We start from the raw sequence: 56,408 nt of genomic DNA, 5'->3' as shown, positions 1-56,408 counted from the left end.
CTTCGACACCGGCTGCGTACACGGTCCGGCCTGGTATGTCCGGCATCTCGCCGCCCGGATCGGGCTCGCGGTCGCCGCCCGGCCCGCCGCGACGCTGATGAGCAGCCTCGCGGCGGCGATCCTCGCGGTCCGGGCCGACCATGGCGACGACTGCGACCTGGATCACCCCGGTACGCCGTCCGCCACGGTCTGCCTGCTGCGCGACGGCGGTGACCACGTCGACTACCTGGTGCTCTGCGACAGCCCGCTGGTCCTCGACGTCGGCGGGGCGGTACGGGTGATTTCCGACGATCGGCTCGACACCGCGCTCGCCGAACTGCGCCGGGTCGCCGAGACGGTACCGCCGACGGACGACCCGGTGACCCGGTTCCGCCGGGCGGTGGCCGTACAGCGGGAAAGAATGAACCGCACGCACGGCTACTGGGTGGCCGCCACCGATCCGGACGCGGCGTACCACGCGGTCACCGGCACCCTGCCGCTCACCGGAGCCGGCGCGGTACGCCGGGCCGTGCTGCTCACCGACGGAGCGTCCTGCGCGGTGGAGCAGTTCGGGCTCTTCGACTGGGCGGGGCTGCTCGACCTGGTCAGCCGGGACGGACCGGACGCGCTGGTCAGTCGGGTACGCGCCGCAGAGCAGGACCGGGGCGACCGGTTGCGACGCCGCAAGCGGCACGACGACGCCACCGTGGTGCTCTGCCGCTTCAGGTGAGCCGGGGTCACCGTACCGGCAGATGATCGCCGAACCGCTGGACCGGTGGGCGGGTGGCCCGGCAGACTGCGGCTCGTGGCGGGAGATGTCCGGCTGGTGCCGGTGGACGACAAGACACTTGAGCCGTTGCTCTCCGTTGCCGCTGCGGAGGCGGAACCGGATGATGTCATGCCGCCGGTCGACGCGCCTGCCGGCTGGTCGCACGCCCGCCGGGAGGCGTTCCGGGAGTTCCACCGGGCCAGCTACGACGGTCTGGAGGGACCGACGGGCACCGTGATGTACGCGATCCTGCTCGGGGGTGAGGTGGTCGGGATGATCCGGCTGGCCCGCCGGCCTGAGCCGGGTGTCGCCGAGACCGGTATGTGGCTGGGCCGTTCCTTCCGTGGTCAGGGGGTGGGTGTGGCGGCCCTTCGCGAACTGCTGACCGAGGCGGCCGGGCTGGGGATGCGTACCGTGGTCGCCGAAACCACCCCGGACAATTCCGGTGCTATCGGAGTGCTCACGAAATGCGGCGCGACATTGTCCGCGACGGGCGACACGGTGCGCGCGGAAATATCGCTCGATCTGGTGCCCCGCGAGCGTTGATGGGCAGTTTTGCGCCTGCTCATTGCCTCTGTAACGCCAGGTCACGGCTGGTGTCTTTCTAGTTCGTTGTCCCATTTTGCCGTGCCTGACCGATTGTTTTCCGCTGTCTGTCCCGCGTTCTCGACTCTGCTGTCGGAAACGCTCGCGGCGGGTTTCTTCCGGCTGCGGCAGGGTACTGCCCGCCAGGCCCGATAAATCAGCACCCCCGTATCAGAGGCACTCCTGCCGGTTTCCCCTTTTCCGATTCCGGCCAGGTCCTGTGGGCGATGTGGTGTGTCGTGGGCCGAGGCTGAAGGAGATCAGATGAAACGCGGGGCAGGGACGGGTCTGGCGCTCGGCCTGGGTTACGTGCTCGGCCGGCGCCGGAAGCTCCGGAAAGCGCTCACGCTGGCCGCTGCGGTCGCTGTCGGCCGGATGAGCCGGGACCCGGGCCAGTTGGTGCGGCGGGGGACCGACCTACTGCGGTCCTCGCCGGAGGTGGGCAGGCTCGCCGGTCTCGGTGGACCTCTGACAGCCGCTGGCAGGGCCGCCGTCAGCGCCGCGGCCGGCGCGCGCATCGACGCGGTGAGCAGCCGGTTGCGTAGCAAGGCGCAGTCGCTGCGGTCGGGTAGCGGTGGTGCGGCGAACGCCAGGGGCGACGGTTCGGCCGATGACCGGACGGCCGGCGGCCAGCGGGACGACAGGGCCGCCGATGACCAGGGGGCCGACCGGACCGGTGCTCCGGTCGACCCACGGGGGAGGTGACCCATGGCGAAGGACATGACCCCGGGCGGCATCGGTGACAAGCTGCGCGGTCAGCTCGTGGCGGACGTCCGGGACCTGGCCGGTGCGCTCAGCGAGCGCGCGATCTCCATGGTCACCCAACGGATCACCGGTGCCACCGGCCGGCTGACGGAGTACGCGAAGCAGGGCGGCGGACCGGGCCTGGTGGCCGCCGCCACCGGCGCCAGCAAACTCGCCGACGGAAAATCGCCGACGACCGCGATGATCAGCGCCGGTCTGGCCAGCGGTAAGGAGAAGTTGATGCGGGCGGCGGGTGCCGGCGGCAAGGGCGGCAAGGGTGGCAAGGGAAAGCTGAAGGTCACCAACATCGTCGAGACGGTCGACGTCGGGGTTCCGGTCCGGGTCGCCTACAACCAGTGGACCCAGTTTGCCGACTTCCCGAGCTTCATGAAAAAGGTCGAGAACGTCGACCAGGAGGCGGACGAGAAGCTCAACTGGAAGGTCCAGATCTTCTGGTCGCACCGCACCTGGGAGTCGACCATCATCGAGCAGGTTCCGGATCAGCGCATCGTGTGGCGCTCGAAGGGCGAGAAGGGTTCCGTCGACGGCACGGTCAGCTTCCACGCGCTCGCACCCGATCTGACCAGGATCCTGGTCGTGCTCGAATACCACCCGCAGGGACTCTTCGAGCGGACCGGCAACCTCTGGCGGGCCCAGGGCCGCCGGGTACGGCTTGAGCTGAAGCACTTCGTCCGCCACGTGATGACCCAGGTCGTGCTCGATCCCGACCAGGTGGCGGGCTGGCGTGGTGAGATCCGCGACCAGCAGGTCGTCCGTGACCACGAGACCGTGCTCCGGGAGGAGGAACAGGCCCGTCGTGGCCCGGCTCCCGATGAGGAGTACGACGAGTACGAGGACTACGTGGACGAGGAGGTGCCCGAGCCGGCACCTCCGCGTCGCGCCGCCCCTCCGGTCCGTCGGGCCCGTCCGGCCGCGGAGGAGCCGAGGCGTCGTCCCACCACGGCTGCGGAGCCGAGGCGTCGTCCGGTGCGGCGGACCCCGGAGGGCACCAGACCAGCTCCGGTGACGCGTAGGCCGCGTGACGAGCGGGGAGAGTGAGAACGTGTCGATGACCAGTGAACCCGCTGGGGGCGTACTGGCCCGGAACCCCACCTCGGAACTGGCCGATGTGGTGGAGACGGTGCTCGACAAGGGCGTGGTGATCGACGCGCAGGTCTCCGTGGCGGTGGTCGGTATCCGGCTGCTGGAGATGAACGCCCGGATCACCATCGCCAGCATCGAGACGTACCTGCGGTTCGCTGAGGCGGTCGACCGTCTGGACATCAACCCGGAGCAGGAACAGGGGCTGACGGATGTGGTCGGCGGGCCGACGGACCGCAGGAACCGGGACCGGGCACCCCGCCGACGTCGGCCTGAGGAGAGCTGAGATGGCGGTCGGGACCGGGCTGTTCGTGTACGGCATCGTGCCGGCGGACGTCGAGCCGACCCCGGACGCGAGCGGGGTCGGCGACCCGCCCGGTGTGGTGGAGGTGGTCCGGCACGACGAGTTGGCCGCGCTGGTCAGCGAGGTCGTGCTGGAGGAGCCGGTCGGCCGGCCGGCGGATCTCACCGCGTACAAGGAACTGCTGGACGGTACCGCCACCGTCGCCCCCGTCCTGCCGGTACGGTTCGGCACGGTGGTCACCGGTCCGGACGCGGTGACCGACCTGCTTCAGGCGCGTCATGACCGGTTCCTCGAACTCCTCCGGGAGTTCGAGGGGCGGGTCGAGTACGTCGTACACGGTCGTTACATCGAGCGGGAGCTGCTCGTCCGGATCCTCGCCGAGCAGCCGGCCGCCGCCGATCTGGCCCGGCAGGTACACGGCCAACCGGAGCGGACGATCCGTAACCAGCGGATCCGTCTCGGCGAGATGATCAGCCAGGCGGTGGAGGCCCGCCGTGAGGCGGACACCCGGGAGCTGGTGGAGCGGCTCGCCCCGCTCTCCGTCGCCAACCAGGTCCGGCCGCCCAGCCACGAGCAGGACGCCGCCCACGCCGCGTTCCTGGTCGACGCCGGACGTGACGCGGAGTTCACCGAGGCGGCCGAGGCGGTTGCCGAACGGTGGCAGGGCGGGGTTCGGCTGCGGCTGCTCGGCCCGCTCGCCCCGTACGACTTCGTCGACTCGCAGCAGTTGGCGGCGTGAGCTGTGGACGTACTTTGGGCGCTGCTGACCTTGCCGTACGCGCCGGTGCGCGGGCTGACCGCCGTGGTCAGGACGCTGCACCGGCAGGCCGACGCGCAGCTGTTCGACCCGGCCAACGTGCGGCGCGAGTTGGAGGAACTGGACCGCGACGTCGCCGCCGGCCGGATCTCCCGCGAGGAGCGCGGTCGGGCACAGCAGGCCGTCCTGGACCGGCTCGTCGCACCGGGACCGACGGGTCCGGTCACCCCGACGACCGGGGACGCGGTTCCCGCGACGACCGAAGAACTGGTCCCTGCGGCGACCGGGGATGCGGTTCCCGCGACGACCGGGGATCTGGTCCCTGCGGCGACCGGGGATGCGGTTCCCGTGACGACCGGGGATCCGGTTCCCCGGCTGTGGGTCGGTCCACACCGGTCAGGAGAGGAGTTGGGCGCCGTGTCCCACGAACACACCGACGATGAACCGGGGTACACCGACGACGAGTCCGAATACGACGACGAGCCGGCCGGGCTGGCGGCCGCTCAGGTGCCCAGGGAGGCGATGCGCCAGATCGCCGAACTGACCGGCAAGCAGACGCTCGGCGCCATCTCCCTGGAACCGACCGACGAGGGCTGGCTGGTCGGGGTGGAGACGATCGAGGACCAGCGGCTCCCCTCCTCGATCGACCTGCTCGGCCTGTACCTGGTCGAACTGGACGGCTACGGGGAGCTGCTCGCCTACCGGCGGGTCCGCCGCTACCCACGCGGCAAGAGTGAGGTGGGCTGAGATGACCAGCGCGCAGCAGTCCCCGGCGGTCGTGCAGAACTCCGGGCAGGTACTCCCCGCCGGACACGAACCGGCGAACCTCGGCGACATCCTGGAACGGGTCCTCGACCGGGGCATCATCATTGCCGGAGACATCCGGGTCAGCCTGCTCGACATCGAACTGCTCACCCTGAAACTCCGGCTGGTGATCGCCTCGGTGGACACCGCCCGGCAGATGGGCATCGACTGGTGGGAGCACGACCCCTTCCTCTCCTCCCGGCCGCGCCGCCCGGTGGAACCGGAGCCCCTGGAGACCGTACGGGTTCGGCCAGCCTCAGTCTCGGCGGAGGACGTCGCCGGCCGGGCCGGGGAACTGGACGCTGAGCGGCTCACCGCCGAGGAGTTGACCGCCGAGGAGTTGGCTGAGCGGGCCCACCGCCGTCGCATCGTCGACGAACGCTGATCAGCGCACCGGGACCGGTGCACGGCGAACGAGAGCGAGCTGGCTGACGGAGAGGAGGACCGATGGCACCCGACTCGGCCGTCTGGCTGTACGCGGTGACCCGGGGCGTACCGGCGGAGCGGCTCGCCGGCCTGGCCGGGGTCGGTGGTGGACCGGTCGGATTGGTCGAGGCGGCCGGGCTGGTCGCAGTGGTCGGTACCGTGCCACTCGCCGAGTTCGGCGAGGAACCGCTGGCCCGTAACCTGGAGAACCTGCCCTGGTTGGAGACGGTGGCCCGGGCCCATCACCACGTGGTGGACACCGTGGCGCGGTTCGGGCCGGTGGTACCGACCCGACTGGCCACCGTCTACCGCGACGGGGCCCGGGTGGGCGCCGTGCTGATGCAACGGCAGGCGGAGTTCGGTACGGCGTTGGACCGGGTCGCCGGCCGGGTCGAGTGGGGCGTGAAGGCGTACGCCGTCCCGGGTGCGTCGGCCACGGCGGCCCTCGTCCCGGACCGTGTCGACGAGCGCCCGGGCCTGGCCTACCTCCGGCGCAGACGGGCCCAGCTCGCCGGCCGGGAACTGGCCCAGCAGGCCGCTCTGCACAGCGCCGATCAGGTGCACGACGTACTCGGGCGGCACGCCGAGGCGGCCCGTCGGCACACCCCACAGGACCGCCGGCTCATCGGGGACACTGGTTGGATGGTGCTCAACGGGGCGTACCTCGCCGCGGCGGCGGCTACGGCGGAGTTCGCCACGGTGGTGCGGGAGTTGGCCGACCGGCACCCGACGATCCGGTTGGAACTGACCGGCCCCTGGCCGCCGTACTCCTTCGTGGCGGTGCAGGCCGGGGAGGCGCAACGGTGACCGCCCCGTTGGCGTCGAACAGCGCGGACCCCGCGCCCTACCGGCCGGTCGCCCTGGTCGACCTGCTCGACCGGGTACTCGCCGCCGGGGTGGTGGTCGACGGCGAGGTGACCCTGTCGATCGCCGATGTCGACCTGGTCCACATCTCACTGCGGGCGCTGCTCTGCTCGGCCGGCGCGCTGCGGCAGCAGACCGAGGGCCCGCCCGGATGACCGGGCCACGCGACCCTGCCGACCTGCTCGCGGAACTCGGCGACGGACGGTGGCAGCCGCCCCGGGTGACCCCGCTGGCGCCGCGGATCGAGCTGGATCGGGACTCGGTCGAGCGTGGGCTGGGCAGCCTGGTGCTGACGGTGATCGAGCTGCTGCGTCAACTGGTGGAACGCCAGGCCCTGCACCGGGTCGACCTGGGCGACCTGACCGACGAGCAGGTCGAGCGGATCGGCACCACCCTGATGGCGCTGGAGGAGCAGATGATCGGCCTCCGCGAGTACTTCGGTCTGGCGCCGGAGGACCTCAACCTGGACCTCGGCCCGCTCGGTCCGCTGCTGCCGAGGGAGTGACGGCCCCCCCCACCGGTCAGCGCGGGGCGTGCTGTTCGGCGTACGCGGCCAGCCAGGCCACCTGCGTCGGATCCAGCGACGGACGGACCCGGCCCCGGGCGGTCGCCAGGTGGGCGCCGGTGACCGTGGCCGCCGCCATGGACTCCCGCATCGCGGCCAGGGCCGCCTCCCGGATCAGTGCGGCACAGTCCGCCGCCGAGAAGCCGTCCAGCGACTCCGCCAGCCCGGCCAGGTCCACGTCCTCGGCGAGCGGGACCTGACGGGCCGCCGCCTTCAGGATCTCCACCCGGCCGGCGGCGTCCGGTGGGGGTACGTAGACCAGCCGTTCCAGCCGCCCCGGCCGGAGCAGCGCCGGGTCGACCAGATCGGGCCGGTTGGTCGCCCCGACCACCACCACGTTGCGCAGGTCCTCCACCCCGTCCAGCTCGGTGAGCAGCGCGGCCACCACCCGGTCGGTGGTACCCCCGTCGGTGGCCTGGCCGCGTACCGGGGCGAGGGCGTCCACCTCGTCGAGGAAGACCAGCGTCGGGGCGGCCTCGCGGGCCCGGCGGAACAGTTCCCGGACCGCGCGTTCGCTCTCACCGACCCACTTCGACAGCAGCTCGGCACCCTTGACCGAGAGCACGTTGGCCCGGCCGGTCCCGGCCAGCGCGGTGACCAGGTACGTCTTCCCACAGCCCGGCGGGCCGTAGAGCAGTACCCCGCGTGGCGGTTTCACGCCGAGCCGGGCGAAGGTGTCCGGGTAGTTCAACGGCCACAGCACCGACTCGGTCAGTGTCTGCTTCACCTCGACCAGGTCACCCACGTCCGCCAGGGTCACCGTGGCCAGCTCCAGGGTGGACGCGGCCATCGAGGTGGGCCGGACCACCTCCAGCGCGGCGGTGAAGTCGGCCATCGCCACCGTCGGCGCCTCGGCGGACTTCTGCCGCAGCGCGGCGCGTACCCCGGCCTCGCGGACCAGCGCGGCCAGGTCGGCGGCGACGAACCCGGGGGTACGCCCGGCGATCTCGTCGAGCCGGACGTCCTCGGCCAGCGGGGTACGCCGGGTCAGCACGGTCAACTGCTCCTGCCGCAGCGCTGAGTCCGGCAGCGGTACCGCGATCTGCACCGGCAGCAGGTCCGGCGAGCGCAGCGCCGGGTCGACCGTCTCGGGCCGGCCCGTGGTGGCGACCACCGCCCCGCCGGCCCGTACCGTCTCGGCGACGACCTGCCGGAACACGGTGGCCAACGGTCCGGGCTGCTCGACCGGGACGAGCGCCTCCACGTCGGTGACCAGCAGCACCGCCGGCCCGCCCGTGCGGACCGAGGCGGCGGCCTCGCGCAGTCGCCGGGCCGCCGCGTCGTTGGTCAGCGCGGCCAACTCGGGCGCCCAGACCGCCTCGACCCGGGCCTGGACCGCAGCGGCGACCGCGCGGACCAGGGCGGCCTTGCCGGACCCGGCCGGCCCGGTGACCAGTACGCCGAGCGCGACGGCGGTGCCGAGCCGGTCCAGCACCTCCCGGTGGTGGAAGCCCAGGTCGAGCAGCTCGGTCAGCTCCCGTGCCTGGGCACGCAGGCCGGGCAGTTCGTCCACGCTCGGCGCCTCCGGTCCGTTGGCCGCGTCCGGTCCGGTGGCTGCGTCCGGTCCGCTGGCCGCCGTGCCGGCCCGCGCCGCCGGTGCGGACCGGTCTGCGCCGGCATCCGTGTCGCCCCGGGTGGCCGCCCCGTGCTCCCAGCCGACCACGGTGTCCATGGTGACCAGGGCCCCACCGGCCGGGTCGGCGTCGACCACGGTGAGCAGGGCGCTCGTCCAGGCGTACCCGACGGTGTTGGCCAGGCTGCGCCGGGCCGCTGCGACCAGCGAACGGACCGCCGCGTCGGGGAGCACGTCCTGCGGCAGCAGGGAGACGTCGTCCCCGGTGGTGACCATCTTGCCGAGCAGGGCCAGGCGCAGCATCTCCGGCGACACGGCGGCGACGATCTCCACCGGCCCGGTCAGCGTGACCCGCCGGGCGCCGGCCACCGCGAGCGGGGCGATCCCGATCTGCGCCCCGTCACGTACCCCCAGGTTGCCCAGGAGCAGGTCGTCGGCGTAGAGCAGGGCGGTGCTGGCCCCGGCGTCGGCCCGGGCGGCGATCCCGGCGGTGACTCGCCGCCCGGTCAGCCGGACCGGGTCACCGGGGCGCAGACCGAGCGCGGTGAGCACCTCGGGGTGCAGCCGGACGATGCCCCGCCGTCCGTCGAGTGCCGCCGGCCGGAGAGTCGCCGTGAGCGTGAGCGTCAGATCGGATTCCGCCACCGGGCGAGAGTAACCGGCACGGGCGTCAGGACGGGTCGCCGCTGCGGCGCAGGTTCTCCAGCAGCGTCGGGTTGCGCCGGAGCAGTTCGGCCAGCCGCGCCTCCGGGTCGTCGCTGAGCCCGTCGGTGTCGACGGACCCGGCCGGGAACGGGGTGACCGGCAGCGGCCAGGCGGGTGGGGGGCTGCCGGCCGGCTCGTCGACCCGGGTGACCGGGCCGCGCTGCGGCTGTTCCGCCGACGTGCCGGCGGTCACCGTCACCGTCCCGTCCGACCAGGCGATCCGCAGGTGTCGGGCCGCGCCGCCGTGCGCGACGTCGAGGTGGACCGACAGTCCCGGGTGGGCCGCCACCACCCGCCGGACCGCCTCGGTCACCTCCGCCACCGGGTCCCCGCCCGGTGGTGCGGCGTTCTGGCCCTCACCCGACGCCGACCGGCGCCGCAGCAACTCCTCCCGGCGGGCCATCCGGGCCAGCGCCTCGTCCAGCTCACCCCTCACGACACACCTCATCTCCCGACGGTCCAGCCGGTACCGGTGCCAACTGGCAGGGGTTACATGATTACCGATGCCCGAGGGAACCTGGCAGGGGTACATGATTCACCGTGCCAGGGGAACGGTGATCTCAGGCAACCCACAGCTTCCGGGTCGTACGGTTGATCTCATGCCTTCCCCCCTGCCGGCGCGGTTGCGCCGTGCCCTGACCCGGCGCCGGGTCGTCGCCGCCACCGCGGTGACCGCGCTACTCGCCGGCGCGGTCGTCTGGGCGGTCTGGCCCGACCAGCAGAACTTCCGCACCGAGTCGCGCGTGCTCACCGTGCTGTCCGGCCCGGCGGGGGCCGAGCCGGTGGCCCTGGACACCACGTTCTACCTGCCCGACGGGGCGTCCGCCGGCCGGAAGGTACCGGCGGTGCTGCTGGCGCACGGCTTCGGCGGGTCGAAGGAGTCGGTCCGCGCCGACGCCGAGGACCTGGCCGGGCTGGGTTACGCGGTGCTGGCGTACACGGCCCGTGGCTTCGGCCGCAGCGGTGGTCAGATCCACCTGGACGACCCGGACCACGAGGTGCGGGACGCGCAGCGGCTGCTGGACTGGCTCGCCGCCCGGCCGGAGGTGCGCACCGACGCCGCCGGTGACCCCCGGGTCGGGGTGGTCGGCGGCTCGTACGGCGGCGCGCTGGCCCTGCTGCTGGCCGCCCAGGACCAGCGGGTCGACGCGATCGTCCCGATGATCACCTGGCACGACCTGGCCGGTGCCCTGCTACCCGAGTCGAGCGGGAGGTCCCCGGTCGACGGGGTGTTCAAGAAGGGCTGGGCCGGCATCTTCTTCGGCAACGGCGGCAGTGCCGGCAGCGGTCCGGCCGGCCTGGCCGGGGCGACCGGCAACGAGGAGGGCGCCCCGGTTTCGGCGGGACCGCCGAGCCCGGCACCCGGTGCGGGGCCGGGCACCGGACCGGATGGCGGCCCGGCTTTCGCCGCCGACCCGTCCTGCGGCCGGTTCGCCCCCGACGTCTGCGCCGCGTACCTACGGATCGCCACCACCGGCCGGGCCGACCCGGAGGCCGTCGCCCGGCTGGGCCGGTCCAGCCCGGCCGGCGTACTGGGCCGGATCAAGGCACCCACCCTGCTGGTGCAGGGCACCGCGGACACCCTCTTCCCGCTCGCCGAGGCGGATGCCAACGCCCGGGGCATCGCCGCGAACGGCACCCCGGTCCGGGTCGCCTGGTACACGGGCGGGCATGACGGCGGGAAGGGTCCGCGTACCGACTCGGACCGGCTGAAGTTTCTCACCGCGCAGTGGCTCGACCACTACGTCCGGGGCGAGGGCGACGTGCCGGAACGGAGTTTCACCTGGTCCCGGACGACCGGGTTCGACGCCCTGGACCGGGGCCTGGTGGCCACCGGCTACCGCGTCGCGGACTACCCCGGCACCGGCGGCACCGCCCGCCGTTCCGTCGAGGTGACCGGCCCGGTCCAGTCGATCGCGAACCCGCCGAACGGGAACCCCGCCGCGATCTCCTCGGTACCGTTCGCCGGGGCGCTCTCGTCCTTCCTCTCCGGTGTCGCCGGGGACCTGCCCGGCCAGCACGCCCGCTTCGAGTCCGCGCCGCTACCGGAGGCGGTGGACGTGGTCGGCTCGCCGACCGTCCGGATCCGGGCGGCGTCCCCGACCGGTGCGGCGGTGCTGTTCGTCAAGCTCTACGACGTCAACCCGGAGGGCGCGGCGACCCTGCCCGACGGGCTGGTCGCCCCGGTCCGGCTGACCGGGCTGCCGGCCGACGTCGCCACCGCCCAGCCGGTCACGGTGACCCTGCCGGCGATCGTCCGGCGGATCGAGGCCGGGCACCGGCTGCGGATCGTGGTGGCCACCTCCGACCAGGGGTACGCCACCCCGGCCGAGCCGACCGTCTACACCGTCGCCCCGGGCGGCGGGCCGGTCACCCTGCCCACCGTCGACGGCGAGCCGATCGCCACCTCGGCGGCGGTCTGGCGCTGGGTGCTGGTCGGGTTGCTCGCCGCCATCATGGTCGGGCTCGTCGTGGTCGTCGCCGTGGTCCGCCGCCGGCACCGCCGCCACGACACCTCGGTGCATCCGCAGTACGCCGGCATCCCGCTCGCGGTCCGTAACCTCCGTAAGGAGTACGCCGACGGCTTCGTCGCGGTCTCCAACGTCGACTTCGAGGTGTACCCGGGACAGGTGGTCGGTCTGCTCGGCCCGAACGGTGCCGGTAAGACCACCACCCTGCGGGTGCTGATGGGGCTGACCCAGCCCACCGCCGGGGAGATCTACGTCTTCGGGCACCGGCTGGTGCCGGGCTCCCCGGTGCTCTCCCGGATCGGTGCCCTGGTCGAGGGGCCGGGCTTCCTGCCGCACCTGTCCGGTCTGGAGAACCTGAAGGCGTACTGGCGGGCCACCGGCCGGCCGGAGGCGGACGCGCACTTCGAGCAGGCGCTGGAGATCGCCGGGCTGGGTGCCTCGGTGCACCGCCGGACAAGGAACTACAGCCACGGCATGCGGCAGCGGCTGGCCATCGCGCAGGCCATGCTCGGCCTGCCCGAACTACTGGTGCTCGACGAACCGACCGACGGGCTCGACCCGCCGCAGATCGCCGAGATGCGCCGGGTCCTCCAGCGGTACGCCACCGACGGGCGGGCGGTGCTGGTCTCCAGTCACCTGCTGGCCGAGGTGGAGCAGACCTGCACCCACGCGGTGGTGGTCAACAAGGGCCGGATCGTGGCCTCCGGCCCGGTCGAGGAGATCGTCGGCGAGTCGCCGAGCGTGCTGTTCGACGTCAGCGACCCGCAGGCGGCCCGGGCCGTGCTGGACCGGTTGACCGGCGTACGGGTGCTGCCCGACGGCGACGGTGGGCTGGTGGTGGACACCAACGGCACCGCCCGCAGTGAGGTGGTGGCCGAACTGGTCCGGGCCGGTGTCGGGGTCGACCGGGTGGTGCCCCGGCGTCGCCTGGAGGACGCGTTCCTCGCCCTGGTCGGGGAGAACTCTCGCGGAAGTGGGGACCGTTGATGTCCGGTTCGTTGCAGTCGGCCGAGCGGCCCGGTGGGGCCAGCGCCGCCGGGGCCGCGTCGGGTTACCGCCCGTCGGCGACCCTGCCGTTCCTCGCCGAGTTCCGCCGGCAGGCGTCCCGGCGCCGTACCCAGCTCGCGCTGGGTTTCATGGTCCTGCTCCCGTTGATCATTCTGATCTCGTTCCAGTTCGACACCGGAGACGACGACGACAACGGTGGGGGCGAGTTCGCCAGCCTGATCGACCTGGCCACCTCCGGCGGGCTCAACTTCACCCTCTTCTCGATCTTCGTCTCCGCGTCGTTCCTGCTGGTCGTGGTGGTGGCCCTGTTCTGCGGGGACACCGTGGCCAGTGAGGCGAGCTGGGGGAGCCTGCGTTACCTGCTGGCCGTGCCGGTACCCCGGGCCCGGCTACTGGCGGTCAAGCTGCTGGTCGCGCTGACCTACTCGGCGCTGGCCCTGCTGTTGCTGGCCGGTACCGCCCTGCTCGCCGGGACGCTGCGCTACGGCTGGTCGCCGCTGCGCAGCACGGTGGCGGCGCAGATCCCGGCCGGGGAGGGGCTGCTGCGGCTGCTCGCGGTGCTCGGCTACCTGGCGGTCGTACTCCTGGTGGTGGCCGGGCTGGCGTTCCTGCTCTCGGTGACCACGGACGCCGCGCTCGGCGCGGTCGGCGGTGCGGTCCTGCTCTGGATCCTGTCCAGCATCCTGGACCAGATCACCGCGCTCGGGGCGCTGCGTGCCTTCCTGCCGACCCACTACGCCAACGCCTGGCTGGGGCTGCTCTCCACCCCGGTGCAGACCGACGGCGTGGTCCGGGGCTGCATCTCGGCTATCTGCTACGCGACCCTCTTCTGGGGGCTGGCGTTCTGGCGGTTCACCCGCAAGGACGTGACCAGCTGACCCGGTGGCCGGCATTCGGCGTTTTTGACATCGCGCGTTACGCCAGCGCCGCCGATCCGGCCGGCCCGCCCCGGTCCGGGGTTCCTCCCCGCGATCCGCTCCGTTCGTAGAGTCATCCCGGCGACAAGGGTGAGGCGTGGGTGGACAGGGTCTGACATCGTTTGCCCGGTTGCCAGATTGCCTGAGCAAGGAGTCACCCCTTGAGTTACGAGCCGCCGCCATCCTCACCGGACCCGGCTGGCCAGTCACCGCAGTACGAGCCGCCGGCCCCGGCCGGCAGCGGCGCGTCCGCCCCGTCGCCCGGGTACGGCCCACCGGTCGACCCGTACGTCCCGCCGAGCGACCCGTACAACACCCCGCCACCCACGGCGGTGTGGAACCCGCAGCCGGGCGGCGGTGACCCGTACACACCGCCGGGCGGCTACGGTCCGCCGTCCGGTGACCCGTACGCCCCGCCGGGTGGCAGCTACGCCCCGCCGTCCGGTGACCCGTACGCCCCGCCCGGTGGCGGCTACGCCCCGCCGCCACCGGCCGCGCCCTACGGCCCGACCTCCGGTGCGCCGTACCCGCCGCCCGGTCCGTCCTCGGGCGCGCCGTACACCCCGTCGTCGGGCGCGCCGTACGCGCCGTCCTCCGGAGCGCCGTACACCCCGTCGTCGGGCGCGCCGTATGCGCCGTCCTCCGGCGGGTTCGTCCCGCCACCACCGGCCGGGCCGGCTTACGGTCCGGGGGTCGGGATGCCGATGATGCCGGTCGCTCCGCCGAAGAAGAGCAACACGCTGGTGATCGTCCTGGCCGTGGTCGGGGTGCTGCTCGTGCTCTGCTGCGGCGGCGGCATCGTCGCGCTGGTCGCGGCCGGCGACGAGACCGAGGACCCCGGCATCTCCTACTCGCCGCCGGCCCAGCCCGGGTTGCCGACCACCGCCCCGACCCGGGGCACCGACACCTCGCCACCCACGACCGACGACGAGACCGAGAACATGGCGATCGGGGACACCCTGATCCTCACCAGCACCGACGGGGACGAGCTGCGGGTGACCGTGCAGAAGGTGACCACCCGGAAGACCGGCTGCCGGTCGTACGCCCCGGAGCCGGACAACGGCACCTACCTGGTGGCCGACGTGACGGTCGAGGTGGTGAAGGGCGAGGGGTCCATCAACCCGCTCTACTTCAACTTCGTGGACTCCTCCGGCACCGAGGAGAACGGTATCGGCGGCATCTTCGCCGGCTGCGGCACCGCGCTGTCCAGCGGCATCGACCTGGCTGCCGGTACGAAGCGCAGCGGTACCGTGGTCTTCGACGTGAAGTCGGCCAAGGGGCAGATCGTCTACACGGAACTGCTCGGCGGCAACGCCCGGGGCTCCTGGAAGGTCGGTTGATCCGACCTTCCTGAACGGTCGGTCGATCCGACCGCTGGCGACAGGATCGGGATGCCCCGGGCAACCGGGGCGCCCGATCCTGCTGCATTCCGCCGGCTGATGCGGGGCAGCTCACAACCTGGGACACAGCTCCCGCTGGCTGGCCGGACGCCCGTAGACTCCACGGCACAACTGAATACCTCATCCAGAGGGGCTGAGGGATACGGCCCGACGACGCCCCGGCAACCACCCCGCACGCTCGATGACGAGCGGCGCGAGGCAGGTGCCAAATCCGTCCCCGCCGCACGGTGCGATGCGGGGAAAGATGAGAGGACCCCTCGACATGACGTCGACCGTCGACGCGATCCCCGCCCAGCCCACCGCCACCGGCCCGGCCCGTGCCCTGGTCTGTCGTGCCTGTGGCGCCCGGTACCCGCTCGCCGCGCAGCACGCCTGCTACGAGTGTTTCGGCCCGCTGGAGGTCGACTACGACAGCGCCGCTCTGGCGAAGGTCACCCGGGCCGAGATCGAGGCCGGTCCGCAGAGCATCTGGCGGTACGCCGGCCTGCTGCCGGCCGGTCAGGACCCGGCCACCCGGGTGACCCTGGACCCGGGGCTGACCCCACTGGTCGCCGCGCCGTGGCTCGCTGCCGAACTCGGCATCCGGGCGCCGCTCTGGGTCAAGGACGACAGCGCCAACCCGACCCACTCGTTCAAGGACCGGGTGGTCTCGGTGGCCCTCACCGCCGCCCGGGGGCTCGGTTTCACCCGCTTCGCCTGCGCCTCCACCGGCAACCTGGCCAACTCGGTCGCTGCCCACGCCGCCCGGGCCGGGGTGCCGTCGATCGTCTTCATCCCCGGTGACCTGGAGCAGGGCAAGGTGGTCACCACCGCCGTGTACGGCGGGGAACTGGTCGCCATCGACGGCTCGTACGACGACGTGAACCGGCTCTGCGGCGAACTGGTGGAGACCGACGAGTTCGAGGACACCGCGTTCGTCAACGTCAACGTGCGCCCGTACTACGCGGAGGGGTCCAAGACCCTCGGGTACGAGGTGGCCGAGCAGCTCGGCTGGCGGATCCCCGAGCAGGTGGTCATCCCGATGGCCAGCGGTGAGCTGCTCACCAAGATCGACAAGGCGTTCAGCGAGCTGGTGGAGATCGGCCTGGTCGAGGCGCCGGCCAACGGCTGGAAGGTGTTCGGCGCCCAGTCGGCCGGCTGCAAGCCGATCGCCACCGCGCTGCACGGCGGCACGGACACCATCACCCCGGTCAAGCCGACCGGCATCGCGAAGTCGCTCAACATCGGCGACCCGGCCGCCGGGCTGTACGCCCTGGAGGCGGTGCGTCGTACCGGCGGCTGGATGGATTACGCCGACGACGACGAGATCCGCGACGCGATCCGGCTGCTGGCGCGTACGACGGGGGTCTTCGCCGAGACCGCCGGCGGGGTGACCGTCGCGGTGCTGCGCAAGCTGGTTGCCGCCGGGAAGCTCGACCCGGACGCCGAGACGGTCGTGTTCAACACCGGCGAGGGTCTGAAGACCCTGGACGCGGTGGCCACCCAGGTCGGGCCCACCCACCGGATCAAGCCCTCGCTGCGCGCCGCCCGGGATGCGGGCCTGCTCGGCTGAGCATCGTTTCGTCACGTCGGGTAGCTGAAAGATTGCCACAGGTGGCGAAAAATCGCCCGGTAAGGACTTGACGTCAGTTACCCGACGACGCAAGATGCTCGGTGCGGGGGGTCGTTTCGCCGTAGACCTTGGTTCTAACGACCCAGCGCCGGAGGCGCTGTGCGATCGTCCCCCCGACCAAATTCCCTCTCGTCCGCCCCGGTCGTTGTGGTCCGCGATCGTCGGTTGACCACCCGGCGCAGCCGGGTCGCCCACGGTCGCAGTCGCGCGTTGGTCGGGTAGCCACCGGCGGCCAGCCCGGCCCGGCACTCGAAGACGTTGCGGCACCCGTAGGTGCCGGTCAGCGCGTACGACCAGGCACAGGCCAGCCAGTAGGCCGGCCAGAACAGCGGGCCGAGCAGCGCGTACTGCCCGATGTGCCGGATCTCGTGGCCGAGCAGATCGGCCCGGTCCGGGTGCAGCAGCCAGCCCGCCGGCCGGCGGCTGAGGATCACCGAGCCCACGGTCAGGCAGTCCTGTCCCGGCCACGGCAGCCGGTACCCACCGGCGACCAGCACCCCGCCCGGCAGCCGACGCCGGTCGGTGGCCCGCGCCAGGCGGGCGAGCGCGAGCCCGACCAGGGTGGTGCCGTTGAGCCAGGTGGCGGTGCTGCGCAGCGACGGTCGCATACCTCCAGCGTGCGACGACTTGGCCGGGCCGGCCACCCGGGCGCCGCCGCTGCCTCGGCCCGGCCCGGCGGCTCTTACCCCCGGCCCGGCGGCTGCGGCATGATGACGGGCATGACGGAGACCCCGCATCCCCTGTACGCCAAGCACGCCGACACCCTCGCCCGGGCGCTGACCGCGATCACGGAGCGGGGGTACTGGTCCGCCTATCCCGAGTCACCCAGCCCCCGGGTGTACGGCGAGACCGCCGCGAGCGAGGGCGAGGCCGCATTCCGGGCGTACCTCGGCACCGACTTCCCCCTCGACCAGCCCGGCGGCGACGACCGGGTGTCCACCGAGGCCAGCCCGTTCGGCATCGACCTGGCCGTGCGGTACCCGCACGCCGACGCCGACACCCTGGTGGCCGCCGCGAGCGCCGCCCTGCCCGCCTGGCGGGACGCCGGCCCGCAGACCCGGCTCGGGGTGTGCCTGGAGATCCTCGCCCGGCTGCACGCGCACGTCTTCGAGCTGGCCAACGCGGTGCACGCCACCAGCGGGCAGGCCTTCGTGATGGCGTTCCAGGCCGGCGGGGCGCACGCCCTCGACCGGGCGCTGGAGGCGCTCGCGTACGCGTACGCGGAGATGACCCGGCACCCGGGGACGGCCGAGTGGGAGAAGCCGGCCGGCAAGGGCGAGCCGCTGCGGATGACCAAGACGTTCCACGTGGTACCGCGCGGCGTGGCCCTCGTCATCGGCTGCAACACCTTCCCGACCTGGAATTCGTACCCGGGGCTGTTCGCCTCGCTGGCCACCGGTAACCCGGTCGTCGTCAAACCGCACCCGCGTGCGGTGCTGCCGCTCGCCATCACCGTGAGGTACGCCCGCGAGGTGCTCGCCGAGGCCGGCTTCGACCCCAACCTGGTGCTGCTCGCCGCCGAGGCGCCCGGCGAGAAGCTCGCCTCCGACCTGGCCCTGCACCGGGCCGTGAAGATCGTCGACTTCACCGGGTCCACCGAGTACGGCGACTGGCTGGAGGCGCACGCCCGGCAGGCGTCGGTCTACACCGAGAAGGCCGGGGTCAACACGATCATCGTGGACTCCACCGACGACTTCACCGGGATGTGCCGCAACATCGGCTTCTCCCTGGTCCTCTACAGCGGCCAGATGTGCACCACCCCGCAGAACATCCTGATCCCGTCGGCCGGTATCGCCACCGACCAGGGGCAGAAGAGCTTCGACGAGGTGACCGCCGGGATCGCCGGCGTGGTCGCGAAGCTCACCGGCGACCCGGCGCGGGCCGTCGAGCTGACCGGTGCGATCGTCAACGACGGTGTGCTCGCCCGGCTCGACGAGGTCGCCCGGGTCGGGGACGCGGTGCTCCCCTCGCAGCCGCTGGAGCACCCCACCTACCCCGGTGCGGTGGTACGGACCCCGACCATCGTCAAGCTCGGTGCCGCCGACGTGGCCACCTACGGCCGGGAGTGGTTCGGGCCGATCTCGTTCGCCGTCGGCACCGACTCGACCGCGCACAGCCTGGAGATCTTCCGTGCCACCGTGGGGCAGCGTGGCGCGTTGACCGCCGCGGTCTACTCCACCGACGAGAAGGTGCTCGACGCGGCCGAGGCGGCTGCGATCGAGGTCGGGGTGCACCTGTCCTGCAACCTGACCGGTGCCGTCTTCGTGAACCAGTCGGCGGCCTTCTCCGACTTCCACGGCAGCGGGGCGAACGCGGCGGCGAACGCGGCGCTGACCGACGGGGCGTACGTCGCCAACCGGTTCCGGGTGGTGCAGAGCCGCCGCCACAGCTGAGATGTAAGGAAGGGCCCCTTCTTATCGCATTCGGTAGAGGAAGGGGCCCCTATTAACACGGTCGGCGCATCCGCAGCTCGGTCAGCGCCGGAATCACCGGGTGCGGGACCCGTTCTCCGGTGTCGACGAAGCCCAGCCGCTGGTACGCCCGCAGGGCCCGGTCGTTGCCGACCACGACCTCCAGCATCAGCTCCGGCCGGCCGCACTCCCGCGACCACACGGCTATCGCGTCGATCAGGCGACCGAGCACCCCGGCACCCCGCCAGGAGGGCGTGACGTACACGCCGAAGATCAGAGTGGTCGACGGGTCGTCGGCCGGGGCGAAACCGCCGGCCGAGCCGACGAGTCGACCACCGGGATCGGCGACGAACTGTGCGGTGCCGCAGCCCGTCGAGGTCTGCGTGATCCGGGCGACGTAGTCCGCGTGCGGGCGGGCCGCAGCGTCCGCGAGGGTCTCGAGGAAGGCCAGCGGCGCGTCGGCGAGCATCTCCAGGCGCAGCGCCCGCATCCGCGCGGCGTCGGTCGGTCGGATCCGGCGTACCTCGACGGTGGTCGGTGTGACCGGTACCCCGGTCCTCAGTTGCTCCACCGGGGATGCCTATCCCACCCGGCAGGCCGGTGGCAACCGGAATGACCAGCGTGTCGTCGGTGGGTACGCCGACATAGGCGGGCCTCCCTACACCCAACGACGCTCGCCGATGTGTATTGGTGTCGGAGACGGCTGAAGTGTGTCCGGTTTGGGGTAGTGCGCCGTCGTCACACCTCGTGTAGCGTGCGATTTCGGTCAGCCATTTTCGTGGGCCCGACGGTGGGTTCCGCGAGTGGTCCCGATGCCTCCGGTGGCGACCGGAGGTCGTCGTACAGCCAGCACCATCGAAGTGAGGAAGTGCACCGTGGCACAGGGCACCGTGAAGTGGTTCAACAGCGAAAAAGGTTACGGCTTCATCGCGGTCGACGGCGGTCAGGACGTTTTCGTCCACTTCTCCGCGATCGAGATGGACGGCTACAAGGCACTCGACGACGGGCAGCGGGTCGAGTTCGACATTGCGCAGGGCCAGAAGGGCCCGCAGGCGGAGCGGGTTCGCGTCATCGCCTGAGGCGCCCTCGGCGTCCGCGCCGAGGCTTCCCGACCACGACGTCGGTCGTGAGAGGGGTACGACGTGGCAGCCGGCCGCGGGAGGTTTCCCGACTGCGGCGGCTGACCGTACCGGTCGACCGGCGGTCGCACCCGTCGGTCGTGGTCTCCGCAACGACGTGACCGGGTCCGGGTTGTAAACCAAGTCGGGTGCGGGCTCGACCGCCCAGCGAACCGGTCCCGTCGAATGTGCCGTCCTGCCGAGGAAGTACCCGCGCTACCACGGATCCGGTACCGGGTCCGGTCGATCGTGACGGGGCTCCACCACTCCCCGCCCGCTGCTCCTTCCCGCCGGGCCGCTGGCCCGCTCCGCCCGTACCCCGGTCGGTCTCCGGTCGTGTCCGGCATGCCCGACGACCTGGTCGTCCGTGAGGCTGCCCGCGTGGTGGCCTGCCGTTGCCCGTGGCGCCCTACGGCGGTTGCCCGGCCCTGCCCGTTCCCGGATTCTCTGCCCGGCCCTTCCCGGACGTACGGGAAGCGTGGCCGACATGCGGTGTGGGAAGCGTGATCTCCCTCGACGTGCGGAAACCGCGCCGCCCCGCGTCTCTGGCGGGTGGCTCCTCCCCGACTCTCCGGGCCTCCTGCGGTCGTCGCCGAACGGGCCGGTCGGGCCGGTCGTGCTTGCACTCGGCAGGGGAGAGTGCTAAACAAGTCATTGGCACTCGCGGTGTGCGAGTGCCAATGGTCGGGGCGGTAGGGCCACGGCCGTGGCACCGGTGACGGTGCCCGGCACATGGCCGGTCGTCGCGGGCTGTCCGGCCCGGCCGACGGACGTCATTGTCGCCAGGTAGTGACGTCCGAAGGTGCGTAATCAGGCGGCCCATCCGGGGCACACACTCGGGTGGCCCGTGAGTGTCCAGGAGGACAACGCCGTATGGCCAAGATGATCGCGTTCGATGAAGAGGCGCGCCGCGGCCTCGAGCGGGGCATGAACCAGCTCGCTGACGCCGTGAAGGTGACGCTCGGCCCGAAGGGCCGCAACGTCGTGCTCGAGAAGAAGTGGGGCGCCCCCACCATCACCAACGATGGTGTGAGCATCGCCAAGGAGATCGAGCTCGAGGACCCCTACGAGAAGATCGGCGCCGAGCTGGTCAAGGAGGTCGCGAAGAAGACCGACGACGTCGCCGGTGACGGTACGACGACCGCGACCGTTCTGGCCCAGGCGCTCGTCCGCGAGGGCCTGCGCAACGTCGCCGCCGGTGCGAACCCGATGGCCCTGAAGCGGGGCATCGAGGCCGCTGTCGCCGCCGTCTCGGAGGAGCTGTCCAAGCTCGCCAAGGACGTCGAGACCAAGGAGCAGATCGCCTCCACCGCCTCCATCTCCGCCGGTGACAACACCGTCGGCGAGATCATCGCTGAGGCGATGGACAAGGTCGGCAAGGAAGGCGTCATCACGGTCGAGGAGAGCAACACCTTCGGGCTGGAGCTGGAGCTCACCGAGGGTATGCGCTTCGACAAGGGCTACATCTCCGCGTACTTCATGACCGACCCGGAGCGTATGGAGGCCGTCTTCGACGACCCGTACATCCTGATCGTCAACAGCAAGATCTCCTCGGTCAAGGACCTGCTGCCCATCCTTGAGAAGGTCATGCAGTCCGGCAAGCCGCTGGTGATCCTGGCCGAGGACGTCGAGGGCGAGGCCCTGGCCACCCTGGTCGTCAACAAGGTCCGGGGCACCTTCAAGTCGGTCGCCGTCAAGGCGCCGGGCTTCGGTGACCGCCGCAAGGCCATGCTGGCCGACATCGCCATCCTCACCGGTGGTCAGGTCATCAGCGAGGAGGTCGGCCTCAAGCTGGACGCCGCCGGCCTCGACATGCTGGGCCGCGCCCGCAAGGTCGTGGTGACCAAGGACGAGACCACCATCGTCGACGGTTCCGGTGACGCCGAGCAGATCCAGGGCCGGGTCAACCAGATCCGGGCCGAGATCGACAAGAGCGACTCGGACTACGACCGGGAGAAGCTCCAGGAGCGCCTGGCCAAGCTGGCCGGTGGCGTCGCCGTCATCAAGGTCGGCGCGGCCACCGAGGTCGAGCTCAAGGAGCGCAAGCACCGCATCGAGGACGCCGTCCGCAACGCGAAGGCCGCCGTCGAGGAGGGCATCGTCCCGGGTGGTGGTGTCGCGCTGGTGCAGGCCGGCAAGACCGCGTTCGACAAGCTGGACCTGGTGGGCGACGAGGCGACCGGTGTGCAGATCGTCCGGCTCGCGCTGGACGCTCCGCTGCGGCAGATCGCCGTCAACGCCGGCCTGGAGGGTGGCGTCGTCGTCGAGCGGGTCCGCAACCTGGAGGCGGGCCACGGCCTCAACGCCGCCAACGGTGAGTACGTCGACCTGCTCAAGGCCGGCATCATCGACCCGGCCAAGGTGACCCGCTCGGCGCTGCAGAACGCGGCCTCGATCGCGGCCCTGTTCCTCACCACCGAGGCTGTGGTGGCGGACAAGCCGGAGAAGACCCCGGCTGCCCCGGCTGGCCCGGGCGGCGGGGACATGGACTTCTGAGTCCACGTCAGTAACGCCCCGAACGGGGCGGACCGCGCAAGCGGTCCGCCCCGTTCCTTTTTGGCGCACCGGTGGCCAGAGCCTCGCCGGGGCGAGGGTGCGTCCGGTCCGCCTGCTGCGGTCAGTTCCGCTGGCCGGCCCCGCTGCGGTTTCCCCGGCGCCGACCGGTCGCTGGTGGACCGACCTCGACCGGTGCGTCCACGAGTTGCAGTGGCTCGTCCGTCCCGGACGAATCGGCGTCCGCCAGTACCAGCGCCCCGTCCGGCCAGGAGTGGTCGGCGTCCTCACATTCCGCGTGGCGGGTCGCGTCACCGAAGTCGAGCCGGTCGAAAAGGCCTCCACCGGGCAACTCGGTGATCGGTGTCCATCCGGCCGGCCGGAGATCGTCGGATTTGTCAACAGCCATGACTGCCTCCCTCACCCAGACGGTAGGAGGTGTCCGCGGCTCGCGTGACGGAAAGAGGGGTAAACGTTCCCCGTACCGATTCTTTGGCGACCCCGGTTTTTCCAGATTGCGGCCCGACCGAACGTTTCAGAGCGTCTTGCGGTAGAGGAAGAAGACGCGCTCGATCCGCGCCCCGGCACTACCCGAGTAGAAGGGCACCGGGCCGACCCAGCTGATCTGTGCCCGGTCGTGCCCGCCGGCCCGCTGGTCGGCCAGGCAGCGCCGCAACAGGACGCCACCGATTCCGGAGCCCTCCGCAGACGGTGCCGTACCCATCGGTCCGAACCAGCTCGGCCGGGACGAGCCGTAAGCGGCGAAGCCGATGATCTCCCCGCCGCGCAGGGCGAGGTGGCAGCCGGCGTCCGCCCGATCGACCGAGTTGGCCAACTCGCCGTCCCAGCTCCCGCCGAAGGTCTCCCGGGCGAACCGGGTCAGCGCCGGTAGGTCCGCCGGCTCGGCCCGCCGGACTACCACGCCCTGGCCGGCCAGTCGGGTCTCCGCCGCCTCCGTCGACCGCAGGGCTGGCGATTCGGGGTACGACAGGTCGGCGGTCATGTTCCACGCCTTGCGGTCCTGCCGGTACCCGAGAGCGAGTGCGGTGCAGATCGCCGGGGTGTAGCGCACGTCGATGCCGGGCCAGGCGTAGTGGGGCGGGTTGCCGGCGAGGAGCACCTCGGTGGCGCCGAGGCCGGCGAGCGCCTGCTCGATGCGTACCAGCAGGCTGCGCCCCACCCCTCGCCGTCGACTGTCCGGCGCGACGGCGATCAGGTCGACGTGGCCCAGACCCGCCTTCCGACGGGAGATCGAGCCGATCACCAGGCCGACGGGCGTACCGCCCCGCCGCGCGACGAAGCCGACCACCGGCCGGTCGGCGACGGCGCGTACCCGGAGCGTGGTCAGGATCGCCCCGGCCTCGGCGGCGTCCTCCGCCAGGTCGAGTGCGTCGGTGCAGAGGGCGGTCACCGCCGGCATCTGGTCGTCGGTCAGCTCGCTGAAGGTGATCTCCGGGTCCATGGTCGCCGACCATAGGCCATGAGCAGATCCGACGGGAAGCAACGCTTCCCTGTTAATAAGGGGCCCTTCCTATACCGAAAGCGATAAGCGGGGGCCCTTGCAAACACCCTTACCCCGCACGGGCGGCGCGGACGGCGGCGTACGCGTCGACCAGGCCGGCGCCGCGACTCTCCTCCGGCGTACCGCACGCGTCAGCGCCCGAGGGCGGCGTCACCGGGTAGGCGGTCTCCCGCAGGAGTCGTCGGGTGGTCTGCAGATCCCCGATCAGCTTCGGATTGGCCGACCACATCAGGGCGACCACCCCGGCCACGTGCGGGGTGGCCATCGAGGTGCCGCTCTGGACGGCGTATCCGCCACCCGGCATGGCGGAGAGGATGTCCGCGCCGGGCGCCACCAGGTCCGGTTTGGTCGCCCCGGACGCGGTCGGTCCCCGGCTGGAGAAGCCGGCCACCTGGCGGGCGGCGTCGATCGCGCCGACGGCGAGGACGTCACCGTAGATCGCGGGCGGGGCGTCAACCGACCCGCAGTCCGGTCCGGTGTTGCCTGCGGCGACCACCACGAAGATGCCGGCCGCGTCCAGCGCGGCGGTGGCCGGGCGCAGCACGTCGTCGTCGCAGCCCTCGATCGGCGGGCAGCCCCACGAGTTGGTCAGGACGTGCGGGGCCCGCTGCGGGCGGCCGTCGGTGAACGGATCCCCGCCGGCCGGGAACGGGGCCAGCATGAACTGGAGGCAGTCCAGGTAGTGGGCCGGGTTACCGAGGTTGCGGTCCAGGTTGACGCAGCCGGTCCAGCGGGCGCCGGGCGCCACCCCGACGTTGCGCCCACCGACCGCGCTGGCCAGGGTGTGGGTGCCGTGCCCGTTCCGGTCGCCCGGTGTCCGGGTCGTCTCCCACGGGTCGTACCAGGAGTCGTCGCCGCCCCGGAATCCGGCGGTCAGGGCCGGATGGGCCGCGTCGACGCCCGAGTCGGAGCCGCCCACGGTAATTCCGGCGCCGGTCACCCCGAGTTCGGACCAGACCCGGGGCGCGCCGATCATCGTCAGGTTCCAGGGTGGGGTGGTCGGTGCGTCGGCGTCGCCCCGGCTGGTGGGCGCCGGGGCGGGCAGCGGGCGTACCCGCTGACCGACCAGTACCCGGGCCACCTCCGGCCGCCGGGCCAGCCAGGCGCGCACCTCCGGCCCGCCGGCGACCTCCACCGCGTTCACCAGGTAGTACGGCGTGTACGACAGGTGTAGCCGGTCCAGGTCGCGGCGCAGGTCGGCCTGGGTGCGCCGGGCGGTTTCGACGAGCCGCCGGTACACCTCGGCGGCCCGGGTGTCCCGGTCGAGCTGCCCGGGGCGGTGGCCGGCGATGGCGGTCAGGTCGGCCTGTTCGGTGAGGACCACGAAGAGCCGTTCGCCGTGCACTCCGGGCTGGCCGGGGCCGAGGTACCCGGCGCCGGTGACGAGTACGGTGCTGAGCGCGAGGACCATCGCCGTGCCCCGGCGGGGGAGCCGGGCGGTGGCCCGGCCGGCGGTGATCCCGGTCCCGAGGCCGAGCAGCAGCGCGCCGAGGAGCCCGCCGACGGTGGCCACAACCGTCCAGTACGGCACGTCCCGGCTGGCGGCCAGCACCAGTGTGATCTCCTCCGGGTCCACGAAGGCGAGCGGCCCGAGCAGAGCCAGCCCGGTGACCCAGCGGACCGGGGTACCGCCGGCCGGGCCGACGGTGGTGGCGGAGAGCTGGTGGAGCGCGGCGATGGTGAAGGCGGTGGGCGGGACGATCAGCAGGGCGGCGAGCTGTGTGCCGCTCTGCCCGCTGCCGGCGGCCAGGAGCAGCAGGGCCACCCCGGCGACCAGCCCACCGAGCACCACCAGCCGTACCGGGCGGGGGCGGGACACGCCGGCCGGCAGACCGTACCCGGCCCAGAACGACCGGTTGAGCAGGGCCGAGGCCAGGTTGCCGAGGGCCACGGCGGCGAGGACGGCCAGCAGGGTCTCCAGCACGCCACCGAGCGCACCGATCAGGGCCCAGGGCAGCACCAGCAGCGATCCGGCGGCGATGGCGAGCAGCCGTACCCGGCTCCGACTGTCGGCGGCCCCGGTGACCGCGCCGCCCCGGCCATCGGCCCCACCGCCCCGGCCGTCGGCCCCACCGCCCCGGCGTCGGGCGGCCAGCAGGTGCAGCACCAGGGTGGCCAGGGCGGCGGTGGCGGTCAGCGCGGCCAGGTACAGCTCGTGCTGTCCGACCGGTACGGCCCGTAGCGCGTCGAGTGCGGCGAGCAGCAGCGCCCCGGTGAACCACACCCGGCCGGCGGCGCGGATCCCGGCGGACCGGGGCAGCACCGCCAGCAGCCCGGCGGGGAACGCGACCAGCACCGTGTTGAGTGCGTCGGTCGGTGGCCCCTGCCACTGCGTGGGGTCCTGCCCGGAGATGAGCAGGCTCTGCTCGAACAGCCAGCTGTACCCCTGGGCGCCGATGGTCACCGCCACCGTCCAGCAGCCGAGCAGCGCGGTGGCCACCACCAGGAGGGGGTGGGCGCGGGTCGGCGCCGGCCCGGCCGGCAGCCCCGGTGGTCCCGGCGGCCCCGGTGGAGGCGGAGGCGGCGGTACGTCGGAGGGACCGGGTTGCATGGTGAGCACAGTACGGCGCAGCGCCGGCCCGGGCGTCGTGTGCACCCGTACCGGCTGGGAGGCTCCACCGCCCGTCGATCATGGACTTATGGTGGGGGATTTAGTGCCATGTACGGCATTTATGGGGCACCACAACTCCATGATCGGCAAGAGGGGCGGGGTGGCGGTTACCGTGGACACGTGCGTGACCCGAATGTGTCCCGAGCCATCGCCGGTCAGCTCTCCCCGGCCCGGCGCGCAGCCGACCTGCGCCGGTTGCGGGCCGAGCGCTTCGACGTACTGATCATCGGAGGCGGGGTGACCGGGGCGGGGGCCGCCCTGGACGCTGCCTCCCGGGGGTTGAAGGTCGCGCTGGTCGAGGCGCGCGACTACGCGGCCGGCACGTCCAGCCGGTCCAGCAAACTGATCCACGGCGGGCTGCGCTACCTCGAGCAGTTGGAGTTCGGGCTGGTCCACGAGGCGCTCACCGAGCGTGGGCTGCTCGCCACCCGGCTCGCACCGCACCTGGTCCGACCGGTGCCGATCCTGGTGCCGCTGCCGGCCGGTGACGGGGTGCGCGCGGTACCCGGCCGGTTCTGGCGGCGTTCCTACTACGGGGCGGGCGTCGCCATGTACGACGTCTTCGCCGGTGTCTTCGGCGGCGGCCGGGGGATGCCGCTGCACCGGCACCTGACCCGCGAGGGGGCCCGGCGGGTCTTCCCGAGCCTGCGCTCCGACGCGGTGTCCGGCGCGATCCGCTACCACGACGGGCAGGTCGACGACGCCCGGCTGGTGGTGACCCTGGCCCGGACGGCCGCCAGCCTCGGCGCGACCGTGGTGAACAGTGCCCGGGCGGTCGGGCTGCTCCGCCAGGCCCGCGAGGTGACCGGGGTCCGGGTGCGGGACCTGGAGGCGCCCGCCGGCTCCCCGGACGCCGAGTTCGAGGTACGCGCCCGCACGGTGATCGCCGCGACCGGCGTGTGGAGCGACGACATGTCGCGGATGCTCAACGACGTGGGGCTCCGCCCCGGGCTGCGGGTGCGCGCCTCCAAGGGGGTGCACCTGGTGGTGCCCCGCTCGGCGATCACCGGGGAGACCGGGCTGATCCTGCGTACCGCCACGTCGGTGCTCTTCGTCATCCCGTGGGGCGGGCACTGGATCATCGGCACCACGGACACCGACTGGCAGCTCGACCGGTCCCACCCGGCAGCGTCCGCGCGGGACATCGAATACCTGCTCGCGCAGGTCAACGCGGTGCTCGACCGGCCGCTGACCACCGCCGACATCGAGGGGGTGTACGCCGGGCTCCGGCCACTGCTCTCCGGAGACTCGGACTCCACCTCGAAACTGTCCCGTGAGCACGCCGTGGTCGAGCCGATGCTCGGGCTGCTGCTGGTGGCGGGTGGCAAGTACACGACGTACCGGGTGATGGCCTCCGACGTGGTGGACCGGGCGGTCCGCCGGCTCGGTGGGGGACGCCCGTCCCGAACCGCCGACCTGCCGCTGCTCGGCGCCGACGGGTACGCGGCGCTGTGGCGGGACCGGGCCGACCTGGCCCGCCGGCACGGGATGCCGGTCGGGGTGGTGGAGCATCTGCTGGAACGGTACGGCAACCTGACCCTGGAACTGCTCGCCCTGATCGCGGCGGACCCGTTGCAGGCCGCGCCGCTGGTCGGCGCCCCGGAGTACCTTGCCGCCGAGGTGACGTACGCGGCCCGCGCCGAGGGGGCGCTGCACCTGGACGACGTGCTCACCCGTCGGATGCGGATCTCGTTCGAGACCGCCCACCGGGGTGCCGAGTCGGCCGGGCACGCCGCCGAGCTGATGGGCGCGGTGCTCGGCTGGGACGCGGTGACCCGGGCCCGGGAGGTGGAGCACTACCGGGCGCGGGTCGAGGCGGAACGCCAGTCGGAGCAGATGCCGGACGACATCGCGGCGGACGCGGCCCGGCTCGGCGTACCGGACGTGCGCGGGCTCGCCGCCGACCGGGGTGTCGAGCCGGGAAGTACGCCGCTGCCCTCCAGCCACTGACCCGTCCCGCCCGGCGGTCGAGGTGCAGCCGGCTGAACGGCAGCGCCGCGGGCTAGAGCACCTTGCCGGGGTTGAACAGGTTGGTCGGGTCGAGTGCCGCCTTGATCGCCTGGTGCACCCGGACCCCCACCGGGCCGATCTCCCGGGCCAGCCACTCCCGCTTGAGCAGCCCCACCCCGTGCTCGCCGGTGCAGGTGCCACCGAGCGACAGGCCCAGTTCCATGATCTCGTCGAAGGCCCGGCGGCCCCGGTCCAGGTTGGCCGGGTCGGCCCGGTCGACCACGATGTTCGGGTGCATGTTGCCGTCCCCGGCGTGCCCGACCACCCCGATCGGGATCTCGCAGCGCTCGGCGACCCGGGCCACCCCGTCCAGCAGGGCGGCCAGCGCACCGCGCGGTACCGCGACGTCGTCGATGACCAGGCCGCCGTTGCCGTCCGGGTAGGTCTGCGCGGCGAAGCGTTCCATCGCCGGGTGGGCCAGCCGGCGGGCCTGCAACAGGGCGGCGGCCTCGACCGCGTCGGTGGCCGCGTAGACCTCGTCGGCGCCGGCCGCCTCGCACGCCGCCGCGATCAGGGCGAGATCGTCCGCCGCCCGGCTGCCGGTGTCCGCCGCCGCGAGCAGCAGCGCCGCCGCGTCGGTCCGCAACCCCATCGGCTGGTACGCCTCGATCGCCCGCAGATGGGTCCGGTCGAGCAGTTCGAGCAGGCTCGGGGTGAGACCCCGGGCGGCGATCCCGGCCACCGCCGAGCCGGCCGTGGCGGTGGACGGGAAGACCGCGACCAGGGTCAGTGACTCCTCCGGGGCGGGCCGCAGCGCCACGGTGATCTCGGTGATCACCCCGAGGGTGCCCTCGGAGCCGACGAAGAGGCGGGTCAGGTCGTACCCGGCGACCCCCTTGGCGGTACGCCGGCCGGTGCGCAGCACCTCGCCGGAGGCGAGCACCACCTCCAGGCCGAGGACGTACTCGGTGGTCACGCCGTACTTGACGCAGCACATCCCACCCGCGTTGGTGGCCACGTTGCCGCCGATGGTCGACGACTCCCAGGAACCCGGGTCCGGCGGGTAGCGCAGCCCCTGCTTCGCCACCTCGGCGGCGAGCGCGGCGTTGACCACCCCGGGCTGCACCACGGCGATCCGGCTCACCGGGTCGATCTCCAGGATCCGGTCCATCGCGGTCAGGGAGATCACCACCGCGCCGTCGACCGCGTTGGCCGCGCCGGCCAGGCCGGTCCGCGCGCCCTGCGGCACCACCGGTACGCCGTACCGGGCTGCTGCCCGGACCACCGCGACCACCTCGGCGGTGCTGCGCGGCCGGGTCACCACCAGCGGGGTACCGGCGGCGCAGAGGTCCGCCTCATCGCGGCGGTAACCCCGGATCAGGTCCGGGTCGATGATCACGGCGGCGTCGCCGAGGGCGGCACGCAGGTCGGCGAGGATCGGGGTGGCGGCCATGACGCCGAGGCTAGACCCGGCTCAGTCGGGGCGACCAGGCCGGCCGATCCGTCCCGATCCGGAGGATTCACCCCGGGTACGGCGGGTAGTCCGGCCCATGTCCGCAGGCCGTGACGCGTCAACCGATCCGCCGGGGCGCCCCGGCGAGCGGTACGCCGACGCGCGGGATCGGCAGCGGCTGGCGGCGGTGATGGCCCAGTTGCGGCACCGGGGGCACGCGACCCTGCGGGAGCGGCTCCACGCGGTCCGGATGGCCTGGGTGCTCGCGTTGCAGGCCGGGCTCGCCGCCGCGTTGTCCTGGACCGCCGCCCACGAACTGCTGAACAACCCGCAGCCGGTCTTCGCGCCGATCTCGGCGGTCGGCACGTTGGCCGCGTCGGTGGGGCAGCGGATGCGGCGGACCGTCGAGCTGATCATCGGAGTGGCGCTCGGGGTGCTGATCGGCGACATTCTGATCTACTTCTTCGGGACGGGACCCTGGCAGCTCGGCGTGGTGGTCCTGCTCGCCATCGTCGTCGCGGTCTTTCTGGGCGGCAGTGTCGCCATCGTGATCCAGGCTGCGGCGACCGCCGTACTGATCGTCACGCTGAGCCCGTCGGTGGCGGATCTCGAATTCCCCCGGTTCGTTGACGCGTTCGTCGGCGGCGGTGTCGCCCTGCTGGTGACGGCGCTGCTGCTGCCGCTGAACCCGCTCCGGGTGATCAACCGGGCGGCCCGCCCGGCGCTGGACCTGCTCGCCGACCAGCTCACCGAGGCGGCGGAGGCGCTGGTCGCCCGGGATCCGGCCCGCTGCCAGCGGGCCCTGGACCGGTTGCGGCGCAACCAGCCGGAGCTGGAGGCGTTCTCCGAGGCGATCGAGGGGGCCAAGGAGACCACCACCATCTCCCCGGCCCGGTGGCACCGGCGCGAGGCGTTGACCCACTACGCGGAGGCGGCCGAACCGGTCGACCGGGCGATGCGGAACAGCGGCACCCTGATCCGGCGGGCGGTGACCCTGATCGAGGACGAGGAGCCGATCCCGGAGGCGATGTCCGAGGCGGTACGGAGCCTGGCCGAGTCGGTCCGGGTCCTGCGGCACGAGTTCGCGGTCGGTAAGGACCCCGACGACGCCCGGGAGTGGACCATGCGGGCGGTGTGTCATGCCGGCCGGGCCTATCGGGAGGGGGTCGGCTTCTCCGGCAGTGTGGTGATCGCGCAGATCCGGACCACCGCCAGTGACCTGATCAAGGCGAGCGGTCTGGACCAGGACGAGGCCAACCGGCTGGTCCGGCAGGCGTTCGGCGACACGCCGCGCCCGCCCGGCGAGCAGGGGCGTGCCCCCGACGACCAGCCGGCCGGCTGACGGCGGACCGTGTGCCGTCAGCCGACGGCGGGACCGTGGACCGTCAGCCGACGGCGGGACCGTGGACCGTCAGCCGACGGCGGTCGTGGCGACGGATCAGCCGATCGTGGCGAGTGCCCCGAGCAGCCGGTCCACCTGGGCGGCCGTGCTACCGAGGCCGAGACTGACCCGCAGGGCCGTCGGTGGCAGGTCCTGTCGACCGGTACGCGCCGCCGCCTCGGCGAGCAGCCGCCGGGTCAGCGGGTGGGCGCAGAAGAGCCCGTCGCGTACCCCGATCTGGTGCTCCCGGGCCAGTTCCGCCGCGATCTCGGCGGAGTCCCGCCCGGCCACCACGAACGAGACGATGCCCACCCGGTCGGCGTCGACGCCGAAGGTGTGCAGCTCCACCACGTCCGGCAGCGCGGCCAGACCGGTCCGCAGTCGGGCCAGCAGTGCCTGCTCCCGGGCGTGCAGCGCGGGCCGGTCCGCCTCCACCAGGGCGGTACAGACCGCAGCCAGCGCGACCGCACCGAGCAGGTTCGGGGTACCCGCCTCGTGTCGGGCCGGGCCGGTCGCCCACCGTACGTCGTGGGTGGCGTCGCCGACGTGCCCGGTGGCACCCCCACCGGCCAGGTACGGCGGCGCCGCGTCCAGCCAGTCGGCGCGTCCGATCAGTACCCCGGCGCCGAACGGGGCGTACAGCTTGTGCCCGGAGACGGCCAGGTAGTCCACGTCGAGCGCGGCCAGGTCGACCGGCACGTGCGGGGCGAGCTGGGCGGCGTCCACCACGATCCGGGCGCCGTGCCGGTGCGCCTGCCGGGCCAGCCGGGCGATCGGCCAGCACTCGCCGGTGACGTTGCTGGCGCCGGTGACCGCGACCAGGACCGGCCCGTCCTGGACACCGCCGTCCGGGCCGCGTCGCAGTTCCCGCAGGGCCGCGTCCAGGGCTCGCACCGCGGCGGCGGGGGAGTCGGGCGCCGGCAGCCGGACCGTACCGGCCGGCCAGGGCAGCAGGTTCGCGTGGTGCTCCCCGGCGAAGGTGACCACCGTAATGCCGGTGGGCAGGGCCCGGGCCAGCAGGTTGAGTGCGTCGGTGGTGTTCCGGGTGACGATCACGTGGTCGTCGGTACGGGCACCGAAGAAGTCGCCGATGGTCTGCCGGGCCCGCTCGTAGGCGAGGGTGCAGTGCGCCGAGAGCGCTCCGGCACCCCGGTGCACGCTGGCGTACCAGGGCAGCAGGTCGGTCACCGCGTCGGCGGCGGCCCGCAGACAGGGCGCGCTGGCCGCGTAGTCGAAATTGATCTGACCCGGTACCCCGAGCACGTCGAGCGGCCCGGTCGTGCCGGGCACGGCGGTGGGCGACGGCGCAGCCGCCGGGCGGGAGCGGGACGGGACGGGCGGGGCTGCCAACAGGGTCATGCCGTTCCTCCAGGGTCCACCGGACCCCGGCTCGGCACAGGGGACAGGGTCCGCGCTTGCCCAGCACACGGATCGGGCTGGGCCCGGTCATCACCCGGGGCACCCCACCGCGAACCTCGACGAGGGTTGCCGGCCAGCAAGCCGGGGCTTGACGCTGGCGCTCGTGACCTGGGTTGGAGCATATCCGGTGGGAATGCGCCCGGACCAGTGGGCCGAGGATGGATACGCTGGCCGCATGGCCGACACCCCGCCCGGCGGAGCCCTCTCCTCCCCGTCGCCGCCCGTTCCGCCCGGCGGAGCCGCGTACCCGCCGTTGCCGCCCGCCCCGCCTCCGGCCGGGGGACCGGCCACCCCGCCTCCGGCCGGGGGACCGGCCACCCCGCCTCCGGCCGGGGGACCGGCCACCCCGCCTCCGGCCGGGGGACCGGCCACCCCGCCTCCGGCCGGGGGACCGGCCACCCCGCCTCCGGCCGGGGGACCGGCCACCCCGCCTCCGGCCGGGGGACCGGCCACGGCGATGCCCGGCCGGCGGGCCGGCTGGCTGCGGTACCTGGTACTGGCCGGGGTGATCCTGCTGATCGCCGGCAGCGCGGTCTTCATGCTGTTCACGCTCGGGCAGAGTCTGGGTGCCGAGGCGTTGCTGGTCGGCCTGGTGGCGGCGATCCTGCCGGTACCCGTGCTGATCGCCTGTTTCCTCTGGCTCGACCGGTACGAACCGGAGCCGCTGAAGTACCTGATCTTCTGTTTCGCCTGGGGGGCGTTCGTCTCGACCGCCGCCTCGATCAACGTCAACGGCTTCTTCGCCGACCGGTTCCAGGAGTGGGGGCTGCCCGACGCGCTGGTCGCGGTGCTGGTCGCCCCGTTCATCGAGGAACTGACCAAGGCCCTCGGCCCGGTCCTGCTCTTCCTCTTCCGCCGCCGGGAGTGGTCCGGGATCACCGACGGACTGGTCTACTGTGGCCTCTCCGCGGTCGGGTTCGCCATGGTGGAGAACATCCTCTACCTGGGCGGGCACGGCTACGCCAGCGGTGTCGAGCAGTACGGGCCGGCCACCGGGGCGCAGAACCTGATCGCCATCTTCATCGTCCGGATCCTGCTCTTCGGGATGGCCCACCCGATGTTCACCGCGATGACCGGGATCGGGCTCGGGATCGCCGCCCGGACCGCCGACCGTCGGGTCCGGGTACTCGCCCCGCTGGCCGGTCTGCTGCTGGCGATGATGCTGCACGGCACCTGGAACCTGCTGCCGTCGCTCACCGTGGCCACCGGGCAGGCGTTGATCTCGCTCTACGGCTACATCGGCGTGATGACGCCGATCTTCTTCGCGCTGGTCGGTCTCGCGGTCTGGCTACGGGGCTGGGAGGGGCGGCTCACCGAGCGGGTGCTCCCCGACTACGTCCGGGCCGGCTGGCTGACCCCGCCGGAGGTGGCAGCCCTGGGCAGCCTGGGCCGGCGGCACGCGGCCCGGCAGTGGGCCCGGCGGGTCGGTGGCGACGCGGGGCTGAAGGCGATGCGGGGCTACCAGTTCGCGGCGACCCGGTTGGCGCTGCTCCGGGACGGTATGCGGCGGGGCCTGGACGACCGCCCGGCGGACCGGGACCGGGCGCTCCGGGAGGAACGGGAACTGCTCGGCTCGATCTCGGCGTACCGGTCGTTCTTCGTGGGACGGGATCCGCAGACGCCAATCGGGATCTGGGACGGTCAGCGGTACCAACTGACCTTCCCGGACGGGTCACGCCGTTCGGTGGACCCGCCGGACGAGCCGGTCGTACCGATCCCGGTGGTGCTCGCCCCGCCCCGACCGGTGGGGCCACCCGTTTCGTACCCGCCCCCGGGCTCGTACCCGCCCCCGGGCTCGTACCCGCCCCCGGGTCCGTACGGCGCGGCGCCGTATCCCGGTCACGGGCAGCCGCCGTGGGGTGCCGCCCCGCCGCCCGGCCCCTGGCGGGGGTGACCCCGGGCGGTTGCCGTCGACGCCGTCCCGGCCGGTACCGCCGGCCGGTGCCCGTCCCGGATAGCCGCAGTGGGTGACGGGGTCCCCCCGGGTCAGGCGGTCACGCCGGTGAGGAAGTCGCCGAAGCCCTGGAAGATGGCCATCAGGCCGACGCCGATCGACTGGCACATGGCGGCGGCGCCATCGGGTCGGAACGCCACGAAGAAGATCAGGAAGGCGACTCCGAGCCAGGCGAACACTTTCTTCACGAATACCGGCATCTCTTCCTCCGCTGCGGGCACTTGCCGTCCTGGTGCCACCGGGCGGCCCGGGCCGGGGCGCAGCAGCCCGTCAGGCCCGGGGCGGACCAGCGATCGAACGCGTGGCTTCCCCGGGAACGGCCTGGCAAACGGGGCGGAGTGCCGAAAAGGGCGAGAATCTGCCGGATGTGCCGGAATCGGGCGGAACGCCGGCGTCCGGTCCGGGACTCAGAGGTAGAGGCCGGTGGAGTCCGGCTCGACCCGCTCGGCGGCGACCGCGTGCACGTCCCGCTCCCGCAGCAGCACGTACCCGCGCCCGTGCAGCTCGACCTCGGAGCGGTCGTCGGGGTCGAAGAGGACCCGGTCGCCGGAGACGATGGCCCGGACGTTCGGCCCGACCCCGACGGCGGTCGCCCAGGCCAGTCGCTTGCCCATCGAGGCGGTGGCCGGGATGACGATGCCGGCGGTGGACCGCCGCTCGCCGTCGGCACCCTCCATCCGGACCAGGACGCGGTCGTGCAGCAGACGGATCGGCAGGCCGGCTTCGAGATTGGGGTCCGCAGTCACGCTGGAACGCTACCGTGTCCGGCGGCACCGGTGTCGCGGTGGTTGCGCGGTACCGGGCCGGGGCAATGTGGGGGCCGAATCAGGGTCGCCATCGGAGGTCTGGGCTGGAGTTTGCCCGTTACGGTGGTGGAGCCTGTAGCCAGCCGGGAGGTGCTTTTGAGCCGCTTCGAGCAGATTCGCGCGCGGATCCGTCGCGCGTACGAGTCGAGCCGGGCGTCAGTCCCCAGCGACACCAAGGCGGACGGTGGGGTGGCGAGTCCCTCGTCGCCCGGCCCGCCGGCGCAATCCGACGTGCCGGTCGCCGGGCTGCCCGCCCCGCAGGTGCCGCAGCACCCCTCCACCTCCAGCCAGGACGACGCGGACGTGCCGCACGGGCTGCGGATCGCCGCCGCCTGGTCGTGGCGGCTGATCGTGATCGGCGTACTCGGCTGGGCGCTGATCAGGATCATCGGCCGGATCCAGATCGTGATCATCCCGTTGTCCATCGCGCTGCTCCTCTCCGCGCTGCTCGCCCCGGCGGTGGGCTGGCTGCTGCGGGCCCGGTTCCCCCGGTCGGCGGCCACCGCGGTGGTCCTGGTCGGTGGCCTGGGCGCCGTGGTCGGGACGCTCACCCTGGTGGTCAACGAGTTCGTCAACGGGGTACCGGAGCTGAGCAAGAATGCCACCGAAGGCGTCCGGCAGATCCAGAACTGGCTCAAGACCGGTCCGCTGCACCTCTCCGACGGCCAGCTCAGCGACTACATCGACCAGGGGCAGAAGTGGATCGATGAGAACACCCAGTCACTGACCAGCGGGGCCATCTCCACCGCCGCCACCCTCGCCGAGGCACTCACCGGTACCCTGCTGGTGCTCTTCGCCACCTTCTTCTTCCTGCGGGACGGGTCCAAGATCTGGCGGTTTCTGGTCCGGCTGCTCCCGCTGGCCGCCCGCTGGCGGGTCGACGACGCCGGCCAGGCGGCCTGGTCCACGTTGGTCGCCTACGTCCGGGCCACCGTGCTGGTCGCCTTCATCGATGCGGTCGGCATCGGCATCTTCCTGATGATCTTCAAGGTGCCGTTCGCCTTCCCGCTCGCCGCCCTGGTCTTCCTCGGTGCGTTTATCCCGATCGTCGGCGCCACCCTCTCCGGCACCGTGGCCGTGCTGGTCGCCCTGGTCGACAGCGGCCCGGTGACCGCGCTGATCATCCTCGGCGCGGTGATCGGGGTCCAGCAGGTCGAGGGGCACATCCTGCAACCGCTCATCATGGGCCGGGCGGTCGCCATCCACCCGCTCGCGGTGATCGTCGGCATCGCCGCCGGGGTGGTGCTCGCCGGCATCGTCGGTGCCCTCATCTCGGTACCGCTGATCGCCGTACTCAACACCGCGATCCGTCGGCTCAACCACCGGCGGGTACCCGAGGTGCCGCCGGACGCGGTGGTTGTCGCCTCCAGCACACCCTGACCCGGCCCATCGGGCCGTCCGTGCCCGCCCGACGGCTGCGCGGCCGGGCACGGAAGCACCCTCAGCTGCGGCCCAGCCGCTCCAACGCGCCCCGGGCCACCTCGGGGCGCGTGGTGTACCAGAACGGCGGCAACGAGCGGCGCAGGAAAGGGCCGTACCCCCGGGCCGTCTCCAGTCGGGAGTCCAGCACCGCCACCACCCCCCGGTCGCCGGTCGCCCGGATCAGCCGGCCCACCCCCTGGGCGAGGCGTACCGCGGCGATCGGGACGCTGACCGCCGCGAAGCCCGAACCACCACCGGCGTCCACTGCGGCGGCCCGCGCCGCCGCCAGCGGCTCGTCCGGCCGGGGGAAGGGCAACCGGTCGATCACCACGAGCTGGCACGAGTCGCCCGGCACGTCCACCCCCTGCCAGAGCGACATCACCCCGAACAGGCAGCTCGACCGCTCCTGCTTGAACCGCCGGACCAGCAGCGGCAGCGCCTCCTCACCCTGGAGCAGCACCGGCAGGTCGGTGCGCGCCCGCAGCAGCTCCGCGGCCTGCTGCGCGGCCCGACGCGAGGAGAAGAGTCCGAGGGTACGACCACCGAGCGCGGTCACCAGGGCGAGCAGCTCCTCACCGGCCGCCTCGGGCAGCCCGGAGACGCTGGGCCGGGGCAGGTGCGCGGCGACGTAGAGGATGCCCTGCCGGGCGTAGTCGAACGGGGAGCCCACGTCGAGCGAACTCCACCCCGGCCCCTCGTCACCCGGATCACCGCCCCGCCCCTCCGCAGCCCCGTCCCCCCGGACCGCCGTGCCGCCGTCCTGTGCCGCCGTCCCGCCGGCCGCCCCGGCCCGGGTCGACGCGGCTCGGGTCGACGCGGCCTGCGCCTGCGCGGCCGGAGAGGGGGTGGACTCCGTGGTGGCCAGCCCCAGGGCCCGGGCCACCGTGTCGAACCGTCCCCCCAGGGTCAGCGTGGCCGAGGTGGCGACCACGGTGCGCTCGTCGTACAGGTGGGTGGCGAGCGTACCCGCGACGGAGAGCGGCGCGACGACCAGCGCCCGCCGTCCGGAACCGGCGCCCTCCGGCTTCTCCACCCACGCCACGTCGTGGTCGGCCTCCTCCAGCAGCCGCTGCGCGGTCTTCGACAACTCGTCCAGCACCGCCTTCGCCTGCTGCTTGCGGACCGGGTCGGGGTCGTCGGCCTTCACGTCGCCGATCGCCTCCAACGCCGCCCGGGTCGCCGCGTCCAGCAGCGTGCACGCCTCGGCCAGGGCGGCCGGCAGCCCGGCGGTGATCCGGCCGGCGGGTGTCTCGGTCAGCCCCACCGACAGCGCGTCGGCCGCCTCGACCAGCGCCTCGGCGGTCTCCGGCTTCAGCAGCGGTCGCGCCCGTCGGGCCGCCCGGTCGATCAGCTCGGGCACCAGTTCGGCCTGCGCCGCCGAGGAGACCCGGTCGACCAGCTCGTGCGCCTCGTCGACGATGAGCAGCTTGTGCGGCGGAACGATCTGCCGGCCGGCGAGCATGTCGACGGCGAGCAGGCTGTGGTTGGTGACCACGATGTCCGCCTCCCGGGCGCGGGCCCGGGACGCCTCCGCGAAACACTCCGCCCCGAACGGGCAGCGCCCGGCACCGACACACTCCCGGGCCGGCATCGACACCGTCCGCCACACCTGGTCGTCCACGCCCGGATCCAGCTCGTCCCGGTCGCCGGTCTCGGTCTCCATGGCCCAGTCGCGTACCCGCTGGATCTGCTTGCCCAGCCGGCCCGTCTCACCCAGCCAGCGCAGGCCCCCACCGCCGCTGTTGCCGCCGCCGGGGGTGTCGAAGAGGGTGTCCCCCGGTTCCTCCTCGGTCGAGCTGTCCAGCCGGGCCAGGCAGAGATAGTGGTGCCGGCCCTTGAGCACCGCGAAGGCGGGCCGCCGCTTCAGCAACGGCTCCACCGCGTCGGCGAGCCGGGGCAGGTCGTGTTCGACCAGCTGGGACTGGAGGGCGAGGGTCGCCGTGGAGACCACGACCGGGCCGTCCACGGTCAGCGCGGGAGCCAGATAGGCCAGCGACTTGCCGGTACCCGTACCGGCCTGCACCAGCAGGTGCTCACCAGAGGCGATGCTCTCGGCGATGGCGACCGTCATCTGCTGCTGACCGGGGCGGGTGGCCCCGCCCGGCACCGTCTCCACCGCTGCGGTCAGCAGTTCGACGCCGGTGGGCCGGTTGCCCGAGCGCCGTCGCCCGGCCTGGACGGACTTCGGGAAACCAAGGGTGGTGCGGGGCGCGGTCACCGTTGGACGGTACCCGGCGCCGCTGACACCGTGGTTCGCACGCCACCCCGACCGGAGGTCACTCTTCGGAATCGATCGACGGCGCCCGGTCTATTCGCGGGGGCGCCGACTGGGTGGTATCGGATAGTCTGCGGTGCATGTCGAGCGATGTGGTGCGGGTGATCTACCGCAAGTACGACGGCACCCCCCACCGCGACTACCCGGCCCGTCGGCTGGCCGAGGACGACCTGGGTGTCTGGCTCGGCGTGCCGGCCGGCACCAAGTCCATCTACCACGGTCGCCCCTCGGTGGAGAAGATCCCGTTCGTGCTGCTCGTACCCCACCAGGGCTGGTGGACCGGGATGTTCAACCCGCCGCCGAGGACCAGCGAGGTCTACTGCGACATCGCCAGCCAGGCCCGCTGGGAGGGCGATGACACGGTGCACCTGATCGATCTCGACCTCGACGTGGTGCGGCGGCGGGCCACCGGTGCCGTCGAGTTGCGCGACGAGGACGAGTTCGCCGAGCACCGGGTCCGCTTCGGATACCCGGACGAGCTGGTGGCCGAGGCCGAGGCTGCGGCCCGGTGGCTGTTCGCCGTGCTGGGTGACGGCAGTGAGCCGTTCGCCACCGCGTACCGGAAATGGCTGGCCCTGGTGGTCTGAGCCGGCCGGCGACGGTGGCCGGCGGTGCTGGTCCGACGCTCAGCGGTCCAGGTCGGCCAGCCGGGCCACCCCGCTCAGCTTGTCCGGATTGGACTGCTGGTAGACGTGGGTGATCCGGCCTCCGTCGATGGTGAACGCCACAACGCTGCGCCACAGCCGGCCGTCCCGGTGGACCGTCTCGGCCAGCAGCCCGACACTCCCGTTGACCAGCACCGGGCGGTACCACCGCTCGTCCCGGCCGGTACGCGGGGAAGGCCGGGTCACCCCGATCCAGAACCGGGCCACCCGGTCCGCGCCGAGCACCGGACGCCGGGCCGACGGGAAGTGCCCCCCGCTGTCGCCCACCAGGACCACCCCCGGGGCGAGCACCGCCAACAGGCCGGCCAGGTCCCCGTTCTCGGCGGCGCGCCGGAACGCCTCGATCACCCGCCGCTGCTCCGCCGGATCGGCGGTGTGCCGGGGCGCTCCCGGGTCACTCACCGTCCGGCGGGCCCGGGACGCGAGCTGGCGGGCGGCGGCCGGGGTGGTACCGAGCACGGAGGCGATCTCCGCGAACGGGGTGGCGAAGACGTCGTGCAGCACGAAGGCGACCCGCTGCTCCGGGGTCAGCTGCTCCAGCACCACCAGCAGCGCCAGCCCGACCTCGTCGGTCTGGGCGACCCGCTCCGCCGGGTCGGGTGCGAAACCGTCCGGCGTGCCCGCCCCGGCCAGCAGCCGGCTGACGACCGGTTCGGGCAGCCACTGACCCGGGTACGTCTCCCGTCGTACCCGCGCCGACCGCAGCACGTCCAGGCAGATCCGCGCGGTGGTGGTGGTCAACCAGGCGCGCAGTTCCCGGATCTCGGCCCGGTACGCCGGATCGGCGAACGCGTTCGCGTACCGCAGCCAGGTCTCCTGTACGGCGTCCTCGGCCTCGCTGCGACTGCCGAGCATCCGGTAGGCGACCGCCGTCAGATGGCCCCGCTCCGCCTCGAACCCGGCCACCAGATCCCACACCCCGGCAGTGTAAGGAAGGGCCCCCGCTTAACGTTTTCTGCATAGGAAGGGCCCCCTATTAACAACGTTCCCGGCTGACGTTCCCGGTCGACGTTGCCGGTCGACGTTGCCGGTCGACGGGCGGGACGGCGGTGGGTGCGTGATGATCGGTCGATGAGCGATGGCAACCGCGACCCGCGGGACGGGTCCCTTCGCGACCTGCTCCGGGTGGCACCCGGCGACGACGGTCTGGTCGATCTGGCTGCTGTCGATCCGCGCTCCACTCCCGGGCTGCCCGGCCCGGACGTGACCGGCGGGGACCGGAAGGGTTGGGCCCGCAGCGAGGTCGCCCGGATCGGGGCGTACCTCGCGGAGCGGCAGGAGATGCTCTTCGCGGGTGCGAAGGCCGACCCGTCCGACGGGTGTCGGGTGCTGCTGGTGCTCCAGGCGATGGACTGCGGCGGTAAGGACGGGGTGGTCAAGCGGGTCGCCGGCGCGATGAACCCGCTGGGGCTGCACGTCCGGTCCTTCGGACCGCCGACTGCGGAGGAGCTGCGGCACGACTTCCTGTGGCGGATCCGGCGGGCGCTGCCGCCGCCCGGCCGGGTCGGGATCTTCAACCGGTCGCACTACGAGGACGTGCTGGTGGCCCGGGTGGCATCGGTCACCCCGGAGCCGGTCTGGCGGGCCCGGTACGACCAGATCAACGCGTTCGAACAGGAACTGGCGGACGCCGGGGTGACCCTGGTGAAGGTGATGCTGCACATCTCCTACGCGGAGCAGCGGGAGCGGCTCCTGCAACGGCTCACCGACCCGCGTAAGTACTGGAAGTACGATCCGGCGGACGTGGACGCCCGGGCCCGCTGGGGGGACTACCAGGCGGCGTACGCGGAGGCGCTCGGCCGCTGTGCCAGCGACCGAGCCCCGTGGTACGTGGTCCCCGCCGACCGGAAGTGGTACCGGGACTGGGCCGTGTCCCACCTGCTCCGTGAGACGCTCGCCACTCTCCACCTCGGGTATCCGCCGCCCACCTTCGACGTGGAACACGAACGGCGCCGCCTCGCGGCGGAGGAGCCCGGGCTGTCGGAGGAGCCGGGGCCGTCGGAGCACCCCGGGCGATCGGTGCAGCCGGGGCCGTCGGAGCACCCCGGGCGATCGGTGCAGCCGGGGCCGTCAAAACACCCCTGGGCCTCAAAACACCCCTGGGCCCCGGAACACCCCGGGCCGGCCGGGTCGGGCCGTTCGGGGGTGATCCCGGTGCAGGGGGCGGGGCGGGTACCCGGGGCCACCGGTGCTGCCCCGCACGGGGCGCGGAGCGGCGTCCACGCGGGACAAGATGAACAGCAGGTGAACGAAGAGTGAATGGGGGCTGGCCAGGGGTGGGCCGCCTGATGGGCCGTTTTCTTGTTTCCTAGCATTCCCCAGGGCAGCCCTCCCTCGGGAACCCGCCACCCGTCCACCGATGCAACGAGGTCCGTGCCGTGAAGTTTTCCTTCCGCCCCAGCGAGGGCGCCTTCTACGAGCTCTTCACCAGGGCCGCGCAGAACCTGGTGCGGGGTACCGAGCTCCTCAACGAGCTGAGCCTGCCGGGGGTCGACGTGCAGTCGGTCAGCGAGCGGCTCACCGAGGTCGAGCACGACAGCGACCAGATCACCCACGATCTCTACAAGAAGATCAACTCTACCTTCATCACTCCCTTCGATCGCGAGGACATTTACCGCCTCGGGTCGCAGCTCGACGACGTGATGGACCATCTGGAGGCGGTCGGGAACCTGCTCTACCTCTACGGGCTCACCAAGCTGCCGTCGCTGCCGCGCGAGATGCACGAACTGGTCAACGTCCTCGACCTGCAGGCGAAGCTGACCGCCGAGGCGATGCCGAGGCTGAGGACGATGAAGGCGCTCGAGGACTACTGGATCGAGTGCAACCGCCTGGAGAACGACGGCGACCAGGCGTACCGGATGCTGCTGGTCCGCCTCTTCTCCGGTGAGTACGACGCGCTGACGGTTCTCAAGATGAAGGAGGTCGCCGACGAGCTGGAGGCGGCCTGTGACGCCTTCGAGCACGTGGCGAACACAATCGAGACCATCGCGGTCAAGGAGTCCTGAGCCAGTGTCCCCGGAACTCATCGCCGTACTGGCGGTGATCTTGGTAGCGCTGGCGTTCGACTACACCAACGGCTTCCACGACGCCGCAAACGCGATCGCGACCAGCATCTCCACCCGGGCGCTCACGCCCCGGGTGGCGCTCGCCATGGCTGCGGTCGGCAACTTCATCGGTGCGCACTTCGGCGCCGAGGTCGCCAAGACCGTCGGCAGCGGCCTGGTCAAACTCCCGACGGGTACGGCCAGCCTCGGCATCGTCTTCGCCGGTGTCATCGGTGCCATCACCTGGAACCTGATCACCTGGTACTTCGGGCTGCCGTCCTCGTCGTCGCACGCCCTGATCGGCGGCCTGGTCGGCTCGACCCTGGCCGCCGCCGGCACCGTACTCTGGAAGGGCATCGCCGAGGACGTCATCCTGCCGATGGTGCTGTCCCCGATGGTGGGTTTCCTGCTCGGTTACATCGTCATGATCGCCGTGCAGTGGATCTTCCGTAAGGGGCACCCGGGCAAGCTGAACCGGGGCTTCCGCTGGGCGCAGACCCTCTCGGCCGCCGCCATGTCGGTCGGCCACGGCATGCAGGACGCCGCCAAGACCATCGGCATCGTGGTACTCGCCCTCTACGTGGGCGGGTACCAGGACGACCCGGGCTTCATCCCGGAGTGGGCGTTCTGGACCTCGGCCGCCGTCCTCGCCGCCGGCACCTACGCCGGTGGCTGGCGGATCATCCGTACGCTCGGCCGGCGGATCATCGACCTCAAGCCGCCGGAGGGGTTCGCCGCCGAGACCGTGGCCAGCTCGGTGCTCTACTTCAACGCCCTCGTGCTCGGCGCCCCGATCTCGACCACCCACACCATCACCTCGGCCATCATGGGCGTCGGGGCCACCAAGCGGCTCTCGGCCGTCCGGTGGGGCGTGGCCGGCAACATCGTCGGGGCGTGGGTGCTGACCTTCCCGGCCGCCGGGTCGATCGGCGCGATCATGTACTTCCTGGTCCGGCCGCTCTTCAGCTGAGGCAAGTGTTTGCAAGGGCCCCTTCCTATACCGAAAACGATAGGAAGGGGCCCTTGCAAACACCTCAGGTGTAGCTGACGCCGATCCGCTCCCGGATGTCGTCAAGGAGGGTCATCACCTCCAGGGTCGCGCTGTGCGGGACGAGCGGGCTCTCCCGCAGCCCGGCCGCGAGGCAGCGCTGCACCTCGGCCGCCTCGTCCTGGTAGCCGTTGCCGACCAGCTCACCGGGGATCGTCTCCGGCTCGGCGCCGAGCCGGTGCAGCACCGCGTGCCCCGGCCGGAAGAACGGTGACGGCAGCTCGATCCGGCCGAGGGTACCGGTGATCGCGGCGGCCACCGGGGTCATCCCGAGCATGCCGCAGCTCAGCGTGGCGACCGCCCCGGAGTCGTACCCGAGGACGATGCCGGTGTTCTCGTCCACGCCCTCCGGGCCGAGCTTCCCCCACGCGGCGACGTGGTCCGGTACCCCGAGCAGCAGATGCGCCAGGCTGACCGGGTACACCCCGAGGTCCAGCAGGGCGCCACCACCGAGCAGCCGGTTGCGCATCCGGTGCTCCGGCGGGAACGGCCCGGCCACCCCGAAGTCGGCCTGTACGCCGGTGAGCGTGCCGACCGCCCCGTTGGCGATCAGTTCGCGTACCCGCAGGATCAGCGGGTTGCAGCGCATCCACATCGCCTCCATCAGGAAGACGTCGCGGCTGCGCGCGGTCTCGACCAGCTCGGCCGCCCCCGCCCGGTCCAGGGTGATCGGTTTCTCGACCAGTACCGCCCGACCGGCGGCCAGGCAGGTCATGGTCGCCTCGTGGTGCGCGGAGTGCGGGGTGGCGACGTACACCACGTCCAGGTCGTCGTCGTCGGCCAGCTCCGACCAGGAGCCGTAGGACCGGCCGATGCCGTGCCGGTCGGCGAAGAGCCGGGCCGATTCGGCGGTACGCGAACCGACGGCGACCACCTCCGCGTCGGGCAGCAGCCGTAGGTCCTCGACGAAGCGGCCGGCGATGTTTCCGGTGGCCAGGATTCCCCAACGCGTCATGCCCGAACGCTAACCAAGGACCCGAGGTCGGCAGCCGTTCCGCCCACTGAACAGGATGGCGCACTACGCTCGCGGAATGACCATCGACAGCGAGCAGCCGACGGCCCACCGGGAGGATCCCGCCGGTCGCACCTTCGTGGCGCCGCCGGCACTGGTCGAGCACGCCCGCCGGTTCCACGCCGAAGGTGGTGTCCCGGCCACCCCGCGGGTCGCGGCCACCGTGCTGCTGCTCCGGCCCGCCGGTGCCGACTTCGAGGTGTACGTCATCCGCCGGGTCGCCGCGATGGCCTTCGGCGGTATGTACGCCTTTCCCGGCGGGGGAGTGGACCCCTCCGACTCCCAGGTGCACCTGGACTGGTCCGGCCCGTCACCGGCCCAGTGGGGCGACCGGCTGGGGCTCGCGGCCGGCCCCGCCCAGGCCGTGGTGTGCGCCGCCGCCCGCGAGGTCTTCGAGGAGGCGGGGGTCCTGCTCGCCGGCCCGGCCGCGCAGACCGTGGTCGGCGACGTCAGCTCCGACGACTGGGAGTCCGCCCGGTCCGCGCTGGTCCGGCGGGAGTTGCGCTTCGCGGACCTGCTCGCCGGGCGGGATCTGACGGTCCGCTCGGACCTGCTGAGACCCTGGAGCCGCTGGATCACCCCGGAGTTCGAACCGCGCCGCTTCGACACGTACTTCTTCGTGGCCCTGCTGCCGGAAGGACAGCGGACCCGGGACGTCTCCGGCGAGGCCGACCACACCATGTGGGTGCGCCCGGCGGACGCCCTGGCTCGCGCGGCGGCCGGGGAACTCGCCATGCTGCCGCCGACCCTGGTCACCCTGACCGAGGTGGCCGCCGCGGGTGACCTGGCCGGGGTGCTGGCCGCGGCGGACAGCCGGGACGCCGCCACCCCGGTCACGCCCCGGCTGGAACTGCCCGCCGACGGCGAACCCCGCTTCATCCTCCACTGAGGTGTAAGGAAGGGCCCCCGCTTAACGCTTTCGGTAGAGGAAGGGCCCCTTCTTAACACCTCAGCCGAAGCGGCCGGTGATGTAGTCCTCGGTCTTCTTCACGCTCGGGTTGGTGGAGATCTTCTGGGTGTTGTCGTACTCGATCAGCCGGCCGGTCGCCGGTCTTCTCGATCGAGAAGAACGCGGTACGGTCCGACACCCTGGACGCCTGCTGCATGTTGTGCGTCACGATGATGATCGTGTACTGGTCCTTGAGCTGGAACATCAGCTCCTCGATCGTCAGCGTGGAGATCGGGTCGAGGGCCGAGCAGGGCTCGTCCATCAGCACCACCTGCGGCTCGAACGCGATGGTCCGGGCGATGCAGAGCCGCTGCTGCTGACCACCGGAGAGGCCGGCGCCCGGCTTGCCCAGCCGGTCCTTGACCTCGTCCCAGAGGTTGGCGGCCCGCAGCGCCCTCTCAGGGGTCAGTTGTTAACAGGGGGCCCTTCCTATACCGAAAGCGTTAAGAAGGGGCCCTTCCTTACGACTGGTAGACGACGTGGGCCGTCCAGCGGGCGAAGCCGAGCCGCTCGTAGAGCGCTACCGCCCGGGTGTTGGAGTCGTCGACGTAGAGCATCGCCCGGTCCAGTCCCTGTGCCCGCAGGTACGCCAGACCGGCGCTGGTCAGTGCCCGGCCCAGGCCGCCCCGGTGGGCGTCCGGGTCCACCCCGAGCACGTAGACCTCGCCGATCCGCCCGGCCGCCGAGCCGGAGCCCGGAGCGGTCCCGGAGCCCGGACCGGTCCCGGCAGCCGGACCGCCGGTGCCGTGGATCTTCGTCCAGTGGAAGCCGAGCGGCCGGCCGGTCGAGGATTCCACCGCGAGCAGGAAACCGGCTGGGTCGAACCACGGTTCGGTCATCCGTACCCGCAGGTCGTCGTGGCTGAACCGGCCCTGCTCCGGATGGTCGGCGAAGGCGCGGGCGTTCAACGCCAGCCAGGGTTCGTCGTCCACCCCGGGCTCGAAGGCGCGCAGGATCACCCCGTCCGGCAGGACCGGATCCGGCAGTTCGGCGGTGAGTGGCCGGCGGAGCTGCCAGAGCAGCCGGGTCCGGGTGAAGCCCAGGTCGACGGCGAGCGCGGCGGCCGACGGGTGGTCGCCGTGCGCCCACGCGCGCAGCGGGCCGGGGCTCGTCGCCAGGGCCGCCTCGACCAGGGCCCGGCCGAGGCCCCGGTGCCGGTGGGCCGGATGCACGGCCAGTTCCAGGCCCACCCCCTGTCCGGGCGCGGTCAGGTCGAGGTGGGCGTACCCGGTGAGGGTGCCCGCCGGGTCGCGGACCGTGAGGTGGGCGGCGGGTGCGCCGGGGTGCCGGAGCCGCAGCAGGACGTGCTCGGCGAGCGGCGCGGCGCCGTCCGCGGCGGTGGCGGTCTCCGCCAGGGCCAGTACCTCGGCCACCTCCGCCGGGGTGAGCCGGTCGGTACGGCCGACCCGGTCACCATCCGCATTCCCGATCATCCCGTCGCGCTCGATCATGCCGTCACGGTAGCCGGCTGTCGGCTGTTGGTCCGCCCTGTCGCGTGCGTCGTCACGCCGCGCCGGTCGGCAGCGCGTCGAGCTGGAAACGCTGGACCAGGTTGGGCAGGATCGTGCCGAGGGCGATGATCGTGCCCTGCCGGTCGCCGCCGGCATCGTGCAGGAGTACGACCGACCCGGGCATGGTGCTCCCGGTGACCATGGCCGCAATGTTCCCGGCGCCGGGGCGGTTCCAGTCCTTCGGGTCGACCGTCCAGTGCAGGGCGGTCATGCCGAGTTCCTGGGCGATCAGGACCACCGGGTACGTCCAGTTCCCGCCGGGCTGGCGGTAGTAGGCGATCCGGGCGCCGGGCGCCGCCGCCCAGATGGCCTGGTTGGTGCGGAGCAGGTCGGCTTCGATGACCTGGCGGGAGCGGCTGCCGAGCAGCAGGTCGTGCTTCCAGGAGTGGTTGCACAGGGTGTGCCCGTCGGCCACGATCGCCCGGACCAGGTCCGGGTACCGCTGGACGTTCTGCCCGACCAGGCAGAACGTCGCCTTCACCTGGTACCGCCGGAGCAGTTCCAGGGTCTGCGGGGTCCACTTCGGGTCCGGGCCGTCGTCGAAGGTCAGCGCGACCTGGCTCGATCCGGTGGTCAGCCGGCTGCCGTACGGGCCGCCCTCTTCGAGGGGGAGTTGCTGGTGCTCGCCGCCGGTCCCGGCGTCCAGGTCGGGCGCTTTTGTGGGGGCGGTGGTCTGCGGGCGGTCCGATCCGGTGCCGGAGTTCCCGGCGGTGGCCGGAGCGTCGGGGTACGGGACACGGGGTCGGGACGGTTCGGTGCCGGTCCGGGGGCCGCCGCTGGTCGGGGACGGGAAGAGGCCGGCCGGCGGGGCCGGTGGGTGTTCGGCGGTCAGGGTCCGGCCCAGCACGTACGCCGTCCCGAACAGTGCGGTGACCACCAGTACGACCACGCTCAGTGCTCGTACCGCTGCGACGGTGGGCATCAGGAGACCCGGCCCGTCTCCCTGGTGGCTGGTCCCGCCACCGTCGGACTGGTCATCTCGGACACCGGCCGCCCCCTTTGCTGAAACCCGACAGTCAGGATAGGACTGACGTGGCTCACAAAAAGGGCTTTTGAGGATTCTTCAGTCTGACTCGCCCAGGCTGCCGCCGGGCCGACCCGACTCCGGCCGTTGCCTGCTCGTCGGGCTCCCGGTCGTCCCCGGGCTCCCAGTTGTCGCCGGCCGGTCGCCGGTCGCCGGGGGGACGGGGGACGGTCAGACCGGCAGGGGTGCCGGCTCCGAGTCGGGCAGCGAGCGGGACGGCGGCACGACGAACTTGTAGCCGACCTGGCGCACCGTGCCGATCATCGACTCGTACTCCGAGCCGAGCTTGGCCCGCAGTCGCCGGACGTGCACGTCGACGGTGCGGGTACCGCCGAAGTAGTCGTAGCCCCAGACCTCACGCAGTAGCTGGTCACGGGTGAACACCCGGCCCGGGTGCTGGGCGAGGAACTTCAGCAGCTCGAACTCCTTGTAGGTGAGGTCGAGCGGCCGGCCCTTCAGCTTCGCCGCGTAGGTGTCCGGGTCGATGTTCAACTCGCCCGCGCGGATCGTGCCGCCGGCTGCGGCGGTCACGCTGTTCAGTCGCCCGACCGCGAGCCGGAGGCGGGCCTCCACCTCGGCGGGACCGGCCGTGGCCAGCAGGACGTCGTCCACACCCCAGTCCGCGTTCACCGCGATCAGGCCGGCTTCGGTGACCACCGCGAGCAGCGGCACCCCGAGGCCGGTGGCGTGCAGCATCCGGCAGGTTGCCCGGGCCTCGCTCAGCTCGGAGCGTGCGTCGACCAGCACGGCGTCCGGGCTCGGCCCGGAGACCAGGGTGCGTACGTCCCGGGGTGCGGTACGCACCGAGTGAGGCAGCAGGTCGAGAGCGGGCAGTACTGTCGCTGGTTCGCCTGCGCGCGAAGTCACCAGGAGCAGGATCTCCACACGATCACCTCCGTCCCGGCGGCCGGTCAGGCCGCGCGGCGACCAGCGGCTCCCGCACAGGGCGGCACCGCTGGAGACTGGCGTGGGTCCCGGCGTCGCTGACGGGGCGGGTAAGGACCTGAGCTTAACTGACTAACCAGGGGTTGCTCTTACGTAAACTCCTGTTTGCCCGACTTGTCGGCCCTTACCAGGCAGGTTTTTACTTCGCTGAAACCGTGGTCCGCGTTTCGGTCTTCCGGTCTGGCACGATCAGGGCGTGTTTCCCTCGACGCCCCCCGAGGCCGGTCGTGACCCCTGGTCCGACGGCAACCGCCCGGGACCGGGCGGCCCGCCGCGCGGCTACCCGCCGCAGGCCGGTGGTCCGGACCCGGCCGACGGCTACCCGCCAGCCGCCACCCCGGCTCCCGGTCATCCGCCGGGTGGCGCGCCGATCCCGGGGCGACCGCGTGGCGGTGCCCCCGTCCCGGGCCGTGCACCGGCCCCGACCGGCGGCTATCCCCCGGCACCCGGCCGTCCCCCTGCTCCCGGGCCCGGCCGTCCTCCAGCCCCCACCCCCGCGTCCGCTCCCGTGCCGGGGCGTCCCGGCGGGCCCGCGTCGGGGCGTCCGCCGGCCTCCGCTCCGGTCCCCACGCCGGGACGTCCGCCGGCCGTTCCGCCGGCTCCGGGACGGCCGCCGCTACCGCCCGCCGGTCAGCCCGGAGCCGCCGGTCAGCCCTGGTCAGAGGAGGACGACCGGTCGGACGACCGGACCGAGCGGAACGGTCCGCGCCGGGCCCGACGGGACAGCGACGGTTCCGTACCGCAGCCCCGGGCCGGCGACCGGGACGACGCAACCGACGATGAGCCCGACGAGGAGATCGAGGTGGTACCGGTACGCCGGCGACTCTCCCTCACCGTCGCCGGGTTCGCCGCGCTGCTCGGGCTCGGGCTGGTCCTCGGCGCGCAGACCGCCGGGCCGGGGCACCGGCTCCCGTTCGCCATCGTGGTCTTCGGGGTGCAGGTCCTCTTCGTCCTGTCCTGGACGATGGCCATCCGGCCGCCGGCCTGGCCGGTGGTCGGTGCGGTCAGCGTGCTGGCCGCCGCCGCGGTCGACGCCGCTGCGGTACTGCCCGAGGTGGCTGGACTGGCTCCGCTGGGCTTCGTGACGGCGGGCGGGTTCGTGCTCGCCGTGCTCGGGCAGCTCGTCCGCCGGGTCGACCGGGTACGGGTCACCGACTCGCTCGGCACCACTCTGCTGATCATGATCGGGGTGATGGCCTTCGCCACGCTGATCGTGCTGACCCGGATCCCGGCCGGTACCCAGTCGATCTTCGTGTGCCTGACCGCGACCGCCGTCGCCCTGGCGGTGGCCCGGCTCGTCGACGCTTTCTTCCCCCTGCCCCGGCTGGCCCCGCAGGTGCCCCGGGGCGCGACCGGCGTGGTCGTCGGCGCGATGGTCGGTACGCTTGCCAGCGGGGTCATCGGCAGCTACCTGCTCGGGTTCACCCCGACCAGCGCCGCCGTGGTCGGGCTGGTCACCGCCGCCACCGCCGTACTGGCCGACCTGGCCGTGGGGTACGCCGAGGCGGGACGGCTGATGGCCGGTGAACCGCCGACCATGTGGATCGCCCGGCACATGCAGGGCCCGACCGGTGGCTTCGCCCTGGCGGCCCCGGCCGCCTACGCGATGTGCGTACTCTTCCTCACCTGACCCTGACGATGATTCACGCGGTGTGGCGTCCCCGGGACGCCGCACCGGCCCGTCCGGGCACGGTTGGCTGACCGGCCGGTCGGGTACAAGACGCTGCGCCGCCGACCGGCGGTGGCGGCGACGGAGGAGGCGGCGTGACGGCGACGGCGGAGAGCTACCCGGAGTACGAGGCGCGACCCCGGCGGCGGGGCCGCAAGCTGCTCATCGTGCTGCTCGTCCTGCTGGTGGTGCTCGGCGGCCTGTTCGTGCTCGCCGACCGGGTGGCCGCCGGGGCGGCCGAACGTGCCATCGCCGAGCAGGCCGGCCGGGAGACCGCCAAGCGGCAGATCTCGTCCACCACGCCGGACGTCTCGATCGGCGGGTTCCCGTTCCTGACCCAGGTGGTCGGTGGACGGTACGAGTCGATCACCATCAACGTGCGGGACGCCCAGGGGCCGGTCCAGGACCGGACCGTGCGGCTGCCCCGACTGGAGATCACCGCCCGGGACGTGACGGCCTCCCTGGACACCATCCGCTCCGGGCAGGGTGACATCCGCGCCGCCACCGTCGACGGCACCGGGGTCATCGCGTACGACAGCGTGGCGCAGTTCATCAGCCAGCCCGGGGTCAAGCTCGCCGAGCAGAACGGCAAGCTCGGTGTCTCCCTGCCGGTGGACCTGCTCGGGCAGCGGTTCACCGTCAGCGGCATCGGGGTGCTGACGGTCAACGAGCAGGGGCAGGTGTCGCTGAAGTTCGAGGACCTCAACGCCGAGGGGGTGCCGAACGTGCCGCTGGCCCGCTCCCTGCTGACCAACTACGCCAAGCGCATCTCGATCCGGGTGCCGCTGCCGGAGCTGCCCTACGACCTGCGGGTACGTGAGGTCCGGGTACTGCCGGAAGGGCTGGAGGTCAGCGCCACCGCGAAGGACGTACCACTCAACGCGGCCTGAGCCCACCACCACCGGACCCGGTTCCCTGTCAGCAGGGGATCCGGGTCCGTCGCCACGGGACATGGGGCCTCCGTCACAGGGTCGGGAGTCCCGGATCGTGGTCGCTAGGGGTGGTCACCCGGCGCCTGGCTGGTAGGCTCCCTCCCCATGGGGACACACCTCACCAAACGGCGCGCGGTCGACCTGTGCCGCGTGGCCACCTGCCTCTGTCGCCCCGTCATCTGACGGCGGGGCTGCATCCGGCCGCCTGAACGGCGGTCGCCGGCACGCGGGGCACGAGCCCCCTCCGGTGTCCCTTCATCGCCCGGCAGTGGCGCCGTCGCACGAACCCCTGATCCGTCCTTCCTACTGGGTCCCGCGCGGGCTGTGACAACACGATCCGGACCTACGCGCAGGCTCACCACCCACCATCCTCAACAGGGAGTGATCTGATGAGTCGCGACACCGCACTCGTCTCGGCCGACTGGGCCGAGAAGAACATCGGCGCCCCCGGCGTCGTCTTCGTCGAGGTCGACGAGGACACCTCGGCGTACGACACCGGCCACATCGCCGGTGCGATCAAGCTCGACTGGAAGACCGACCTCCAGGACCAGGTGCGCCGGGACTTCGTCAACAAGTCGCAGTTCGAGGCGCTGCTCTCCGAGCGGGGCATCAGCAACGACGACACCGTCATCCTCTACGGCGGCAACAACAACTGGTTCGCCGCGTACGCGTACTGGTACTTCAAGCTCTACGGCCACGGCGACGTCAAGCTGCTCGACGGTGGTCGCAAGAAGTGGGAGCTGGACGCCCGCCCGCTGGTGACCGACAAGGTCTCCCGCCCGGCCACCCAGTACGTCGCGCAGGAGCCGGACACCTCGATCCGGGCGTTCCGCGACGAGATCGTCGACGCGATCGGCACCAAGAACCTGGTCGACGTCCGCTCGCCCGACGAGTACGCCGGTCGCCTGCTCGCCCCCGCCCACCTGCCGCAGGAGCAGGCGCAGCGGGCCGGGCACGTGCCCACCGCGATCAGCGTGCCGTGGTCGAAGGCGGCCAACGAGGACGGCACCTTCAAGTCCGACGACGAGCTGCGCAAGATCTACGCTGCCGCCGGTCTGGACGACGGCAAGGAGACCATCGCGTACTGCCGGATCGGCGAGCGCTCCTCGCACACCTGGTTCGTGCTGCAGGAGCTGCTCGGCCACCAGAACGTGAAGAACTACGACGGATCCTGGACCGAGTACGGCTCGCTGGTCGGCGTGCCGGTGGCGCTCGGCGACGAGCCCGGAGAGGCGTGATCACGATGACTGCTCCCACCACTGCGGGCTGCGCAGCCCCCGACCAGTCCGCTCCGCTCCCGGCCAGCCTGGACCTGGAGAAGGAGACCGTCATCACCGGCGTCGTGACCTCCGCGTCCGACGAGGTCGTGGCCGGTGCCTACGTCCGGCTGCTCGACTCGACCGGTGAGTTCACCGCCGAGGTCGTGACCTCTCCGGCCGGTCAGTTCCGGTTCTTCGCCGCGCCCGGTACCTGGACCCTGCGGGCGCTCTCCCGGCACGGCAACGGTGACGCCACCGTCAACGCCGCCCGGGGCATCAACGAGGTGGCGGTCACGGTCGCGGCCTGACCTTCTCCGACTCGGCCCGCCAGCACCCTGTAGGGGTACCGGCGGGCCTCGTCGTTTCCGGGGCCGCTTGCCGGCCGGCCGCCGCACGCGCAAGGTCGTGCTATTTCACAGATGTAGGGCCCTCATGCGCCGTTGAGGGCCCTGTTTTCAAGAAGTAGCGCGATCATGAGGTGCAGTGGCCGGGGTGGTCGGCCCGCCGTACGCAGCGCCGTCGGCCGCCGAGCAACCGGTCGCAGAAGACCTGACGCTGTACGCCCTGATCGTCCACCTCGGACACGGTGGTCTCGCCCATCCGCACGTCGGGCAGGAAGGCCAACGACCGGGCGATCGAGCGGGCCAGCAGTTCCGCCGCCGGCAGGTCGGCGGCGACGACAGTCAGGTGTACGACGTACCGCTGGCGGTCCGTCACGCTGCTCACCGGCGTACCACCCGGGGCCCGAACCGGGACTGCCAGTCGCGGAGCGCACCCTTGATCCGCACGTTCTCCTCCCGGGTACGGACCAGTTCGGCGTGCAGCGCGGTCAGTTCGTCGGCGACCCGGTGCAGGAAGCCGTCCACCTCGGCCGGGTCCAGCCCGTGCCGCGACCGGTTGAACCGCTGCTGCCGTACCTGATTGGCGCAGAGCGGCCGGTACGCCGTCGACCGGTAGTGGTGGCCCGCGTTGTGCCGCCCGGGTGGCCCGGACCGGCCGGCGGGCCGGTTGGTGGCGCGGGTGTCGGCGCGGTTGGTTGCGGGCCGGTTGGTTGCGGGCCGGTTGTCGGCGCGGTGCCGGGCCGGTGGCCGCCGGTCGGGTGGCCGCTCGGCTGCCGTGGGTCGGCCGATTGCCGTCGACCGGTTCCGGCGGAACAGCCGGAGGAACCTGCGCACGATGAGGACCGCCTTTCCGCAAGGGCAGCCGGGGCCGGCGCTGCCGCTGGAGGGCGGCCGGGACGGGTGTATCCCTTCCATCTCCGACACCCGCCCCGACCGGGGGAAGAGCCCTGCTCGTTGCCACGCGAGGAGCGCTCGCCGCCTAACTTAGTCACTGAAGTTGCTTTAGGCAACCTTTGCCTGTTTGGTGTCTTCGGCTTGTTCAGCGTGGCTTGCCCGTGATCGAATTGCAGGTGCCACGCGAGGAGTGCCATGCCTGCATTGCCGGATTACTTCAAGATCGCCAACGGGATCATGTCCGATGTCAGAAGCGGACGGCTCAAGCCCGGGGACAAGCTGCCCTCGATCGCTGAACTGTGCGAACAGCACAGGGTGAGCGCGTCGACGATCCGGCTGGTCTTCGTGCGCCTTGAGGCGCTGGAGGTGATCAGCCGTCACCAGGGCAAGGGTGTCTTCGTCACCGACCCGGAGACGTGGCTGCGCAAGCCCTGACCGGGTAGTTGACACGGGTTCGGGTCTGCGGCGGGGCGTGGTCCACTCCGTTTTCAGGAAACCGGGCTGTCCCCCTCGGTCGGACACCCCGACTTCCTGAAAACCGAGTGGATCACCAAACGGGCGGCAAGGTCGTGTCCTCGCCCGGAAGGGGCGCCGGATGGCAGCGGTACCAACCTCGGCATCCGAACCGACTGGCCCGGACGACGTCGAGGCGTTCTGGGCTGCTCAGGAAAGCCAGGTGCGGGCAGCTTGCCGGCGGATGTGGGCTGCCGTCGCGAACGAGGACGAGCACACCCGACAGGCTATGCGCGAGTCGATCGAGCGCATCCTGGAGAGGTCAAGTCCTGTGGAGTGGTGTTTAGCGGTTGTTGCGTGATCGTTTGTTGTTCGGTGGGTTGAGTGTTGGGTTCTATGCGCTGAGTGCTGGTAGGTCGTGTGGGGGCGTGTCCTTGGTGTCGGTGGTGATGAGGGTGAGGCGGGATTTGGCGAGGACGTCGAGGCCGAGGTAGCGGCGGCCTTCGGTCCATTCGTCGTGTTGTTCGGCCAGGACGGCGCCGACGAGGCGGATCAGGGCGTTGCGGTCGGGGAAGATCCCGACGACGTCGGTACGGCGGCGGATCTCCCGGTTGAGACGTTCCTGCGGGTTGTTCGACCAGATCTGTCGCCAGATCTCCTTCGGGAAGCCGGTGAACGCCAGGACGTCGTCGCGGGCGGCTTCGAGATGCTGTGCGACGGCGGGGAGTTTGGGGTGCACGGTGTCGATGAGGCGGTCGTACTGGGCGTGCACCGATGTGGTGTCGGGTTGGTCGTAGACGCTGTGCAGCAGCGTTCTCACCCACGGCCAGGACGCCTTCGGCGTGGCGGACATCAGGTTCGCCGCGTAGTGGGTGCGGCATCTTTGCCAGGTGGCGCCGGGCAGGGTGGCGCCGATCGCGTCGACGAGACCGCGGTGCGCGTCCGAGGTGACAAGACGTACCCCGGTCAGGCCCCGGGCGGTGAGGTCGCGGAAGAACGCGAGCCAGCCGGCGCCGTCTTCAGCGCTGGTGACCTGCAGGCCGAGGATCTCGCGGTGCCCGTCGGCGTTCACGCCGGTAGCCACCAGGGCGTGCACGTTGACGACCCGGCCGCCCTCGCGGACCTTGAGTACGAGGGCGTCGGCGGCGACGAACGTGTACGGGCCCTGATCGAGCGGGCGGGTACGGAACGACGCGACGTGTTCGTCGAGGTCACGGGCCATCACGCTGACCTGCGACTTCGACAGTCGGGTGATCCCCAACG

53 protein-coding genes, 1 pseudogene and 2 riboswitches (1 of these 56 running past the window's edge) are annotated in these 56,408 nt (G+C 72.3%); of the genes and pseudogenes, 33 read left to right on the top strand and 21 right to left on the bottom strand.

The features are described 5' to 3' along the window. From V6U90_RS19325 to V6U90_RS19275, 11 genes are all read left to right on the top strand, one after another. Positions 1-709 carry the 3' portion of a hypothetical protein gene (locus V6U90_RS19325; RefSeq protein WP_334438307.1) on the top strand. It extends 116 nt beyond the left edge of the window, so only the last 709 of its 825 coding nucleotides appear in the window; its start codon lies beyond the left edge, outside the window; its stop codon occupies positions 707-709. Positions 710-784: 75 nt separating this feature from the next. Then, positions 785-1,294 (top strand): GNAT family N-acetyltransferase, encoded by a 510-nt coding sequence (locus V6U90_RS19320; protein ID WP_334438304.1) that lies wholly within the window; start codon positions 785-787, stop codon positions 1,292-1,294. Between the two features lie 303 nt (positions 1,295-1,597). Further along, positions 1,598-2,038, top strand: a complete 441-nt coding sequence (locus V6U90_RS19315; RefSeq protein ID WP_334438302.1) for a hypothetical protein — start codon at positions 1,598-1,600, stop codon at positions 2,036-2,038. A 3-nt stretch (positions 2,039-2,041) separates the two neighbouring features. Further along, complete coding sequence (locus V6U90_RS19310; RefSeq protein WP_334438300.1) at positions 2,042-3,136, top strand: SRPBCC family protein; 1,095 nt, start codon at positions 2,042-2,044, stop codon at positions 3,134-3,136. Positions 3,137-3,146: 10 nt separating this feature from the next. Further along, complete coding sequence (gene gvpJ / locus V6U90_RS19305; RefSeq protein ID WP_334438298.1) at positions 3,147-3,464, top strand: gas vesicle protein GvpJ; 318 nt, start codon at positions 3,147-3,149, stop codon at positions 3,462-3,464. A gap of 1 nt (position 3,465) precedes the next feature. Continuing rightward, positions 3,466-4,221: a GvpL/GvpF family gas vesicle protein gene (locus V6U90_RS19300; RefSeq protein WP_334438295.1), complete on the top strand. Its 756-nt coding sequence runs from the start codon at positions 3,466-3,468 to the stop codon at positions 4,219-4,221. 3 nt (positions 4,222-4,224) lie between these two features. Beyond that, positions 4,225-4,986: a gas vesicle protein GvpO gene (gvpO, locus tag V6U90_RS19295; RefSeq protein WP_334438293.1), complete on the top strand. Its 762-nt coding sequence runs from the start codon at positions 4,225-4,227 to the stop codon at positions 4,984-4,986. A 1-nt stretch (position 4,987) separates the two neighbouring features. Further along, positions 4,988-5,428 (top strand): gas vesicle protein, encoded by a 441-nt coding sequence (locus V6U90_RS19290; protein ID WP_334438290.1) that lies wholly within the window; start codon positions 4,988-4,990, stop codon positions 5,426-5,428. Positions 5,429-5,490: 62 nt separating this feature from the next. Next, positions 5,491-6,276 carry a GvpL/GvpF family gas vesicle protein gene (locus tag V6U90_RS19285; RefSeq protein ID WP_334438287.1) on the top strand — a complete coding sequence of 262 codons (786 nt, stop codon included), beginning with the start codon at positions 5,491-5,493 and terminating at the stop codon, positions 6,274-6,276. Beyond that, entirely contained in the window at positions 6,273-6,488 is a 216-nt protein-coding gene (locus V6U90_RS19280; protein WP_334438285.1) for a gas vesicle protein, read from the top strand. Before V6U90_RS19285 ends, V6U90_RS19280 begins: the two co-directional genes overlap by 4 nt. Beyond that, positions 6,485-6,838: a gas vesicle protein K gene (locus tag V6U90_RS19275; RefSeq protein WP_334438283.1), complete on the top strand. Its 354-nt coding sequence runs from the start codon at positions 6,485-6,487 to the stop codon at positions 6,836-6,838. Before V6U90_RS19280 ends, V6U90_RS19275 begins: the two co-directional genes overlap by 4 nt. 16 nt (positions 6,839-6,854) lie before the next feature. Here V6U90_RS19275 and V6U90_RS19270 read toward each other — a convergent pair whose 3' ends face one another. Further along, on the bottom strand, positions 6,855-9,116 hold the full coding sequence (locus V6U90_RS19270; RefSeq protein ID WP_334438281.1) for an AAA family ATPase: 2,262 nt from the start codon (positions 9,114-9,116) through the stop codon (positions 6,855-6,857). 25 nt (positions 9,117-9,141) lie between these two features. Continuing rightward, positions 9,142-9,612: a hypothetical protein gene (locus tag V6U90_RS19265; RefSeq protein WP_334438278.1), complete on the bottom strand. Its 471-nt coding sequence runs from the start codon at positions 9,610-9,612 to the stop codon at positions 9,142-9,144. A gap of 163 nt (positions 9,613-9,775) precedes the next feature. Between V6U90_RS19265 and V6U90_RS19260 the strand changes: the two genes are divergently transcribed. The 4 genes from V6U90_RS19260 to thrC all read left to right on the top strand — a co-directional run bounded on the left by V6U90_RS19260 (position 9,776) and on the right by thrC (position 16,524). After that, the gene (locus V6U90_RS19260) at positions 9,776-12,634 is read left to right on the top strand and encodes an alpha/beta fold hydrolase (RefSeq protein WP_334438276.1); all 2,859 of its coding nucleotides are present in this window, start codon (positions 9,776-9,778) and stop codon (positions 12,632-12,634) included. Continuing rightward, positions 12,634-13,533, top strand: a complete 900-nt coding sequence (locus V6U90_RS19255) for an ABC transporter permease subunit (RefSeq protein ID WP_334438274.1) — start codon at positions 12,634-12,636, stop codon at positions 13,531-13,533. Before V6U90_RS19260 ends, V6U90_RS19255 begins: the two co-directional genes overlap by 1 nt. A gap of 200 nt (positions 13,534-13,733) precedes the next feature. After that, a complete protein-coding gene (locus V6U90_RS19250; protein ID WP_334438272.1) occupies positions 13,734-14,912 on the top strand; it encodes a DUF4352 domain-containing protein in 1,179 nt (392 codons plus the stop codon). A 177-nt stretch (positions 14,913-15,089) separates the two neighbouring features. After that, a riboswitch (SAM riboswitch) is annotated at positions 15,090-15,223 on the top strand. A gap of 11 nt (positions 15,224-15,234) precedes the next feature. Further along, entirely contained in the window at positions 15,235-16,524 is a 1,290-nt protein-coding gene (gene thrC / locus V6U90_RS19245; RefSeq protein ID WP_334438270.1) for a threonine synthase, read from the top strand. A 134-nt stretch (positions 16,525-16,658) separates the two neighbouring features. Here thrC and V6U90_RS19240 read toward each other — a convergent pair whose 3' ends face one another. After that, positions 16,659-17,192, bottom strand: a complete 534-nt coding sequence (locus tag V6U90_RS19240) for a hypothetical protein (RefSeq protein WP_334438267.1) — start codon at positions 17,190-17,192, stop codon at positions 16,659-16,661. Positions 17,193-17,303: 111 nt separating this feature from the next. Between V6U90_RS19240 and paaN the strand changes: the two genes are divergently transcribed. Then, the gene (paaN, locus tag V6U90_RS19235; RefSeq protein WP_334438264.1) at positions 17,304-18,977 is read left to right on the top strand and encodes a phenylacetic acid degradation protein PaaN; all 1,674 of its coding nucleotides are present in this window, start codon (positions 17,304-17,306) and stop codon (positions 18,975-18,977) included. A 52-nt stretch (positions 18,978-19,029) separates the two neighbouring features. On the opposite strand, the gene V6U90_RS19230 is transcribed toward paaN, so the two are convergent. Next, on the bottom strand, positions 19,030-19,566 hold the full coding sequence (locus tag V6U90_RS19230; protein WP_334438261.1) for a GNAT family N-acetyltransferase: 537 nt from the start codon (positions 19,564-19,566) through the stop codon (positions 19,030-19,032). A 304-nt stretch (positions 19,567-19,870) separates the two neighbouring features. Between V6U90_RS19230 and V6U90_RS19225 the strand changes: the two genes are divergently transcribed. Further along, a complete protein-coding gene (locus V6U90_RS19225; RefSeq protein ID WP_089018748.1) occupies positions 19,871-20,074 on the top strand; it encodes a cold-shock protein in 204 nt (67 codons plus the stop codon). A gap of 912 nt (positions 20,075-20,986) precedes the next feature. Next, positions 20,987-22,609, top strand: a complete 1,623-nt coding sequence (groL, locus tag V6U90_RS19220) for a chaperonin GroEL (protein WP_334438256.1) — start codon at positions 20,987-20,989, stop codon at positions 22,607-22,609. 121 nt (positions 22,610-22,730) lie between these two features. Here the strand turns inward: groL and V6U90_RS19215 are convergent, their stop codons facing one another. The 3 genes from V6U90_RS19215 to V6U90_RS19205 all read right to left on the bottom strand — a co-directional run bounded on the left by V6U90_RS19215 (position 22,731) and on the right by V6U90_RS19205 (position 26,679). Then, on the bottom strand, positions 22,731-23,015 hold the full coding sequence (locus tag V6U90_RS19215; RefSeq protein WP_334438254.1) for a hypothetical protein: 285 nt from the start codon (positions 23,013-23,015) through the stop codon (positions 22,731-22,733). 126 nt (positions 23,016-23,141) lie between these two features. Continuing rightward, entirely contained in the window at positions 23,142-24,068 is a 927-nt protein-coding gene (locus V6U90_RS19210) for a GNAT family N-acetyltransferase (RefSeq protein WP_334438251.1), read from the bottom strand. A 109-nt stretch (positions 24,069-24,177) separates the two neighbouring features. Continuing rightward, complete coding sequence (locus tag V6U90_RS19205) at positions 24,178-26,679, bottom strand: S8 family serine peptidase (RefSeq protein WP_334438249.1); 2,502 nt, start codon at positions 26,677-26,679, stop codon at positions 24,178-24,180. A 195-nt stretch (positions 26,680-26,874) separates the two neighbouring features. On the opposite strand from V6U90_RS19205, the gene V6U90_RS19200 reads away from it, so the two are divergent. Beyond that, entirely contained in the window at positions 26,875-28,689 is a 1,815-nt protein-coding gene (locus tag V6U90_RS19200; RefSeq protein WP_334438379.1) for a glycerol-3-phosphate dehydrogenase/oxidase, read from the top strand. Between the two features lie 52 nt (positions 28,690-28,741). Here the strand turns inward: V6U90_RS19200 and V6U90_RS19195 are convergent, their stop codons facing one another. Beyond that, positions 28,742-30,142 carry an FAD-binding oxidoreductase gene (locus tag V6U90_RS19195; RefSeq protein WP_334438246.1) on the bottom strand — a complete coding sequence of 467 codons (1,401 nt, stop codon included), beginning with the start codon at positions 30,140-30,142 and terminating at the stop codon, positions 28,742-28,744. 190 nt (positions 30,143-30,332) lie between these two features. Between V6U90_RS19195 and V6U90_RS19190 the strand changes: the two genes are divergently transcribed. Then, on the top strand, positions 30,333-31,484 hold the full coding sequence (locus tag V6U90_RS19190; RefSeq protein WP_334438377.1) for an FUSC family protein: 1,152 nt from the start codon (positions 30,333-30,335) through the stop codon (positions 31,482-31,484). Positions 31,485-31,580: 96 nt separating this feature from the next. Here the strand turns inward: V6U90_RS19190 and V6U90_RS19185 are convergent, their stop codons facing one another. After that, positions 31,581-32,882: an aminotransferase class V-fold PLP-dependent enzyme gene (locus V6U90_RS19185; RefSeq protein WP_334438243.1), complete on the bottom strand. Its 1,302-nt coding sequence runs from the start codon at positions 32,880-32,882 to the stop codon at positions 31,581-31,583. 47 nt (positions 32,883-32,929) lie between these two features. After that, positions 32,930-33,051: riboswitch (SAM riboswitch) on the bottom strand. 66 nt (positions 33,052-33,117) lie between these two features. Here V6U90_RS19185 and V6U90_RS19180 point away from each other — a divergent pair. Next, entirely contained in the window at positions 33,118-34,836 is a 1,719-nt protein-coding gene (locus V6U90_RS19180; RefSeq protein WP_334438242.1) for a PrsW family intramembrane metalloprotease, read from the top strand. Between the two features lie 92 nt (positions 34,837-34,928). Here V6U90_RS19180 and V6U90_RS19175 read toward each other — a convergent pair whose 3' ends face one another. Then, positions 34,929-35,117 (bottom strand): hypothetical protein, encoded by a 189-nt coding sequence (locus tag V6U90_RS19175; RefSeq protein ID WP_334438384.1) that lies wholly within the window; start codon positions 35,115-35,117, stop codon positions 34,929-34,931. A 186-nt stretch (positions 35,118-35,303) separates the two neighbouring features. Next, positions 35,304-35,642: a GroES family chaperonin gene (locus V6U90_RS19170; RefSeq protein WP_334438240.1), complete on the bottom strand. Its 339-nt coding sequence runs from the start codon at positions 35,640-35,642 to the stop codon at positions 35,304-35,306. Between the two features lie 90 nt (positions 35,643-35,732). On the opposite strand from V6U90_RS19170, the gene V6U90_RS19165 reads away from it, so the two are divergent. Beyond that, a complete protein-coding gene (locus tag V6U90_RS19165) occupies positions 35,733-37,082 on the top strand; it encodes an AI-2E family transporter (protein WP_334438374.1) in 1,350 nt (449 codons plus the stop codon). A 61-nt stretch (positions 37,083-37,143) separates the two neighbouring features. Here V6U90_RS19165 and V6U90_RS19160 read toward each other — a convergent pair whose 3' ends face one another. Then, positions 37,144-39,414: an ATP-dependent DNA helicase gene (locus tag V6U90_RS19160; RefSeq protein WP_442933624.1), complete on the bottom strand. Its 2,271-nt coding sequence runs from the start codon at positions 39,412-39,414 to the stop codon at positions 37,144-37,146. 65 nt (positions 39,415-39,479) lie between these two features. Here V6U90_RS19160 and V6U90_RS19155 point away from each other — a divergent pair, with 65 nt between their 5' ends. Further along, a complete protein-coding gene (locus tag V6U90_RS19155) occupies positions 39,480-39,986 on the top strand; it encodes a DUF402 domain-containing protein (RefSeq protein WP_334438236.1) in 507 nt (168 codons plus the stop codon). Positions 39,987-40,025: 39 nt separating this feature from the next. Here the strand turns inward: V6U90_RS19155 and sigJ are convergent, their stop codons facing one another. Further along, complete coding sequence (gene sigJ, locus V6U90_RS19150) at positions 40,026-40,982, bottom strand: RNA polymerase sigma factor SigJ (RefSeq protein WP_334438233.1); 957 nt, start codon at positions 40,980-40,982, stop codon at positions 40,026-40,028. 153 nt (positions 40,983-41,135) lie between these two features. On the opposite strand from sigJ, the gene V6U90_RS19145 reads away from it, so the two are divergent. From V6U90_RS19145 to V6U90_RS19135, 3 genes are all read left to right on the top strand, one after another. Continuing rightward, complete coding sequence (locus tag V6U90_RS19145) at positions 41,136-42,323, top strand: PPK2 family polyphosphate kinase (protein ID WP_334438231.1); 1,188 nt, start codon at positions 41,136-41,138, stop codon at positions 42,321-42,323. A 119-nt stretch (positions 42,324-42,442) separates the two neighbouring features. Next, entirely contained in the window at positions 42,443-43,069 is a 627-nt protein-coding gene (locus tag V6U90_RS19140) for a DUF47 domain-containing protein (protein ID WP_334438228.1), read from the top strand. A gap of 4 nt (positions 43,070-43,073) precedes the next feature. Beyond that, positions 43,074-44,078: an inorganic phosphate transporter gene (locus V6U90_RS19135; protein WP_334438225.1), complete on the top strand. Its 1,005-nt coding sequence runs from the start codon at positions 43,074-43,076 to the stop codon at positions 44,076-44,078. A 64-nt stretch (positions 44,079-44,142) separates the two neighbouring features. Here V6U90_RS19135 and V6U90_RS19130 read toward each other — a convergent pair whose 3' ends face one another. Beyond that, complete coding sequence (locus V6U90_RS19130) at positions 44,143-45,111, bottom strand: Gfo/Idh/MocA family protein (RefSeq protein WP_334438222.1); 969 nt, start codon at positions 45,109-45,111, stop codon at positions 44,143-44,145. A 76-nt stretch (positions 45,112-45,187) separates the two neighbouring features. Here V6U90_RS19130 and V6U90_RS19125 point away from each other — a divergent pair, with 76 nt between their 5' ends. After that, positions 45,188-46,057, top strand: coding sequence for an NUDIX hydrolase (locus V6U90_RS19125; protein WP_334438220.1), 870 nt, complete (start codon positions 45,188-45,190; stop codon positions 46,055-46,057). Between the two features lie 60 nt (positions 46,058-46,117). On the opposite strand, the pseudogene V6U90_RS19120 reads toward V6U90_RS19125, so the two are convergent. The 4 genes and pseudogenes from V6U90_RS19120 to V6U90_RS19105 form a co-directional block, all read right to left on the bottom strand. Then, positions 46,118-46,517: pseudogene (locus V6U90_RS19120) on the bottom strand (phosphate ABC transporter ATP-binding protein); the annotation flags it as partial. Positions 46,518-46,578: 61 nt separating this feature from the next. Next, on the bottom strand, positions 46,579-47,550 hold the full coding sequence (mshD, locus tag V6U90_RS19115) for a mycothiol synthase (protein WP_334438371.1): 972 nt from the start codon (positions 47,548-47,550) through the stop codon (positions 46,579-46,581). Between the two features lie 70 nt (positions 47,551-47,620). Continuing rightward, positions 47,621-48,550, bottom strand: a complete 930-nt coding sequence (locus V6U90_RS19110; RefSeq protein WP_334438218.1) for a polysaccharide deacetylase family protein — start codon at positions 48,548-48,550, stop codon at positions 47,621-47,623. 273 nt (positions 48,551-48,823) lie between these two features. After that, positions 48,824-49,537: a winged helix-turn-helix transcriptional regulator gene (locus V6U90_RS19105; RefSeq protein ID WP_334438215.1), complete on the bottom strand. Its 714-nt coding sequence runs from the start codon at positions 49,535-49,537 to the stop codon at positions 48,824-48,826. A 568-nt stretch (positions 49,538-50,105) separates the two neighbouring features. Between V6U90_RS19105 and V6U90_RS19100 the strand changes: the two genes are divergently transcribed. From V6U90_RS19100 to V6U90_RS19085, 5 genes are all read left to right on the top strand, one after another. Further along, on the top strand, positions 50,106-51,227 hold the full coding sequence (locus V6U90_RS19100) for a hypothetical protein (protein ID WP_334438213.1): 1,122 nt from the start codon (positions 50,106-50,108) through the stop codon (positions 51,225-51,227). A 134-nt stretch (positions 51,228-51,361) separates the two neighbouring features. Then, positions 51,362-52,156: an LmeA family phospholipid-binding protein gene (locus tag V6U90_RS19095; RefSeq protein WP_334438211.1), complete on the top strand. Its 795-nt coding sequence runs from the start codon at positions 51,362-51,364 to the stop codon at positions 52,154-52,156. 147 nt (positions 52,157-52,303) lie between these two features. Continuing rightward, positions 52,304-52,381: an Ms5788A family Cys-rich leader peptide gene (locus V6U90_RS33940; RefSeq protein ID WP_310503780.1), complete on the top strand. Its 78-nt coding sequence runs from the start codon at positions 52,304-52,306 to the stop codon at positions 52,379-52,381. A 206-nt stretch (positions 52,382-52,587) separates the two neighbouring features. Beyond that, entirely contained in the window at positions 52,588-53,436 is an 849-nt protein-coding gene (locus tag V6U90_RS19090) for a sulfurtransferase (protein WP_334438208.1), read from the top strand. 5 nt (positions 53,437-53,441) lie between these two features. Beyond that, the gene (locus V6U90_RS19085; RefSeq protein WP_442933622.1) at positions 53,442-53,765 is read left to right on the top strand and encodes a DUF1416 domain-containing protein; all 324 of its coding nucleotides are present in this window, start codon (positions 53,442-53,444) and stop codon (positions 53,763-53,765) included. Between the two features lie 163 nt (positions 53,766-53,928). On the opposite strand, the gene V6U90_RS19080 is transcribed toward V6U90_RS19085, so the two are convergent. Both V6U90_RS19080 and V6U90_RS19075 read right to left on the bottom strand, forming a co-directional pair. After that, positions 53,929-54,183, bottom strand: coding sequence for a hypothetical protein (locus V6U90_RS19080; RefSeq protein WP_334438204.1), 255 nt, complete (start codon positions 54,181-54,183; stop codon positions 53,929-53,931). Next, positions 54,180-54,587 carry a DivIVA domain-containing protein gene (locus V6U90_RS19075; RefSeq protein ID WP_442933623.1) on the bottom strand — a complete coding sequence of 136 codons (408 nt, stop codon included), beginning with the start codon at positions 54,585-54,587 and terminating at the stop codon, positions 54,180-54,182. The genes V6U90_RS19080 and V6U90_RS19075 overlap by 4 nt, the downstream gene beginning before the upstream one ends. Positions 54,588-54,887: 300 nt before the next feature. Here V6U90_RS19075 and V6U90_RS19070 point away from each other — a divergent pair, with 300 nt between their 5' ends. Then, entirely contained in the window at positions 54,888-55,127 is a 240-nt protein-coding gene (locus V6U90_RS19070; RefSeq protein WP_334438199.1) for a winged helix-turn-helix domain-containing protein, read from the top strand. 412 nt (positions 55,128-55,539) lie between these two features. Here V6U90_RS19070 and V6U90_RS19065 read toward each other — a convergent pair. Next, positions 55,540-56,408, bottom strand: an 869-nt coding sequence (locus V6U90_RS19065; protein WP_334438196.1) for an IS256 family transposase, incomplete at its 5' end; no start/stop codon positions are given.

This window comes from Micromonospora sp. CPCC 206060, assembly GCF_036906895.1.
GTDB lineage: Bacteria > Actinomycetota > Actinomycetes > Mycobacteriales > Micromonosporaceae > Micromonospora.
Note: the sequence above shows the minus strand (reverse complement) of the source record. Positions and strands in the feature narration are given on the sequence as shown.

Excerpts from the sequence above, each read along its gene's own strand:
- V6U90_RS19315 (WP_334438302.1), top strand. The coding sequence starts at position 1,598 with ATGAAACGCGGGGCAGGGACGGGTCTGGCGCTCGGCCTGGGTTACGTG.
- V6U90_RS19310 (WP_334438300.1), top strand. The coding sequence starts at position 2,042 with ATGGCGAAGGACATGACCCCGGGCGGCATCGGTGACAAGCTGCGCGGT.
- gvpJ (WP_334438298.1), top strand. The coding sequence starts at position 3,147 with ATGACCAGTGAACCCGCTGGGGGCGTACTGGCCCGGAACCCCACCTCG.
- V6U90_RS19300 (WP_334438295.1), top strand. The coding sequence starts at position 3,466 with ATGGCGGTCGGGACCGGGCTGTTCGTGTACGGCATCGTGCCGGCGGAC.
- V6U90_RS19290 (WP_334438290.1), top strand. The coding sequence starts at position 4,988 with ATGACCAGCGCGCAGCAGTCCCCGGCGGTCGTGCAGAACTCCGGGCAG.
- V6U90_RS19285 (WP_334438287.1), top strand. The coding sequence starts at position 5,491 with ATGGCACCCGACTCGGCCGTCTGGCTGTACGCGGTGACCCGGGGCGTA.
- V6U90_RS19275 (WP_334438283.1), top strand. The coding sequence starts at position 6,485 with ATGACCGGGCCACGCGACCCTGCCGACCTGCTCGCGGAACTCGGCGAC.
- V6U90_RS19260 (WP_334438276.1), top strand. The coding sequence starts at position 9,776 with ATGCCTTCCCCCCTGCCGGCGCGGTTGCGCCGTGCCCTGACCCGGCGC.
- V6U90_RS19255 (WP_334438274.1), top strand. The coding sequence starts at position 12,634 with ATGTCCGGTTCGTTGCAGTCGGCCGAGCGGCCCGGTGGGGCCAGCGCC.
- thrC (WP_334438270.1), top strand. The coding sequence starts at position 15,235 with ATGACGTCGACCGTCGACGCGATCCCCGCCCAGCCCACCGCCACCGGC.
- V6U90_RS19240 (WP_334438267.1), bottom strand. The coding sequence starts at position 17,192 with ATGCGACCGTCGCTGCGCAGCACCGCCACCTGGCTCAACGGCACCACC.
- paaN (WP_334438264.1), top strand. The coding sequence starts at position 17,304 with ATGACGGAGACCCCGCATCCCCTGTACGCCAAGCACGCCGACACCCTC.
- groL (WP_334438256.1), top strand. The coding sequence starts at position 20,987 with ATGGCCAAGATGATCGCGTTCGATGAAGAGGCGCGCCGCGGCCTCGAG.
- V6U90_RS19215 (WP_334438254.1), bottom strand. The coding sequence starts at position 23,015 with ATGGCTGTTGACAAATCCGACGATCTCCGGCCGGCCGGATGGACACCG.
- V6U90_RS19210 (WP_334438251.1), bottom strand. The coding sequence starts at position 24,068 with ATGGACCCGGAGATCACCTTCAGCGAGCTGACCGACGACCAGATGCCG.
- V6U90_RS19205 (WP_334438249.1), bottom strand. The coding sequence starts at position 26,679 with ATGCAACCCGGTCCCTCCGACGTACCGCCGCCTCCGCCTCCACCGGGG.
- V6U90_RS19195 (WP_334438246.1), bottom strand. The coding sequence starts at position 30,142 with ATGGCCGCCACCCCGATCCTCGCCGACCTGCGTGCCGCCCTCGGCGAC.
- V6U90_RS19190 (WP_334438377.1), top strand. The coding sequence starts at position 30,333 with ATGGCCCAGTTGCGGCACCGGGGGCACGCGACCCTGCGGGAGCGGCTC.
- V6U90_RS19185 (WP_334438243.1), bottom strand. The coding sequence starts at position 32,882 with ATGACCCTGTTGGCAGCCCCGCCCGTCCCGTCCCGCTCCCGCCCGGCG.
- V6U90_RS19180 (WP_334438242.1), top strand. The coding sequence starts at position 33,118 with ATGGCCGACACCCCGCCCGGCGGAGCCCTCTCCTCCCCGTCGCCGCCC.
- V6U90_RS19155 (WP_334438236.1), top strand. The coding sequence starts at position 39,480 with ATGTCGAGCGATGTGGTGCGGGTGATCTACCGCAAGTACGACGGCACC.
- V6U90_RS19145 (WP_334438231.1), top strand. The coding sequence starts at position 41,136 with ATGAGCGATGGCAACCGCGACCCGCGGGACGGGTCCCTTCGCGACCTG.
- V6U90_RS19130 (WP_334438222.1), bottom strand. The coding sequence starts at position 45,111 with ATGACGCGTTGGGGAATCCTGGCCACCGGAAACATCGCCGGCCGCTTC.
- V6U90_RS19125 (WP_334438220.1), top strand. The coding sequence starts at position 45,188 with ATGACCATCGACAGCGAGCAGCCGACGGCCCACCGGGAGGATCCCGCC.
- mshD (WP_334438371.1), bottom strand. The coding sequence starts at position 47,550 with ATGATCGGGAATGCGGATGGTGACCGGGTCGGCCGTACCGACCGGCTC.
- V6U90_RS19110 (WP_334438218.1), bottom strand. The coding sequence starts at position 48,550 with ATGCCCACCGTCGCAGCGGTACGAGCACTGAGCGTGGTCGTACTGGTG.
- V6U90_RS33940 (WP_310503780.1), top strand. The coding sequence starts at position 52,304 with ATGGGGACACACCTCACCAAACGGCGCGCGGTCGACCTGTGCCGCGTG.
- V6U90_RS19090 (WP_334438208.1), top strand. The coding sequence starts at position 52,588 with ATGAGTCGCGACACCGCACTCGTCTCGGCCGACTGGGCCGAGAAGAAC.
- V6U90_RS19085 (WP_442933622.1), top strand. The coding sequence starts at position 53,442 with ATGACTGCTCCCACCACTGCGGGCTGCGCAGCCCCCGACCAGTCCGCT.
- V6U90_RS19070 (WP_334438199.1), top strand. The coding sequence starts at position 54,888 with ATGCCTGCATTGCCGGATTACTTCAAGATCGCCAACGGGATCATGTCC.